49 protein-coding genes and 1 pseudogene (1 of these 50 running past the window's edge) are annotated in these 49,486 nt (G+C 49.6%); 28 read left to right on the plus strand and 22 right to left on the minus strand.

Going from position 1 to position 49,486, the window contains the following annotated elements:
• The 4 genes from FEK66_RS22090 to FEK66_RS22105 all read right to left on the minus strand — a co-directional run.
• Positions 1-256, minus strand: partial view of a TRAP transporter substrate-binding protein gene (locus FEK66_RS22090; RefSeq protein WP_135495311.1) — the 5' end (the start) only. 719 nt of this gene lie to the left of the window's left edge; 256 of the gene's 975 nt are visible here — the first part of the coding sequence; it begins with the start codon at positions 254-256; its stop codon lies beyond the left edge, outside the window.
• Between the two features lie 44 nt (positions 257-300).
• The gene (locus FEK66_RS22095) at positions 301-1,320 is read right to left on the minus strand and encodes a Zn-dependent oxidoreductase (RefSeq protein ID WP_135491347.1); all 1,020 of its coding nucleotides are present in this window, start codon (positions 1,318-1,320) and stop codon (positions 301-303) included.
• A gap of 11 nt (positions 1,321-1,331) precedes the next feature.
• A complete protein-coding gene (gene rspA / locus FEK66_RS22100; RefSeq protein ID WP_135406695.1) occupies positions 1,332-2,546 on the minus strand; it encodes a starvation-sensing protein RspA in 1,215 nt (404 codons plus the stop codon).
• A 219-nt stretch (positions 2,547-2,765) separates the two neighbouring features.
• Positions 2,766-3,092: a YnfA family protein gene (locus FEK66_RS22105; protein ID WP_130209283.1), complete on the minus strand. Its 327-nt coding sequence runs from the start codon at positions 3,090-3,092 to the stop codon at positions 2,766-2,768.
• 134 nt (positions 3,093-3,226) lie between these two features.
• On the opposite strand from FEK66_RS22105, the gene FEK66_RS22110 reads away from it, so the two are divergent.
• Both FEK66_RS22110 and speG read left to right on the plus strand, forming a co-directional pair.
• Positions 3,227-3,568: a DUF1283 family protein gene (locus tag FEK66_RS22110; RefSeq protein WP_130209285.1), complete on the plus strand. Its 342-nt coding sequence runs from the start codon at positions 3,227-3,229 to the stop codon at positions 3,566-3,568.
• A 34-nt stretch (positions 3,569-3,602) separates the two neighbouring features.
• Positions 3,603-4,163, plus strand: coding sequence for a spermidine N1-acetyltransferase (gene speG, locus FEK66_RS22115; RefSeq protein ID WP_064529978.1), 561 nt, complete (start codon positions 3,603-3,605; stop codon positions 4,161-4,163).
• A 2-nt stretch (positions 4,164-4,165) separates the two neighbouring features.
• On the opposite strand, the gene FEK66_RS22120 is transcribed toward speG, so the two are convergent.
• A complete protein-coding gene (locus tag FEK66_RS22120; RefSeq protein ID WP_130209287.1) occupies positions 4,166-4,876 on the minus strand; it encodes a YnfC family lipoprotein in 711 nt (236 codons plus the stop codon).
• 106 nt (positions 4,877-4,982) lie between these two features.
• Between FEK66_RS22120 and FEK66_RS22125 the strand changes: the two genes are divergently transcribed.
• The 4 genes and pseudogenes from FEK66_RS22125 to clcB all read left to right on the plus strand — a co-directional run bounded on the left by FEK66_RS22125 (position 4,983) and on the right by clcB (position 7,536).
• Complete coding sequence (locus tag FEK66_RS22125) at positions 4,983-5,288, plus strand: DUF1161 domain-containing protein (RefSeq protein ID WP_130219129.1); 306 nt, start codon at positions 4,983-4,985, stop codon at positions 5,286-5,288.
• Between the two features lie 52 nt (positions 5,289-5,340).
• Positions 5,341-5,427: pseudogene (locus FEK66_RS26075) on the plus strand (hypothetical protein); the annotation flags it as partial.
• A 42-nt stretch (positions 5,428-5,469) separates the two neighbouring features.
• Positions 5,470-6,084, plus strand: coding sequence for a Tat proofreading chaperone DmsD (gene dmsD, locus FEK66_RS22135; RefSeq protein ID WP_135495312.1), 615 nt, complete (start codon positions 5,470-5,472; stop codon positions 6,082-6,084).
• Positions 6,085-6,243: 159 nt separating this feature from the next.
• A complete protein-coding gene (clcB, locus tag FEK66_RS22140) occupies positions 6,244-7,536 on the plus strand; it encodes a voltage-gated ClC-type chloride channel ClcB (protein WP_135495313.1) in 1,293 nt (430 codons plus the stop codon).
• Here clcB and bioD read toward each other — a convergent pair.
• The 3 genes from bioD to FEK66_RS22155 all read right to left on the minus strand — a co-directional run bounded on the left by bioD (position 7,489) and on the right by FEK66_RS22155 (position 10,558).
• Positions 7,489-8,184: a dethiobiotin synthase gene (gene bioD, locus FEK66_RS22145; RefSeq protein ID WP_064529985.1), complete on the minus strand. Its 696-nt coding sequence runs from the start codon at positions 8,182-8,184 to the stop codon at positions 7,489-7,491. The two genes, clcB and bioD, sit on opposite strands and share 48 nt — an antisense overlap.
• A 125-nt stretch (positions 8,185-8,309) precedes the next feature.
• The gene (gene mlc / locus FEK66_RS22150; protein WP_130209295.1) at positions 8,310-9,530 is read right to left on the minus strand and encodes a sugar metabolism global transcriptional regulator Mlc; all 1,221 of its coding nucleotides are present in this window, start codon (positions 9,528-9,530) and stop codon (positions 8,310-8,312) included.
• Positions 9,531-9,664: 134 nt separating this feature from the next.
• Positions 9,665-10,558: a LysR family transcriptional regulator gene (locus FEK66_RS22155; protein ID WP_135495314.1), complete on the minus strand. Its 894-nt coding sequence runs from the start codon at positions 10,556-10,558 to the stop codon at positions 9,665-9,667.
• A 106-nt stretch (positions 10,559-10,664) separates the two neighbouring features.
• On the opposite strand from FEK66_RS22155, the gene FEK66_RS22160 reads away from it, so the two are divergent.
• The 4 genes from FEK66_RS22160 (at position 10,665) to FEK66_RS22175 (ending at position 13,742) form a co-directional block, all read left to right on the plus strand.
• Positions 10,665-11,918 carry an MFS transporter gene (locus FEK66_RS22160; protein WP_130209299.1) on the plus strand — a complete coding sequence of 418 codons (1,254 nt, stop codon included), beginning with the start codon at positions 10,665-10,667 and terminating at the stop codon, positions 11,916-11,918.
• Positions 11,919-12,336: 418 nt separating this feature from the next.
• Positions 12,337-12,645 carry an acid resistance repetitive basic protein Asr gene (asr, locus tag FEK66_RS22165; protein ID WP_240782961.1) on the plus strand — a complete coding sequence of 103 codons (309 nt, stop codon included), beginning with the start codon at positions 12,337-12,339 and terminating at the stop codon, positions 12,643-12,645.
• A gap of 92 nt (positions 12,646-12,737) precedes the next feature.
• Positions 12,738-12,821, plus strand: coding sequence for a hypothetical protein (locus tag FEK66_RS22170; RefSeq protein ID WP_000233091.1), 84 nt, complete (start codon positions 12,738-12,740; stop codon positions 12,819-12,821).
• Positions 12,822-12,920: 99 nt separating this feature from the next.
• Complete coding sequence (locus FEK66_RS22175; protein ID WP_130209303.1) at positions 12,921-13,742, plus strand: serine protease; 822 nt, start codon at positions 12,921-12,923, stop codon at positions 13,740-13,742.
• 38 nt (positions 13,743-13,780) lie between these two features.
• Here FEK66_RS22175 and mdtI read toward each other — a convergent pair whose 3' ends face one another.
• Both mdtI and mdtJ read right to left on the minus strand, forming a co-directional pair.
• Complete coding sequence (gene mdtI, locus FEK66_RS22180) at positions 13,781-14,110, minus strand: multidrug/spermidine efflux SMR transporter subunit MdtI (protein ID WP_130219061.1); 330 nt, start codon at positions 14,108-14,110, stop codon at positions 13,781-13,783.
• On the minus strand, positions 14,097-14,462 hold the full coding sequence (mdtJ, locus tag FEK66_RS22185; protein ID WP_130209307.1) for a multidrug/spermidine efflux SMR transporter subunit MdtJ: 366 nt from the start codon (positions 14,460-14,462) through the stop codon (positions 14,097-14,099). The genes mdtI and mdtJ overlap by 14 nt, the downstream gene beginning before the upstream one ends.
• A 406-nt stretch (positions 14,463-14,868) precedes the next feature.
• Between mdtJ and tqsA the strand changes: the two genes are divergently transcribed.
• Positions 14,869-15,903: an AI-2 transporter TqsA gene (gene tqsA, locus FEK66_RS22195; protein WP_130209311.1), complete on the plus strand. Its 1,035-nt coding sequence runs from the start codon at positions 14,869-14,871 to the stop codon at positions 15,901-15,903.
• A 24-nt stretch (positions 15,904-15,927) separates the two neighbouring features.
• On the opposite strand, the gene pntB is transcribed toward tqsA, so the two are convergent.
• Together pntB and pntA are read right to left on the minus strand one after the other, a co-directional pair.
• Positions 15,928-17,316: a Re/Si-specific NAD(P)(+) transhydrogenase subunit beta gene (gene pntB, locus FEK66_RS22200; RefSeq protein ID WP_130209313.1), complete on the minus strand. Its 1,389-nt coding sequence runs from the start codon at positions 17,314-17,316 to the stop codon at positions 15,928-15,930.
• Between the two features lie 10 nt (positions 17,317-17,326).
• Positions 17,327-18,859 carry a Re/Si-specific NAD(P)(+) transhydrogenase subunit alpha gene (pntA, locus tag FEK66_RS22205; protein ID WP_130219055.1) on the minus strand — a complete coding sequence of 511 codons (1,533 nt, stop codon included), beginning with the start codon at positions 18,857-18,859 and terminating at the stop codon, positions 17,327-17,329.
• Positions 18,860-19,380: 521 nt separating this feature from the next.
• Here pntA and ydgH point away from each other — a divergent pair.
• From ydgH to folM, 3 genes are all read left to right on the plus strand, one after another.
• Complete coding sequence (ydgH, locus tag FEK66_RS22210; protein WP_135495316.1) at positions 19,381-20,325, plus strand: DUF1471 family protein YdgH; 945 nt, start codon at positions 19,381-19,383, stop codon at positions 20,323-20,325.
• A 188-nt stretch (positions 20,326-20,513) separates the two neighbouring features.
• Positions 20,514-21,896: an amino acid permease gene (locus FEK66_RS22215; protein WP_130209319.1), complete on the plus strand. Its 1,383-nt coding sequence runs from the start codon at positions 20,514-20,516 to the stop codon at positions 21,894-21,896.
• Between the two features lie 37 nt (positions 21,897-21,933).
• Entirely contained in the window at positions 21,934-22,656 is a 723-nt protein-coding gene (gene folM / locus FEK66_RS22220; RefSeq protein WP_130209321.1) for a dihydromonapterin reductase, read from the plus strand.
• Here the strand turns inward: folM and FEK66_RS22225 are convergent.
• Positions 22,653-22,988 (minus strand): GlpM family protein, encoded by a 336-nt coding sequence (locus FEK66_RS22225; RefSeq protein ID WP_135495317.1) that lies wholly within the window; start codon positions 22,986-22,988, stop codon positions 22,653-22,655. The two genes, folM and FEK66_RS22225, sit on opposite strands and share 4 nt — an antisense overlap.
• Before the next feature lie 128 nt (positions 22,989-23,116).
• On the opposite strand from FEK66_RS22225, the gene rstA reads away from it, so the two are divergent.
• The 3 genes from rstA to tus all read left to right on the plus strand — a co-directional run bounded on the left by rstA (position 23,117) and on the right by tus (position 26,145).
• Entirely contained in the window at positions 23,117-23,836 is a 720-nt protein-coding gene (rstA, locus tag FEK66_RS22230) for a two-component system response regulator RstA (RefSeq protein ID WP_135495318.1), read from the plus strand.
• Between the two features lie 3 nt (positions 23,837-23,839).
• Positions 23,840-25,141 (plus strand): two-component system sensor histidine kinase RstB, encoded by a 1,302-nt coding sequence (gene rstB, locus FEK66_RS22235; protein WP_130209327.1) that lies wholly within the window; start codon positions 23,840-23,842, stop codon positions 25,139-25,141.
• 74 nt (positions 25,142-25,215) lie between these two features.
• Entirely contained in the window at positions 25,216-26,145 is a 930-nt protein-coding gene (gene tus / locus FEK66_RS22240) for a DNA replication terminus site-binding protein (protein WP_130219049.1), read from the plus strand.
• Here tus and fumC read toward each other — a convergent pair.
• Together fumC and fumB are read right to left on the minus strand one after the other, a co-directional pair.
• Positions 26,142-27,545 carry a class II fumarate hydratase gene (gene fumC, locus FEK66_RS22245; RefSeq protein WP_135495319.1) on the minus strand — a complete coding sequence of 468 codons (1,404 nt, stop codon included), beginning with the start codon at positions 27,543-27,545 and terminating at the stop codon, positions 26,142-26,144. The two genes, tus and fumC, sit on opposite strands and share 4 nt — an antisense overlap.
• 137 nt (positions 27,546-27,682) lie before the next feature.
• Positions 27,683-29,329, minus strand: a complete 1,647-nt coding sequence (fumB, locus tag FEK66_RS22250) for a class I fumarate hydratase (RefSeq protein ID WP_135492665.1) — start codon at positions 29,327-29,329, stop codon at positions 27,683-27,685.
• Between the two features lie 198 nt (positions 29,330-29,527).
• On the opposite strand from fumB, the gene manA reads away from it, so the two are divergent.
• Together manA and FEK66_RS22260 are read left to right on the plus strand one after the other, a co-directional pair.
• Positions 29,528-30,703: a mannose-6-phosphate isomerase gene (gene manA, locus FEK66_RS22255; protein ID WP_135495320.1), complete on the plus strand. Its 1,176-nt coding sequence runs from the start codon at positions 29,528-29,530 to the stop codon at positions 30,701-30,703.
• 100 nt (positions 30,704-30,803) lie between these two features.
• Positions 30,804-32,312 (plus strand): YdgA family protein, encoded by a 1,509-nt coding sequence (locus FEK66_RS22260; protein WP_130209337.1) that lies wholly within the window; start codon positions 30,804-30,806, stop codon positions 32,310-32,312.
• A 44-nt stretch (positions 32,313-32,356) separates the two neighbouring features.
• On the opposite strand, the gene uidC is transcribed toward FEK66_RS22260, so the two are convergent.
• The 6 genes from uidC to malI form a co-directional block, all read right to left on the minus strand.
• On the minus strand, positions 32,357-33,622 hold the full coding sequence (uidC, locus tag FEK66_RS22265; RefSeq protein WP_138211543.1) for a glucuronide uptake porin UidC: 1,266 nt from the start codon (positions 33,620-33,622) through the stop codon (positions 32,357-32,359).
• A gap of 38 nt (positions 33,623-33,660) precedes the next feature.
• Positions 33,661-35,034 carry a glucuronide transporter gene (uidB, locus tag FEK66_RS22270; protein ID WP_130209341.1) on the minus strand — a complete coding sequence of 458 codons (1,374 nt, stop codon included), beginning with the start codon at positions 35,032-35,034 and terminating at the stop codon, positions 33,661-33,663.
• Positions 35,031-36,842, minus strand: a complete 1,812-nt coding sequence (gene uidA / locus FEK66_RS22275; RefSeq protein WP_135406731.1) for a beta-glucuronidase — start codon at positions 36,840-36,842, stop codon at positions 35,031-35,033. Before uidA ends, uidB begins: the two co-directional genes overlap by 4 nt.
• A 384-nt stretch (positions 36,843-37,226) precedes the next feature.
• Positions 37,227-37,814 (minus strand): DNA-binding transcriptional regulator UidR, encoded by a 588-nt coding sequence (gene uidR / locus FEK66_RS22280; RefSeq protein ID WP_130209345.1) that lies wholly within the window; start codon positions 37,812-37,814, stop codon positions 37,227-37,229.
• 233 nt (positions 37,815-38,047) lie between these two features.
• Positions 38,048-38,815: a 7-alpha-hydroxysteroid dehydrogenase gene (gene hdhA / locus FEK66_RS22285; protein WP_130260595.1), complete on the minus strand. Its 768-nt coding sequence runs from the start codon at positions 38,813-38,815 to the stop codon at positions 38,048-38,050.
• 111 nt (positions 38,816-38,926) lie between these two features.
• Positions 38,927-39,955 (minus strand): mal regulon transcriptional regulator MalI, encoded by a 1,029-nt coding sequence (malI, locus tag FEK66_RS22290; RefSeq protein WP_135495322.1) that lies wholly within the window; start codon positions 39,953-39,955, stop codon positions 38,927-38,929.
• A gap of 174 nt (positions 39,956-40,129) precedes the next feature.
• On the opposite strand from malI, the gene malX reads away from it, so the two are divergent.
• From malX to add, 3 genes are all read left to right on the plus strand, one after another.
• The gene (malX, locus tag FEK66_RS22295; protein WP_130258952.1) at positions 40,130-41,722 is read left to right on the plus strand and encodes a PTS maltose transporter subunit IICB; all 1,593 of its coding nucleotides are present in this window, start codon (positions 40,130-40,132) and stop codon (positions 41,720-41,722) included.
• A gap of 9 nt (positions 41,723-41,731) precedes the next feature.
• Positions 41,732-42,904: a bifunctional maltose regulon transcriptional repressor/cystathionine beta-lyase MalY gene (malY, locus tag FEK66_RS22300; RefSeq protein ID WP_135495323.1), complete on the plus strand. Its 1,173-nt coding sequence runs from the start codon at positions 41,732-41,734 to the stop codon at positions 42,902-42,904.
• Between the two features lie 103 nt (positions 42,905-43,007).
• Positions 43,008-44,009 carry an adenosine deaminase gene (add, locus tag FEK66_RS22305; protein WP_130209355.1) on the plus strand — a complete coding sequence of 334 codons (1,002 nt, stop codon included), beginning with the start codon at positions 43,008-43,010 and terminating at the stop codon, positions 44,007-44,009.
• Positions 44,010-44,044: 35 nt separating this feature from the next.
• Here the strand turns inward: add and FEK66_RS22310 are convergent, their stop codons facing one another.
• Positions 44,045-45,085 carry an oxidoreductase gene (locus FEK66_RS22310; protein WP_064530016.1) on the minus strand — a complete coding sequence of 347 codons (1,041 nt, stop codon included), beginning with the start codon at positions 45,083-45,085 and terminating at the stop codon, positions 44,045-44,047.
• 242 nt (positions 45,086-45,327) lie between these two features.
• Here FEK66_RS22310 and blr point away from each other — a divergent pair, with 242 nt between their 5' ends.
• The 6 genes from blr to rsxC all read left to right on the plus strand — a co-directional run.
• Positions 45,328-45,453: a division septum protein Blr gene (gene blr, locus FEK66_RS22315; protein WP_032147885.1), complete on the plus strand. Its 126-nt coding sequence runs from the start codon at positions 45,328-45,330 to the stop codon at positions 45,451-45,453.
• A gap of 272 nt (positions 45,454-45,725) precedes the next feature.
• Positions 45,726-45,941, plus strand: a complete 216-nt coding sequence (ydgT, locus tag FEK66_RS22320; RefSeq protein WP_064530017.1) for a transcription modulator YdgT — start codon at positions 45,726-45,728, stop codon at positions 45,939-45,941.
• 86 nt (positions 45,942-46,027) lie between these two features.
• Positions 46,028-46,468, plus strand: coding sequence for a DUF2569 domain-containing protein (locus FEK66_RS22325; RefSeq protein WP_135491370.1), 441 nt, complete (start codon positions 46,028-46,030; stop codon positions 46,466-46,468).
• 76 nt (positions 46,469-46,544) lie between these two features.
• Positions 46,545-47,126, plus strand: a complete 582-nt coding sequence (rsxA, locus tag FEK66_RS22330) for an electron transport complex subunit RsxA (RefSeq protein WP_000133193.1) — start codon at positions 46,545-46,547, stop codon at positions 47,124-47,126.
• Positions 47,126-47,704: an electron transport complex subunit RsxB gene (gene rsxB, locus FEK66_RS22335; RefSeq protein WP_130209361.1), complete on the plus strand. Its 579-nt coding sequence runs from the start codon at positions 47,126-47,128 to the stop codon at positions 47,702-47,704. Before rsxA ends, rsxB begins: the two co-directional genes overlap by 1 nt.
• On the plus strand, positions 47,697-49,486 hold a 1,790-nt coding region (gene rsxC / locus FEK66_RS22340), incomplete at its 3' end, for an electron transport complex subunit RsxC (protein WP_138211544.1). The genes rsxB and rsxC, both read left to right, overlap by 8 nt.

Here is a 49,486-nt window from a genome sequence, read left to right on the forward strand (position 1 = left end):
CAACGCTTCCTAGCTGAATTGCGTTAATAATATCCATTTCTTTACCTAATGATTCATTAGGATAGATTTTAACTTCTACCGCATTATTTGTTTTTTGCTTTACCAACTCAGCAAACTTCAGTGAGGCTTTATGCCAACTATGTTCTTCATTTACAGGATGCCCTAATTTTAGGGTAACATTTGCGGCGATAGCTGAAAAACTTAATAATCCACCAAACAGAGTACAAAGTGCCAGAGATAGCTTTTTCTTTTCCATGATTAATGTTCCTTTGTAGGTACAGTTACTTTTATATAAGACATTCAGGACTCGGGGAATTTCAATAATACTTTGCACAGCCCTTCTTGTTGAGACTCGATGAGTTTAAATGCTTTATGTACATGTTGAATATCAAAAACATGACTTATAATATTCTCCGGGTGAATTAATCCCATCACCATCCACTCAATAACTGTAGGGAACATACGACAATTTAAACGCGATGAATAGAGGGTTAACTCACGACGAGTTAATTCTTGTTGCGCTATTGCGGACGGTGTCGCAGAAAAACCTAAAAGTCCAATTCGCCCGGCGGGAGAGATTAACGTCACGGCTTCTTCCAGGATAGATGGATGGCAAACCGCATCATAAATTAACGTAGGTGTTAGTTTATTATTGTGCAGAAATTCCCGTAATGAACCATTCCGGTTATTAAAAGTATGAGTCGCACCACAACGTCCTGCCATAAGCAGGCGATCTTCGCGTTGATCCACCACAATTACTGGAATCTGCCAGACGTTACACAAAACATCAATAATTGTTAAACCTGCCGGACCTGCTCCATATACCAGTGCAACATCCGTTGGGAAAACCCCCGTACGATTGGTTACATTGGCGGCTACCGCATACGGTTCAATTGCCGCTGCAAGGTTTGCTGGTATAGATTCCGGCACTCGCCAGATGTTAGTTGCTGGAACACAGGTATAATCGGTAAAGCCACCATCGCGATGAACGCCTAATACGTTTAAGCTTTCGCACACATTCGGGCGCCCAATTGAACATGGATAACAATGACCGCAGCTAATGACAGGATCAACCACGACGCGTTCACCAATGCGTTGCGGAGAGATATTGTCCCCTACACTGGTTATCGTTCCGACAAATTCATGTCCTACGATACGAGGGTAAACCGCAAAAGGATTTGCGCCATGATAAATATGCAGGTCTGAACCACATATCCCTGCATACTCAACTTTGACACAAACTTCATCAGCTTTTGGCGCAGAAGAAACGCTATCAATCAGATGCATTTGTCCAGGTTTTTCAACCACAACACTAACCATATATTCCGTCCTTACCAGTTCCAGAGTGTGCCATCTTCCAGGCGTGCGACTGGCAGATATGCAGGTTCATAGGGATATTTCGCTGCCAGCTTTTCATCAAACTCGATGCCAAGACCCGGTTTATCGCCCGGATGCATATAGCCGTTATCAAACGTCCAGTTATGCGGGAAGACTTCGAGCATTTGTTCGGAATAGCCCATATATTCCTGAACGCCGAAATTTGGTACCCACAGATCAAAGTGCAGCGCCGCTGCCATGCAGACTGGTGACAAATCAGAAGGGCCGTGTGAGCCAGTGCGTACCTGATACAGGGATGCAAAATCAGCGATCCGACGCATACCGGTGATGCCGCCCGCATGAGTCAGCGTGGCGCGGATATAGTCAATGAGTTGTTCTTCTATCAGTTGTTTGCAGTCCCAAATGCTATTGAAGACTTCACCCACCGCAATTGGCGTGACGGTGTGTTGGCGAATGAGGCGGAAACACTCCTGGTTTTCCGCAGGCGTCGGGTCTTCCATCCAGAACATGCGATAATCTTCAATGCTTTTACCAAAGCGCGCCGCTTCAATAGGCGTTAAGCGATGGTGCATGTCATGCAGCAGATGTTCATCAAAACCAAACTTGTTACGTACCGCGTCGAACAGTTTTGGCATGAAGTCGAGATATTTTTCCGTCGACCACAACTGCTCTTCTGGCCACTGCCCTTTGGTCGCAGGTTCATAAGCCAGCCCTTTGCCTTTGGACATGCCATAGGTGGTCTTCATGCCTGGAATGCCGCACTGTACGCGGATGGCTTTGAATCCTAGTTCCTGATGACGAGCATAATCATCCAGTGCCTCATCAATGGAGTGACCGGTTGTGTGACAATAAACCATAACCCCTTCGCGAGACGCGCCACCCAGTAGCTGATAAAGCGGCATGTTGGCGGCTTTAGCTTTAATGTCCCACAGCGCCATATCAACAGCTGAAATGGCCGACATGGTGACTGGACCGCGACGCCAGTACGCCCCTTTATAGAAAAACTGCCAGATATCTTCGATACGGTGTGCATCGCGACCAATGAGTTGTGGGCAAAGATGATCTTGCAGATAAGATGCTACCGAAAGCTCGCGTCCGTTAAGCGTGGCATCGCCAAGACCGGTAATACCATCCTCGGTGGTGATTTTTAAGGTGACAAAATTACGTCCTGGACAGGTGACAAAAACTTCAGCCCCTACGATCTTCATGTTTTATTCCTTGCATCGATCTTCGTGATGCATGAAATCTACGCAGTTGAACCACTACCATACAAGTATGAAGACACAAAAAAGCCAGAATGATCACAAAAAAAGGCGCGTATTTGCGCCGTGAATAGATCTAAAGACAGCCAGATTTTGCTGTTATTTTGGACGCCATGTATGGCATATCTTATTAATAATAAAAGAGATTTATCATTCCAGGCAAAATCAAACTCGTCCCCAGCCAGCAACAATAATCAACATCCCGCATAGCGCGACCAATGCTCCAGTCCAGTCGTAGAGACTGAGTTTTACGCCATCCACAACCCGCAGCCACAGCAGCGCCGTGCAAACATAAACGCCACCATAAGCTGCATACACTCGCCCACTGGCCGCCGGATGCAATGTTAACAGCCAAACGAAAAGCGCCAGAGAAATCCCCGCCGGAACCAGCAGCCATACGCTGGCGTTCCGTTTAAGCCATAGCCAGGGCAGGAAGCATCCGACAATTTCACACAAGGCGGTAGCAAAAAACAGTAACGTTGTTTTAATCATTTTTGTCACTCATTGACATCATGTATATTTATGGCTCGACATAATATCATCACCCTCTACATCCTTCTGGTACGTTTTGCGTTCGCAGTGGATCGTGTAAAATCCCCTTTAAACATTCATGTAAGGAATGAATCATGAATATTACTTCCAGCAAACGGCTCGGACTGCTCGCTTTTCTGCTACCTTGCGCACTGGCATTTAGCGCAACGACTCATGCAGAAACCAATAAACTGGTGATTGAGTCTGGCGACAGCGCACAGAGTCGCCAACAGGCGACAATGGAAAAAGAACAATGGAATGAAACTCGCAATTTGCGTCAAAAAGTCAATAAACGCGCCGAAAAAGAATGGGATAAAGTTGACTCCGCATTCGATAGCCGCGATAAATGCGAACAAAGTGCCAACATTAATGCCTACTGGGAACCGAATACTTTACGTTGCCTGGACCGTCGTACTGGCCGCGTAATTACCCCCTAACCTGTTATTGATATAAGGAATGTAAGGACACGTTATGACAAGCGCCCACAGTGTTAAGCTACGTCCGCTGGAGCGTGAAGATTTACGCTATGTGCATCAACTCGACAATAACGCCAGCGTGATGCGTTACTGGTTTGAGGAACCCTACGAAGCCTTTGTTGAACTCTCTGATCTGTACGATAAACATATTCACGATCAGAGTGAGCGCCGTTTCGTGGTGGAGTGCGATGGTGAAAAAGCGGGTCTGGTGGAACTGGTTGAAATTAACCATGTCCACCGCCGCGCAGAATTTCAGATAATCATCTCCCCGGAATACCAAGGCAAAGGTCTGGCAACACGCGCAGCAAAATTAGCAATGGATTATGGCTTCACTGTTCTTAATCTCTATAAGCTGTATCTGATTGTCGATAAAGAGAATGAAAAAGCGATTCACATTTACCGTAAGCTCGGTTTTACGGTCGAAGGTGAACTGATGCATGAATTCTTTATTAATGGTCAATATCGTAATGCCATTCGCATGTGTATATTCCAGCATCAGTATCTGGCGGAACATAAAACGCCGGGTCAGGCGATGCTGAAGCCGACCGCGCAATAGCGTTAATAATAATCAATGGTATTTTTGATAGTGTAAACCCGTTCGACGGCGGGTTTTTCCGCTTCATCAACAATGATCAATTGGCAGTCCACCGGATTGGCGTGACTGTCATATTCACAGCTTTGCTTCACATTACCAACTTGTTGATTATTCAGTAAAGTAACCGCCGTGTAGTCGAGTTTTTTGATCGGATCAGTTGATGGTGTTGCAGTGACTGATAACGTTTTATCGTTGCTTACCGTGGTTTTACCCAACGGATAGCCCTGTTCATCATACCTATAATCCACTTTCATCTGTTTACTGCTGGCTTTAACGACAAAGCCATTATCATCGGTTTCCCAACTCACTCCGGCGGAAGGTAATTCTGCTAACTGGCATTTACCCTGTAAACGTACTTTTTTCTCCAGTGTCTGCGCATCACGGTAATAATTCGCATCCAGCACTAAGGCAACCACGGTATTATTTTCCAGATCCAATAATTCAAGCGAATCAAAGCAACCTTCTTCCGATAAGCTGCCTGAAACACGTTTCGTCACTTCCCCTTGTTCATTCATCAATGTCTGGGTGAAATCTTTAACCGGACCACGCAGCGGATCGAAATCAAATTCATTAGAGAAGCTGGCCATCTCTGGCGTAAAAGAAAACGTCACTTCTGCGCGATCGCATCCTGTAAGCATTATCGCGAGCAAACATGGCAGTAATTTGAAATTCACTTTAGTCACCAGACAGTAGAGATTATTATCAATCATAGTAGTAAATACAGTGCTTTACACGTGAAATGCTATGCTTAGTGAGTAATATTCATTTAAGGAGCCAATGATGAAAATCTCAACTTATTGCGCCGCGCTACTGCTCACAATTGCCTCACCCGCCGTGCTGGCCGCGCCAGATTCTTGTGAACGGATAAAGAGCGATATTTCACAGCGTATTATCAATAACGGTGTGCCAGAAAGTAGCTTTACTTTAAGTATTGTGCCAAATGATCAGATCGATCAACCTGACACCAGGGTGGTTGGCCATTGTGCCAATGATACTCATAAAATTCTCTATGACCGCACCACCAGCGGTAACAATTCTGCCCCTGCACAACCGACTCAGGATGGCGCGCCTGCCGAACCGCAGTAAAAAGTATGATGGACGCTGGCGCGTCTTATCAGGTCTACATACTGCAACGTGCTTGTGTCTCATACCGGGCGGTGAGATGATCGGGCGAGCGCGATTTTATGGCCTGCATATGACGGTAGGAATGGCCGTCGCAGGTTAACAACTTGGTGCGGGGCAAGCCGCACGTTTCAGGATGATAAGAATGACGCATTTTTCACAACAAGATAATTTTTCTGTCGCGGCGCGTGTGCTGGGGGCGCTGTTTTATTACGCCCCAGAAAGCGAGGAAGCCGCGCCTCTGGTTTCTGCAATGACCAACGATGGCTGGGAAACTCAGTGGCCTCTGCCGCAAACTTCTTTAGTGCCGCTAGTAACGGCTTTTCAGCAACAGAGTGAAGAGTCGCGTACACAGGCCTGGCAGCGTTTATTCGTTGGCCCGTGGGCGTTGCCGTCCCCGCCGTGGGGATCGGTCTGGTTGGATCGTGAATCGGTACTGTTTGGCGATTCAACGTTGGCACTTCGTCAATGGATGCGCGAAAAAGGCATTCAGTTTGAGATGAAGCAAAACGAGCCCGAAGATCACTTTGGCTCCTTGCTACTGATGGCGGCCTGGCTGGCGGAGAGCGGTCGTCAGACTGAGTGCGAAGAGTTGCTGGCGTGGCATCTTTTACCGTGGTCGACGCGCTTTCTCGAGGTGTTTATCGAAAAAGCAGAACACCCTTTTTATCGCACGCTTGGTGAACTGGCTCACTTAACGCTGGCTGAGTGGCAGTCACAATTGCTGATTCCCGTCGCAGTTAAGCCACTTTTTCGTTAAGGTTCCCGTAGCATTACCGGATGGCGGCAATATCGCGCCATCCCATATTAAATAAGTTACAGTGTCACACCATTTCCCTACTTAAAGCACGCACAGCTTTTGCGCCTGACGTCTTTTCCCTCAAAATAGATGCCCGTGTTTAAATTGCTATTTCTACTCATGCATCATCTACACCTTTACCCGGATCTGCGCACCATGTTCCGTCGTCTGCTTATCGCAATGATAATCGGTATTCTCGCGGCGTTTGCCGTTGCCGGATTCCGTCATGCCATGCTGTTGCTGGAGTGGTTGTTCCTGAGCAATGATTCCGGGAGTCTGGTCAATGCTGCGACAAACCTTTCTCCGTGGCGACGCTTGTTAACTCCTGCGCTCGGTGGTCTGGCGGCAGGTTTATTGCTCATGGGTTGGCAGAGAGTTACGCAGCAACGACCCCATGCGCCGACCGATTATATGGAAGCGTTGCAGAGCGAGGGGCAGTTCGATTACGCAGCAAGCCTGGTAAAATCACTTGCCTCTCTGCTGGTGGTGACAAGCGGTAGCGCAATTGGCCGTGAAGGGGCGATGATTCTGCTGGCGGCTCTTGCTGCATGCTGGTTTGCCCAACGTTTTACGCCGCGTGAAGAGTGGAAATTATGGATTGCCTGCGGTGCTGCGGCAGGCATGGCTGCAGCCTATCGCGCACCGCTTGCCGGGAGTTTATTTATTGCCGAAGTGCTGTTTGGCACCATGATGCTTGCCTCTCTTGGCCCAGTGGTGATTTCAGCCGTGGTGGCATTGCTTGTCAGCAATCTTATTAATCACAGCGATGCATTGCTCTACAGCGTTCAGCTCGAGGTGACGCTGCATGTGCGGGACTATGCGCTAATTATCAGTACCGGCGTACTGGCTGGTCTTTGCGGACCATTACTGTTGAAAATGATGAGCGCCAGTCATCAAGGTTTTGTTCACCTAAAACTGACGCCGCCCTGGCAGTTGGCGTTAGGGGGGGTGATCGTCGGCCTGCTTTCCCTGCTCACGCCTGCCGTATGGGGCAATGGTTATAGTACGGTGCAATCCTTTTTAACCACCCCACCACTGTTTACGGTCATTGCTGCGATCTTCATCTGCAAACTTTTTGCCGTGCTGGCCAGTAGCGGTTCCGGCGCGCCTGGCGGCGTGTTTACGCCAACGCTATTTATCGGGCTTGCAATTGGCATGCTGTATGGACGTAGCCTGGGGTTATGGATTCCAGGCGGCGAAGAAATGACGCTTTTACTCGGACTAACAGGGATGGCAACTCTGCTGGCTGCGACCACGCATGCGCCAATTATGTCGACATTGATGATATGTGAAATGACCGGGGAGTATCAGCTACTCCCCGGTTTATTGATTGCTTGCGTGATCGCGTCGGTAATGTCGCGGACCTTACACCCTGACTCTATCTACCGACAGCACACTACGCAGCATGGCTAAGCGGATGTATTGGCCCAGTTCTCGCTGTTCAGCTCGGGGCAGATAAGGTAGTTCACCAATGAGCGGTGCCGGGAGTTTTTTACCCAGCACATCAATGATTTCAGCATAATGCGCTAACCCAGGGTTAATACGATTAGCCACCCAGCCAATGAGAGGCAGACCGTCGTTCGCAATCGCTTGTGCGGTCAGAAGCGCATGGTTAATACAGCCTTCCTGAATACCCACCACCATCAACACTGGTAGCTGCTCCTGGACCACCCATTCAGAGAGCGGACGCAGATCATTCATCAGGCTACGCCATCCGCCAGTCCCCTCAACGACAACATGATCAACTTTGTCAGTCAGGTTAGCCAGACCATTTGAAATGAGCGTGTAATTGATTGGACAACTGTGCGCCACGCTACTTTCTTCTTCGCTTAACGCAATGGGATTGACTGCTTCATAAGGCAGTTCAATTGATGAAACACTCTGCAACACCAGGGCATCTTTGTTACGCAGCCCATCAGGTGTCTCTTTGCTCCCCTTCGCTACGGGTTTGTATCCCGCAACTGTTTTTCCCTGGGAGGCTAACGCTTGTAGCAATGCGCGGGAAACCACCGTTTTCCCTACAGAAGTGTCTGTACCTGTTATAAAGAAACGCTTCAGCATCACTAACTCCACCGTTATGCTTCACTAATATAAGCCAGGAAAATAATTCAACGTGGAAAGTCTAAGTTATGCTTTCTACACTCAATTTGAGATAGCGCAAATTTTGGTAGAACAGTTAAAAAATGTTAACCCTGCAACAGACGAATCAGCAAAGATCCATTATATAGCGCATCTTTTACCAGCGCGGCCCCTGCCATTGTCCCCTGATTGGTGAACTGAGTGCTCTCAACGCTAATATGCTGGCTGTATGCGGGAAGCGCCTGCTGACGGATGCTGTCAGAAATCACAGGGAACAGAATATTTGCCGCTTTGCTTAACGGCGAGCCAATCAGTATTTTTTGTGGGTTAAATAAATTCACCATGATGGCCAGAATGCGCCCAACATGCGCGCCTACGCCAGTGATAATATCCTTTGCCAGCAAGTCACCCTGCAACGCCGCATGGCATAATGAATCCACGCTCAAAGGCTGCCCGTGCAACATCGAACTCATTGACTGATTAAGACGTAATTGCGCCAGTTCGAGGATGCTGTCCACACTGGCGATGGTTTCCAGACAACCGTGGTTACCGCAATAACAGCGTTTACCATACGGATCCACTTGGGTATGACCAATTTCTACCAGGCTACTGCTTCCGGCATGTAACAAGTGACCGTCGGTAATCACGCCCGCGCCAACATTGTGATCAATTACCACCTGAATCACATCGCGCGCCCCGCGAGAGGCTCCAAATAATGCCTCGGCCATCGTCCATGCACTAATATCATGCTGAATGTAAACCGGTACACCTGTGTGCTGCTCCAGCGCTTCGCCGAGCGGCATCTCTTTCACATCCTCGTAAAACGGCATCCGGTGCACAATACCATTTTCCGTATCAATAATTCCCGGCAAAGTAATGGCGATGGATGTCAGGCGTTCGAGTTTTTTCTGATGACGGATAAAAAACTGATCAATATGCGCAATGATACGTTCCAGCAAAGGCAATTCATCCTGAAGCGCCAGTTCCTGTGTCTCTTCCACCACCAGCTTGCTGCTTAAATCACGCAGGGCAAGAAAAATTAAACCACGACTGATGCGCAGAGAAAGATAATGCCAGGCTTCTGTTTCCACCACCAACCCCACCGCAGGGCGGCCACGGTTTCCCCCTTCTTTAATTTCTAACTCTTGCACCAGATGCGCTTCTAGCATTTCGCGGACAATTTTGGTGATACTGGCGGGAGCCAGTTGCGCCATGCGGGAAAGGTCGATACGCGAAATAGGACCAAGCTGATCAATCAGGCGATAAACAGCACCCGCGTTGGTCTGCTTTATTTGATCAATATGTCCAGGCTGGTTTTCTGCAACCACCTTATACTCCCTATATTTTCGCGCTCCGAAATAATCTGTAGGCTATGGTGAAACACTTCAATGCGTGCCGTCAAATTTTTACTTAGCCATGTGATTAACAGCACACTTTTCGGGTTTTTTAGCTGAATTTTACCTCACCTGAGAGCATTCAGCAGCTGAATACGAAAGTTTCGCGCTGCCGGACTTTGTTCATGATGCGTCGCCCAGACCAACCACATTTCAGAAACCGCATCTTCTTCAGCAATAGGTATCCAACGCATTTCATTAAGCTGAACACGCTTAAATGAGGCAGGCAAAATCGAAACACCCAAACCGGCAGACACAAGGCCAATGATGGTCATCGCCTCGCCCACTTCCTGGGTAATAACCGGTGTAAGATTGTAGCGTCGCATCAGGCCCAGAATGTCATCATAAAGCCCGGTCCCGACGTGAGGATCAAAGAAAACAAACGGCTCTTTTGCCAGTTCCGCCAACGTAACTACAGATTTACCGGCTAACGGATGATCGTGCGGAATCATCGCCATAAGCGGTTCATGCACAATTACCGCATGGTTCAACGTCTCCGGCAGCAAAGTATTGCGTAACAGTCCCATATCGAGCGTCCCTTCGATAAGGGGCGCAATTTGCTCGCGGGTATTCATCTCGCGCGTCTGCAAATGGACATCAGGAAATTCGCGGCGAAATAACGATAAGGTATCTGACACTGCGCGAATGAATGGCGCCGATGAGGTAAAACCAATGCGTAACTCTCCCGCCTCCCCCTGATGCAGTCGTTCTGCTCGCGCGGCGGCATCGTCTACCAGAGAAAGAATTTGACGACTATCGGCAAGAAATTGTTTGCCTGCAGCGGTGAGCGCGACGCTTCGATTGGTCCTGGCCAGCAGGCACGCGCCAATTTGTTGCTCCAACGCCTGAATCTGTTGGCTTAGTGGCGGTTGAGAAATATTCAGGCGCGCAGCAGCTCGACCAAAATGCAATTCTTCTGCAACAGCGATGAAGTAACGTAGGTGACGCAATTCGATATTCATATTTCATACATATTATTTGAGACTATTAATATATTAGACATAACAATTCGATTTTCCTACTCTATTCCTGAGCTAACACAACGCGCATATTTAGTAAGGATTTCAAGTGAGTCGTACCACAACTGTTGATGGCGCTCCGGCAAGCGCCACTGACAAGCAAAACGTTTCCCAGCCAAACCTGTTCATCAAACGCGGTACGCCGCAATTTATGCGCGTGACCCTGGCGCTTTTTTCTGCCGGACTGGCAACCTTCGCACTTCTCTATTGTGTGCAACCTATCCTTCCGGTTCTTTCACAGGAGTTTGGCTTAACACCCGCAAACAGTAGTATTTCACTGTCAATTTCAACGGCAATGTTGGCTATCGGATTGCTGTTTACTGGCCCGCTTTCCGATGCCATTGGTCGCAAACCAGTGATGGTTACGGCGCTGTTATTGGCCTCCATCTGCACGTTACTTTCGACGATGATGACCAGCTGGCATGGCATTTTGGTGATGCGCGCCTTGATTGGCCTTTCATTAAGCGGCGTTGCTGCGGTGGGCATGACCTACCTTAGCGAAGAGATCCACCCGAGTTTTGTCGCCTTTTCGATGGGGTTGTACATCAGCGGTAACTCGATTGGCGGCATGAGCGGACGCTTAATTAGCGGTGTCTTCACCGATTTCTTCAACTGGCGAATTGCACTGGCAGCGATTGGCTGTTTCGCACTGGCCTCGGCGTTAATGTTCTGGAAAATTCTTCCAGAATCTCGCCATTTCCGCCCTTCCTCACTGCGCCCTAAAACATTGTTTATCAACTTCCGTCTGCACTGGCGCGACCAGGGATTGCCTTTATTATTCGCAGAAGGTTTTTTGCTGATGGGCTCATTCGTCACCCTGTTTAATTATATTGGCTATCGCTTGATGCTTTCCCCGTGGCATGTCAGCCAGGCGGTGGTGGGTTTATTATCGCTGGCCTATTTGACCGGTACCTGGAGTTCACCAAAAGCTGGAACCATGACCACCCGCTTCGGACGCGGTCCGGTGATGCTGTCTTCGACAGGTGTCATGCTTGTTGGCCTGTTAATGACATTGTTCAGTTCGATATGGCTGATTTTTGCCGGGATGTTGCTCTTCTCCGCCGGATTCTTTGCTGCTCACTCGGTCGCCAGTAGCTGGATTGGCCCCCGTGCTAAACGCGCCAAAGGCCAGGCATCCTCGCTGTATCTGTTCAGTTACTACCTGGGGTCAAGTATTGCCGGAACATTAGGTGGGGTCTTCTGGCATAACTACGGCTGGAACGGCGTTGGCGCCTTTATTGCGTCGATGCTGGTGGTCGCGATTATAGTGGGTACACGTTTGCACCATCGATTGCACGCCTGAAAAAATAAGCCCGGGCTGAGTAAAATACCCACCCGGGCTTATTGTCTGCTCAACTCAACTCAACGTTAATAACCATCCTAAAATAGACGAAGCGCCAGCCAATTCCCGCAGCGCATCTAATGTCATCAGGATAATAAATACCCAAATTAGCGGATTCATTTACTGTGTGTCATTTATTGATGATGCAAAGTAATTCTACCGTTTTGGGAACAGAGAAATAGTAAACTCGATCAAGACTACTGATATTAGTAGGGAATTTACCTTAAGTCACATCGCGTTATTATTTACCAATTTACTTTGTACATATCGTTACATGCCGAAACCAACCACTCACGGAAGCCTCTCATTACCCGAGATATAGTCATTACATCGGCCCCGTAGTGGGGTTGCATAAAAAAACCAAATTGAGGGTATGACAATGAAAAAAGTATTAGCTCTGGTTGTTGCCGCTGCGATGAGTCTCTCTTCTGCCGCTTTTGCCGCAGAGACTGCGACCACACCTGCCCCTGCAACTACTGCCACCAAAGCTGCACCTGCAAAAACCATTCATCATAAAAAACAGCATAAAGCAGCACCTGCCCAAAAAGCGCAGGCGGCTAAAAAGCATCATAAAAAAGCGAAAACCGAACAGAAAGCTCCGGAACAAAAAGCACAAGCCGCGAAAAAGCACACCAAGAAACACAGCCATCAGCAACCTGCAAAACCAGCTGCCCAACCAGCAGCTTAAGTTTTCAGCAGCAATAATGGCGCGCCCCCTCGCGCCTGAAAATTACGGCGCTAGACGGATAACGTTTAGCGCCGCCTTAAGCGGAGGGTACTATGGTGGGCCGTTATCGCTTTGAGTTCATTCTTATCATCCTTATTTTATGTGCATTGATTGCCACTCGCTTTTATCTTTTCTGATCGTAGTTATCTGATTTCACTCCCACTTTAATCCCGTCCCGGCTATAGTATTTATGAGGGTTTGCTTTTAATAATCATAATTACCCACCAGAGTGTGATATGCGTACAACCATTGCTGTAGTACTGGGTGCAATTAGTTTGACATCTGCATTGGTATTTGCAGATAAACCTGACAGTCCTGAATCGGCTAATGATGAAGTCAGCACCCTTTTTTTTGGTCATGATGATCGAGTGCCAGTAATTAACACGACCCAATCTCCGTGGGATGCGGTTGGGCAACTGGAGACTGCCAGTGGAAATCTCTGCACGGCCACCCTGATTGCGCCCAATCTCGCATTAACGGCGGGGCACTGTTTATTAACGCCGCCAAAAGGCAAACCAGACAAAGCAATTGCGCTGCGTTTTGTGTCGAATAAGGGGCTATGGCGCTATGAGATCCACAACATTGAAGGCCGCGTTGACCCGACATTAGGTAAACGGTTAAAGGCAAATGGAGATGGCTGGATTGTCCCGCCTGCTGCCGCGCCGTGGGATTTTGGTTTGATTGTGCTGCGCAATCCGCCTTCTGGCATTACACCCTTACCACTTTTCGAGGGAGACAAAGCAGCACTCACCGCCGCATTAAAAACGGCAGGTCGTAAAGTGACCCAGGCAGGCTATCCCGAGGATCACCTGGATACGTTGTACAGTCATAAAAATTGCGAAGTGACTGGCTGGGCGCAAACGTCGGTGATGTCGCATCAGTGCGATACCCTACCGGGTGACAGCGGTTCGCCGCTAATGCTGCATACTGATGACGGCTGGCAGTTGATTGGCGTGCAAAGTTCGGCGCCTGCGGCTAAGGATCGCTGGCGGGCTGATAACCGGGCTATCTCTGTTACCGGCTTTCGCGACAAACTGGAAGAGTTATCCCGGCAATAGCGTTTAAATGCTGCCCGAAAATACGGGCAGCATAAACATCAGGCGAGTTTCACCATGATCATTCCGGCTAACAACAGGACCAGACCAACCCAGCCTTTGCGGTTTAACCGCTGACCAAACAGGACCCAACCGGCTGCTAATGTGGCGACAATACCAAACCCACCCCACAGCGCATACGCCACTGACAAGTCAATCCCTTTCACTGCCTGGGATAGTGCACTAAAAGCAGCAAGTACCGCCGCCAGCGACAACAAGCCATAGACTTTACGGCGAAAGCCATCAGAAAATTTCAAAAAGACGTTAGCAATAATTTCCAGCACTATCGCCAATGCCAACCAGGCGGCGTGAATCCATTCAAACTGAGCCATGATTCTGCTCCAGCGTAGATTTACGCACTTTACGTGTACCCGATTTGATCAAGACAATCCCGGCAACCAGAGTTGTTAACCCGACAATTTTCATCAGCGATAAACTTTCATCAAATAACAGAACGCTAAACAGCGTAATAAATAAAATACCGATACCTTCCCACAGCGCATAGGCAACGCCTAACGCAATTTTTTTAACGGCGAAAGAGAGAAGTATATATGACAGAGAAATCATCACCAGCATTAAAATAAACCCGCTGTTTCCATCACTGACGCTAGCCCATTTCATAGATAACGTGCCGGTAATTTCTGTGGCAATAGCCAGACCTAATAAAATCCAATAAAAATACATTACCCTTCTCCTGCAAGAGAATTATTTTAATATTCGCTTAATTCAGCGAAAGTAAAGAGGTCAAGCCCAGCGCATAGCGCAAGCTTCGGCAGAAGAAAGGACTAAAGCGCGTTGCGCCAGTGCTGCTCACCTGCGAGCAAGATAGTGGATGAGGTACGAAGATGGGTAAATGTAGAAAATAACGTCCTGAACAAATTGTCCATAAAATTACAATTATCCGCAGTGTTGCTTCTCGTCATCGCGGATGATAATTGTCCTCGGTAGTTGAACACGTCTGATTTGTATCATAGCTTAAGAATTAACTCAAAACATTTTCATTTCTTTACCTGAGTGGTTTGATTTTCGTTATAATGCCGCCGCTAAAAATAAAATATTATTAGCGAAGGAAGAATATACGGGGATAAGCATGGCAAAGCCGATCATCACACTCAATGGTCTAAAAATCGTCATAATGTTGGGAATGCTGGTCATTATTCTGTGCGGTATCCGGTTTGCCGCCGATATCATCGTCCCCTTTATCCTCTCGCTATTTATCGCGGTAATACTTAATCCTCTGGTACAACGCATGGTTCGCTGGCGAGTGCCGCGCGTACTTGCGGTGTCAATTTTGATGACCATTATCGTGATGGCGATGGTGTTAATGCTGGCCTATCTCGGTTCAACACTCAATGAACTGACCCGCACTTTGCCACAGTATCGCAGCTCAATCATAAAACCGCTGCAGGCTCTGGAACCTTTATTACAGCGCGTGGGTATTGATGTCTCAGTTGACCAACTGGCTCATTACATTGATCCGAACTCGGCAATGACGTTGCTCACCAACTTACTGACTCAGTTATCTAATGCCATGTCGTCAATATTTTTATTGTTGCTGACGGTGTTGTTTATGCTGCTCGAAGTTCCACAACTACCCGGTAAACTCCAGCAAATGATGGCGCGTCCGGTTGAAGGGATGGCGGCAATACAGCGCGCGATTGACAGTGTGTCGCATTACCTGGTACTAAAAACGGCTATCAGCATCGTCACCGGACTGGTCGCCTGGGCGATGCTCGCTGCACTGGATGTTCGCTTTGCTTTTGTCTGGGGATTGCTGGCCTTTGCGCTTAATTACATACCCAATATTGGTTCAGTTCTGGCAGCAATTCCCCCTATTGCTCAGGTACTGGTGTTTAATGGTTTCTACGAGGCGTTACTTGTACTGGCGGGATATCTGCTGATTAATTTGGTCTTCGGCAATATTCTGGAACCACGCATTATGGGGCGCGGGTTAGGACTTTCCACACTGGTGGTTTTTTTGTCATTAATTTTTTGGGGATGGTTGTTAGGACCTGTAGGTATGCTGCTTTCTGTGCCGTTGACGATTATTGTCAAAATTGCACTTGAGCAAACGGCGGGAGGCCAAAGCATCGCCGTTCTGTTAAGCGATCTCAATAAAGAGTGACGGCCTCCGTAGAGGCCGTTGAGGTTACAGAGCTTTGAGGATTGCATCCACGCTGGCTTTGGCGTCACCAAACAGCATGTGGGTGTTCTCCTTGAAGAACAGCGGGTTTTGCACGCCAGCATAGCCGGTGTTCATCGAGCGTTTAAAGACAATCACGTTCTGCGCTTTCCACACTTCCAGAACAGGCATGCCAGCAATCGGGCTCTTCGGATCGTCCTGTGCCGCCGGGTTAACCGTATCGTTGGCACCAATCACCAGTACGGTATCGGTATCAGCGAAGTCATCGTTGATTTCGTCCATTTCCAGCACGATGTCATACGGTACTTTCGCTTCCGCCAGCAACACGTTCATATGCCCTGGCAAACGCCCCGCAACCGGGTGAATCCCGAAGCGCACATTGATACCGCGCGCACGCAGTTTCTCGGTGATTTCTGCGACCGGATACTGTGCCTGCGCTACCGCCATGCCATACCCTGGAGTAATGATTACTGAATGCGAGTTTTTCAGCAGCTCCGCCGTCTCTTCTGCGGTGATTTCGCGGTGCTCGCCCACTTCCTGATCATCGCCGGTAGAGGAACCATCAGTGCCGAAACCGCCCGCAATGACGCTGATAAAGGAACGGTTCATCGCCTTACACATAATGTAAGAAAGAATCGCGCCCGACGAACCGACCAGCGCACCGGTCACAATCAGCAGGTCGTTACTGAGCATAAAGCCCGCCGCTGCCGCCGCCCAACCGGAGTAGGAGTTCAGCATCGACACCACCACTGGCATATCAGCGCCACCGATGGAAGCCACTAAATGCCAACCGAAGACCAGCGCTATAGCGGTCATTATCAGCAATGCCAGCACCTGCAAGCCAACACTATCGGTACGAACAAACACCATCAACAGCAGGAAGGAAACGACCAATGCAGCCAGGTTCATTTTATGGCGGTTTGGCAGCATCAACGGTTTAGACGAAATCTTTCCGCACAGCTTACCGAACGCCACAACCGAACCGGTAAAGGTTACCGCACCAATAAAGATGCCAAGGAACACTTCCGTCAGGTGAATGTTGGCCAGAATCGGTGCCATTCCCGCGTCATGATGCAGATAGCTGTTAAAGCCAACCAGCACCGCCGCCAGCCCCACGAAGCTATGCAGGATCGCCACCAGTTCCGGCATTTCAGTCATTTCGACTTTCTTCGCCAGACGGATACCAATCGCGCCACCAATGACCATCGCAACCAGGATCCAGCCAACATTGCCAGTATCCGGCCCGAAGATGGTTGCAATTAACGCAATCGCCATCCCGGCGATACCGAAGTTGTTACCACGGCGAGACGTTTCATGTTTAGAAAGCCCGGCCAGACTGAAGATAAACAGGATCGCGGCAACAATGTATGCAGCTGTAACTAATCCTCCAGACATATGTTACCCCTTAGTTTTTGCGAAACATTTTCAGCATGCGCTGAGTCACGGTAAAGCCACCGAAAATATTAATGCTGGCGATAAGCACCGCGATAAAACTAAGGAAGCTAACCCAGCCGCCCTGGCCAATCTGCAATAGAGCTCCGACAACAATAATCCCTGAAATCGCGTTAGTAACCGACATCAGCGGCGTATGCAACGCGTGGGAGACATTCCACACCACGTAATAACCTACGACGCAGGCCAGCGCGAAAACGGTAAAGTGCCCGAGGAATTCTTTCGGTGCTACGCTTGCCAACCAGCCGAAAAGGATGATTGCCAGCGCCATCAGCGCATATTTACGCCACGGTGAGCAGGCACATTTTTCTTCGGTTTTAACATCAGGTGCCGCTTTCTGTGCTGCCTGCGGTTGGACTGAAACCTGAATCGGCGGCGCCGGCCAGGTAATTTCGCCAGAACGGATCACGGTCACGCCTCGAATCACCACATCATCAAAATCAACCGTGATATTGCCGTCTTTCTCTTTGCACAACAGTTTCAGCAGATTGACAAGGTTGGTGCCGTAAAGCTGTGAGGATTGCGTCGGCAGGCGACCAGGAAGATCGGTGTAGCCAATCACTTTGACACCATTCTCCGTGGTGAAGATTTCACCCGGCACGGTGTATTCACAGTTACCACCGTTTTGGGCTGCCAGGTCGACAATCACACTACCCGACTTCATAGAATCAACCATTTCACGGGTAATCAGTTTCGGTGCTGGTTTGCCTGGAATAAGCGCGGTGGTCACAATGATATCGACCTCTTTTGCCTGGGCGGCAAAGAGTTCCATTTCTGCTTTGATGAACGCTTCCGACATCACTTTGGCGTAACCATCGCCGCTACCGGCTTCCTCTTTAAAATCCAGCTCGAGGAATTCCGCGCCCATACTTTGAACTTGTTCTTTCACTTCCGGGCGGGTATCGAATGCACGCACAATTGCGCCGAGGCTGTTTGCTGCGCCAATGGCGGCCAGACCTGCAACACCCGCACCAATCACCATCACTTTTGCTGGCGGCACTTTACCTGCTGCAGTGATTTGCCCGGTAAAGAAACGCCCAAACTCATGAGCCGCTTCAACAATGGCGCGATAACCAGCGATGTTCGCCATCGAACTTAACGCATCAAGCGATTGAGCACGTGAGATACGTGGTACAGAGTCCATCGCCATCACGGTTACGTTACGCTCCGCGAGTTTTTGCATTAACTCCGGATTCTGCGCGGGCCAGATGAAGCTCACCAGCGTGGTCCCCGGATTTAGTAACGCAATTTCATCATCTAACGGCGCATTGACCTTCAGAATGATCTCTGACTGCCAGACGTTATTCCCTTCTACAATTTCGGCGCCCGCTTGCACAAACGCTTTATCGTCAAAACTAGCCAGTTGACCTGCGCCGCTCTCTACCGCGACGGTAAAACCTAGTTTCAGCAACTGCTCCACTGTTTTCGGCGTTGCTGCAACACGGGTTTCATTGGTTAACCGTTCTCTTGGTATGCCAATTCGCATGATATTCCCTTCCATCGGTTTTATTGATGATGGTTTGCCTGTGTTTTTGATACACAAGCCGCTCATGTACGAGCTAAATGTTACTCCGTTAAAATAAATTAGTAACAAACGCCTATAACGTACTGAAAATAATGCCTGTGATCTAGCGTCAAAAATCAGTATTTCGGCGTGAACTCGCAAAATATTAACGATTCAGCCTTGATAGCGGGATAAACACCGTAGAACACAGGATAGTGGGCGATAATTGTCTTTGATAATCAGGTAAAACATGAGATTTCACCGACGCCAGCCACCAGTTAACATTAAATTAACTTATACAATTCAGCCAGTTCAGTCATTCTTCTGTTATTGTGGCTATTTTTTAAGCGCGATGCTCATTCGATCAGATTTAAAATCAAATCAAGAAGTCTGATATCAAAAAATCACGCAGACAGTTACACACTTTAAATGCAATAATCAGCCACGTTTCTCGTTAATAACAATACCAGTACCTGGTTTGCGCAAGGCGAAGGATTATTTTTATGAAGCTTAAGAACACCCTCCTGGCGTCGGCACTGCTTTCTGCTACGGCATTTTCCGTTAACGCAGCAACAGAACTGACACCGGAGCAAGCGGCAGCGGTTAAACCTTTTGACCGTGTAGTGGTTACCGGTCGTTTTAATGCCATTGGCGAAGCGGTTAAAGCCGTTTCCCGTCGCGCTGATAAAGAAGGCGCCGCCTCTTTTTATGTTGTCGACACTTCAGATTTCGGTAACAGCGGTAACTGGCGTGTGGTTGCCGATCTTTATAAAGCCGATGCTGGAAAAGCAGAAGCTGATAAGAATCGCGTTTTTAATGGCGTTATTGAACTGCCTAAAGACCAGGCTGTTTTGATCGAACCGTATGACACCGTGACCGTGCAAGGTTTCTTCCGTAGCCAGCCGGAAGTGAACGATGCCATCACCAAAGCAGCAAAAGCGAAAGGTGCCTACTCTTACTACATCGTTCGCCAGATAGATGCCAACCAGGGCGGCAACCAGCGTATTACTGCGTTCATCTACAAACAAGATGCTAAAAAACGCATCGTCCAGAGCCCGGATGTGATCCCTGCGGATTCTGATGCTGGTCGCGCGGCACTGGCCGCAGGTGGCGAAGCCGCGAAGAAAGTTGAAATCCCGGGCGTTGCCACCACTGCATCACCAAGTGCTGAAGTTGGTCGTTTCTTTGAAACTCAGTCCTCAAAAGGCGGACGTTACACTGTCACGCTTCCTGACGGCACCAAAGTAGAAGAACTGAACAAAGCGACCGCAGCAATGATGGTTCCGTTCGATAGCATTAAGTTCTCGGGTAACTACGGCAACATGACCGAAGTCTCCTACCAGGTTGCTAAACGTGCCGCGAAGAAAGGTGCTAAGTATTACCACATCACCCGCCAGTGGCAGGAACGTGGTAACAACCTGACCATCAGTGCAGACCTGTATAAATAAATAACTATTCAGTATCACATTAAGGCGGCTTTATGCCGCCTTTCAGATTTTTAGCTACAAATTTTCCCGCAACCATTGCATGCCGCCACTTCTCTTCGTAAAATCCCGCGCTTTAGTGGCATTCACCATTTTTATGCGTTTTGCCCTAATATTTATTCTTCTGAACACGTTTTAAACACTGGATATCGATGGAAAAGAAACTGGGACTGAGCGCACTCACCGCGCTGGTATTAAGCTCAATGCTGGGCGCGGGTGTTTTCAGTCTGCCGCAAAATATGGCGGCGGTTGCCAGCCCGGCAGCACTGCTCATCGGCTGGGGTATTACTGGCGCTGGCATCTTATTGCTGGCCTTTGCCATGCTGATCCTGACACGCATTCGTCCCGACCTTGACGGCGGTATTTTTACCTATGCACGGGAAGGGTTTGGTGAGTTAATCGGCTTCTGCTCCGCGTGGGGATACTGGCTATGTGCGGTTATCGCCAACGTCTCTTATCTGGTTATCGTCTTTTCCGCATTAAGTTTCTTCACCGATACGCCGGAACTACGCCTGTTTGGCGATGGTAACACCTGGCAATCGATCGTCGGTGCATCGGCATTATTGTGGATTGTTCACTTTTTGATTCTGCGCGGCGTACAAACCGCCGCCAGCATTAACCTGGTGGCGACATTGGCAAAATTATTGCCGCTTGGTTTGTTTATTGTGCTGGCGATGATGATGTTCAAACTGGACACCTTCAAGCTCGACTTTACAGGCCTTGCGCTTGGCGTGCCGGTATGGGAACAGGTGAAAAACACCATGCTGATCACACTGTGGGTATTCATTGGTGTGGAAGGTGCGGTGGTTGTTTCTTCACGGGCGCGGAATAAACATGATGTTGGCAAAGCAACGCTTCTGGCGGTGCTTTCTGCACTGGGCGTTTATTTATTGGTCACCCTGCTTTCGCTGGGGGTGGTTGCTCGTCCTGAACTGGCTGAGATTCGTAACCCGTCTATGGCCGGTCTGATGGTGAAAATGATGGGGCCGTGGGGCGAGATTATCATCGCTGCCGGATTGATCGTTTCTGTTTGTGGCGCGTATCTAAGCTGGACCATTATGGCGGCAGAAGTCCCCTTCCTGGCAGCGACGCATAAGGCATTCCCGCGTATTTTTGCGCGCCAGAATGCACAAGCAGCGCCGTCTGCCTCGCTGTGGCTGACCAACATCTGCGTGCAAATTTGTCTGGTTCTGATCTGGCTGACCGGCTCTGATTACAACACGTTGCTGACCATCGCCTCAGAGATGATTCTGGTGCCCTATTTCCTGGTTGGCGCATTCTTGTTGAAAATCGCTACTCGTCCACTGCATAAAGCGGTAGGTGTCGGCGCCTGCATTTATGGCTTATGGTTATTATACGCTTCAGGCCCAATGCACCTGTTGTTGTCCGTCGTTTTGTATGCGCCAGGGCTACTGGTCTTCCTGTACGCGCGTAAAACGCATACACATGATAATGTATTGAATCGTCAGGAAATGGTGCTGATTGGCATGCTGTTAATTGCCGCAGTTCCGGCTACCTGGATGCTGGTGGGATAACTTTCGTCCCATCGTTTGCTTGCAAAGGAGATTAACGATGGGGAAAACCCAGCCCTTGCCAATATTAATCACTGGCGGAGGCCGTCGTATCGGCCTCGCTCTCGCCTGGCATTTCATTAATCAAAAGCAACCGGTGATTGTCAGCTATCGGACGCACTATCCTGCCATTGATGGACTGGTTAATGCAGGTGCGCAGTGTATTCAGGCTGATTTTTCAACGAACGACGGCGTGATGGCGTTTGCCGATGAAGTGTTAAAAACCACCCACGGCCTGCGTGCCATTTTGCATAACGCCAGTGCGTGGATGGCAGAAAAACCAGGTATGCCACTGACTGATGTTCTGGCCTGCATGATGCAGATCCATGTTAATACTCCTTACCTGCTCAACCATGCGCTGGAAAGATTACTGCGCGGTCACGGACACGCCGCCAGCGATATCATTCACTTCACCGATTATGTGGTGGAGCGCGGAAGCGACAAACATATTGCCTATGCTGCAAGCAAAGCGGCACTGGATAATATGACCCGTTCATTTGCCCGCAAGCTGGCACCGGAAGTGAAAGTGAATTCTATTGCACCATCGCTGATCCTGTTTAACGAGCATGATGATGCCGAATATCGCCAACAGGCGCTGAATAAATCACTGATGAAAACCGCACCTGGTGAGAAAGAAGTTATCGATCTTGTCGATTACTTACTCACCAGTTGCTTTGTAACCGGACGCAGTTTCCCGCTTGATGGCGGTCGTCATTTGCGTTAATGCAGTTTCATCCAGCAAATAATTAGCCCCCATGCGCTTAACCCCCAGCACACAACAGAACCCACAAAAGCAGCGGGCAAGCGCATGATTCCGGTGAAATACCACAACGACGCCAGATAAACAAAATAGGGAATAATCGACCACATACTGAAAACGATTGTGGCGCGTAAAGCTTCAATGCCGCGTTCACTGACAACAATATAATGCGCGATGAGCGCAAAGGTCGGAAAAAGCGGGATCAGCCCGGCGATATAGTAATTTTTCGTTCTTGCTAATACACCAATCAACACCACCACCAGCGCACCAAGCGCGGCTTTGATTACCAGCCCCATTGTTTTACCTTAACACTTCCATAACAAACCATCTGTAGAATACCCGATGCAACCTTGTTTAGAAACGATTGATAGTAAGTAAAATCAGCGCGGTGTATTGTGACGTTTTTATATCTGCCGTGAATAATATGAACACTATCGTATTTGTGGAAGATGACACTGAAGTTGGTTCACTGATTGCCGCGTACCTGGCAAAGCATGATATGCAGGTTACCGTGGAACCGCGCGGCGACCATGCCGAAGAGACAATTCTGCGGGAAAATCCGGATCTGGTGCTGCTTGATATCATGCTGCCTGGCAAAGACGGAATGTCCATCTGCCGCGATTTACGCGCAAAATGGTCCGGGCCGATTGTTCTGCTGACCTCTCTCGATAGCGATATGAACCACATTCTGGCGCTGGAAATGGGCGCCTGCGACTATATTCTCAAAACAACGCCCCCCGCTGTTCTGTTGGCGCGTTTACGTTTACATTTGCGTCAGAACGAACAAGCGACGCTGACCAAAGGTATTCAGGAAACATCTCTGACACCTTACAAACCATTGCATTTCGGTACGTTAACTATCGACCCCATCAACCGCGTAGTGACACTTGCTAGCCATGAGATTTCACTCTCGACGGCTGATTTTGAATTGTTATGGGAACTAGCCACCCATGCCGGACAAATTATGGACCGCGATGCGCTGCTGAAGAATTTACGCGGCGTCAGTTATGACGGGCTGGATCGTAGCGTGGATGTAGCTATTTCGCGGTTACGAAAAAAACTGCTCGATAACGCTGCCGAACCCTACCGCATTAAAACCGTGCGTAACAAAGGCTATCTTTTTGCGCCTCATGCGTGGGAATAAACGATGAAAAAACTGTTTATCCAGTTTTATCTTTTGCTGTTTGTCTGCTTTCTGGTGATGTCTCTACTGGTTGGCCTGGTGTACAAATTTACCGCCGAACGTGCAGGCAAACAGTCGCTGGATGATTTGATGAACAGTTCGCTGTATCTGATGCGTAGCGAATTACGCGAGATCCCTCCACACGACTGGGGAAAAACGTTGAAGGAGATGGATTTAAATCTCTCTTTCGATCTGCGCGTCGAGCCGCTGAGTAAATATCATCTCGATAATAACGCCATGCACCGATTGCGTGGCGGAGAGATTGTTGCTCTGGATGATCAGTACACCTTTTTACAGCGTATCCCGCGCAGCCACTACGTTCTCGCCGTGGGTCCCGTTCCTTATCTTTATTTCCTCCATCAAATGCGTTTGCTGGATATCGTGCTGATCGCCTTTATTGCCATCTCCCTCGCCTTTCCGGTGTTTATCTGGATGCGTCCGCACTGGAAAGACATGTTAAAACTGGAAGCGGCGGCGCAACGATTCGGCGATGGGCATCTCAATGAGCGTATTCACTTTGATGATGGTTCAAGCTTTGAACGACTTGGCGTGGCGTTTAACCAGATGGCGGACAATATCAACGCGTTGATTGCCAGTAAAAAGCAGCTTATTGATGGCATTGCCCATGAACTGCGAACACCATTAGTGCGCCTGCGTTATCGGCTGGAGATGAGCGACAACCTGAACGCCACCGAGTCCCAGGCCTTAAATCGCGATATCAGTCAACTGGAAGCCTTAATTGAAGAACTGCTGACTTATGCCCGGCTCGATCGCCCGCAAAATGAACTGCATTTTAGCGAACCAGACCTGCCGTTGTGGCTGTCAACACATCTGCAAGATATTCAGGCCGTGACCCCCGACAAAACGGTACGGATAAAAACGATCACGCCAGGTAATTACGCGGCACTGGATATGCGCTTAATGGAGCGCGTGCTGGATAACTTACTCAACAACGCCCTGCGCTACTGCCATTCAACCGTTGAAACCAGCCTGCTACTGGCAGGAAACAGAGCAACATTGATTGTTGAAGATGATGGTCCGGGAATTGCGGCAGAAAATCGCGAGCATATCTTTGAACCCTTTGTTCGCCTCGATCCTAGTCGGGACCGTGCAACTGGCGGCTGTGGGCTGGGGCTGGCGATTGTCCACTCCATCGCTCTGGCAATGGGCGGCACGGTCAATTGTGACACCAGCGAACTGGGGGGCGCCCGCTTCTCGTTCAGCTGGCCACTGTGGCACAACATCCCGCAATTTACTTCTGCCTGACACCAAACGCACGGTGGTTAAGTTGTCGTCAATGTGCTATAAATAAAGTATGTTGTAACTAAAGTGGTAATTTTATGGCCCGTTACGATCTTGTTGACCGACTCAATACGACTTTTCGCCAGATGGAACAAGAACTGGCAGCGTTTGCCGCTGAACTTGAACAACACAAGTTGCTGGTTGCCCGCGTGTTCTCGTTACCGGAGGTCAAAAAGGAGGATGAGCATAATCCGCTTAATCGCATTGAGGTTAAGCAACATCTCGGGAAAGAAGCGCAGGCGCTGGCACTGCGTCATTTCCGCCATTTGTTTATTCAACAACAGTCCGAAAATCGCAGCAGCAAGGCGGCTGTTCGTCTGCCTGGCGTGTTGTGCTATCAGGTCGATAATCTTTCACAAACGGCGCTGGCAAGTCATATACAGCGCATCAATCAACTTAAAACCACTTTCGAGCATATCGTCACGGTTGAGTCAGAACTGCCTACGGCAGCGCGTTTTGAATGGGTACATCGTCATTTGCCGGGGCTGATTACCCTTAACGCTTATCGCACGCTCACCGTTCTGCACGACCCCGCCACTTTACGTTTTGGCTGGGCGAATAAACATATCATTAAAAATTTGCATCGTGATGAGGTGCTGGCGCAGTTGGAAAAGAGCCTGAAATCGCCACGTAGCGTTGCACCGTGGACGCGCGAGGAGTGGCAGGGAAAACTGGAACGCGAGTATCAGGATATTGCCGCCCTGCCACAGGATGCGAAGTTAAAAATCAAACGTCCGGTGAAAGTTCAGCCAATTGCCCGTGTCTGGTACAAGGGGGATCAAAAACAAGTTCAGCACGCCTGCCCGACACCGCTTATCGCGCTGATTAATAGGGATAATGGCGCAGGCATGCCAGACGTTGGTGAGCTGTTAAATTACGATGCCGACAATGTTCAGCATCGTTTTAAACCGCAGGCACAGCCGCTTCGTTTGATCATTCCCCGGCTGCACCTGTATGTTGCAGATTAACGCCCTGCTTTCATACTGCCGACCATCTGTTCTGGTCGTACCCAGCTATCAAACTCGGCTTCGCTAAGATAACCCAGCGCAAGGGCGGCAGCTTTTAAGGTCAGCCCTTCTTTGTGCGCTTTTTTGGCGATCTCCGCAGCTTTGTCATAGCCAATATGGGTGTTTAGCGCGGTCACCAGCATCAGCGATTCATTGAGTAATTGGTTGATACGCTCACGATTCGGCTCTATTCCCACCGCGCAGTGTTTGTTAAAACTTTCCATGCCATCTGCCAGCAAGCGTACCGATTGCAGGAAATTGTGGATCACCATCGGACGGAAGACGTTCAGTTCGAAGTTACCAGAAGCGCCGCCGATGTTGATTGCCACGTCATTCCCCATCACCTGGCAGCAAAGCATGGTTAACGCTTCACACTGCGTTGGGTTCACTTTTCCCGGCATGATTGAACTGCCAGGCTCGTTTTCCGGGATTGAGATTTCGCCAATGCCGCAACGTGGACCAGAAGCCAGCCAGCGGACGTCATTGGCAATTTTCATCAGTGACGCCGCCAATCCTTTTAACGCACCGTGCGCCTGAACCAGCGCATCACAGGTCGCCAGTGCTTCAAATTTGTTCGGTGCAGTAACAAACGGCGCACAGGTAATGACCGAAAGCTCGTCCGCCACGCGACGGGCATATTCCGGATGGGTGTTTAGTCCAGTACCCACAGCTGTACCGCCCAGAGCCAGTTCCCCCACGTGAGGCAGGCTGTATTCGATATGTTTGAGATTATGCTCAAGCATTGCTACCCAGCCGGAAATCTCCTGCCCCAAGGTCAGCGGCGTAGCGTCCTGCAAGTGGGTACGACCAATTTTGACGATATCAGCATACGCGCGGGATTTCTCATTCAGAGTTTGTGTCAGGGTTTTAAGTTGTGGAATGAGTTGCTTACGCAGCGCCAGCATCGCCGCAACGTGCATTGCTGTTGGAAAGACATCATTGGAACTCTGGCTTTTGTTCACATCGTCGTTAGGGTGAACTTTACGTTCCATCCCGCGCACACCGCCGAGCAGTTCGCTCGCTCGATTGGCCAGCACTTCGTTCATGTTCATATTGCTTTGCGTGCCGGAACCGGTCTGCCAGATTGCCAGTGGGAATTCATCATCATGCAGCCCCGCCAGCACTTCATCCGCCGCCTGACGAATGGCGCTCGCTTTCTCTTCAGACAGCAAGCCTAAATCTTCATTAACTTTTGCCGCTGCGCGCTTGGTTAGCGCCAGCGCATGAATCAGTGAGGTTGGCATTTTCTCCGTCGAAATGCGGAAATGCTCCAGCGAGCGTTGAGTTTGTGCGCCCCACAGCTTATCTGCCGGGACATCGATCGCACCCATCGAATCTTTTTCGCTGCGTACTGTTTTCATGGCCTGCTCCTCACCTGATTAATTTTTTTCTTCTTTGCTTACGTTAAGCAACTTTTAGCTCACTTATTATTTACTATTTGATAACAAATGTTTGGTATTTCGTGCCATGTAAAAAAGCCGCCCCGAAGGGCGGCTGCTTATTTCACGCAGCGGCTACACTGCGTGAGTTGTATCTGCTGGAAGAAGTCATTTCCTTTATCATCCACCAAGATAAACGCTGGGAAATCTTCCACTTCGATTTTCCAGATGGCTTCCATTCCCAGTTCCGGATATTCAACACATTCCAGACTCTTAATACTCCCCTGCGCCAGCACTGCCGCAGGGCCGCCGATACTGCCGAGATAGAAACCGCCATGTTTTTTACAGGCATCCGTCACCTGCTGGCTGCGGTTACCTTTCGCCAGCATGATCATGCTGCCGCCCTGCGCTTGCAGTTGATCGACGTAAGAATCCATACGTCCGGCAGTCGTTGGGCCAAGAGAACCGGAGGCATAACCTTCCGGCGTTTTGGCCGGACCCGCGTAGTAAATTGGATGATCTTTAATATACTGCGGCAGCCCTTCGCCGTTATCCATCCGCTCTTTCAGTTTGGCATGAGCGATATCACGACCGACGATAATCGTGCCGTTAAGCGATAAGCGTGTAGAAACGGGATACTGCGACAACTGTGCGAGGATCTCTTTCATTGGACGGTTAAGGTCAACGCGTACCGCTTCGCCTTCTCCCGCTTTACGCAGTTCTTCAGGGATGTATTTGCCAGGATTATGTTCCAGTTTTTCGATCCAGATCCCCTGACGGTTAATCTTCGCTTTGATATTACGGTCAGCAGAACAGGAGACGCCCATACCAATCGGGCAGGATGCGCCGTGGCGTGGCAGGCGAATAACGCGAATGTCATGGGCGAAATATTTCCCGCCAAACTGCGCGCCCAGACCGAGATTTTGCGCTGCAATCAGCAATTCGTTTTCCAGTTCCACATCGCGGAACGCCTGACCGTGCTCGTTCCCTTCCGTTGGCAGTTCGTCATAGTATTTAGCGGAAGCCAGTTTCACCGTTTTAAGGTTAGTTTCCGCAGAAGTTCCGCCAATAACGAACGCAATATGATACGGAGGACACGCCGCCGTACCCAGTGTGCGCATTTTCTCAACCAGATAATTTTTCAGTTTCCCCGGCGTCAGTAACGCTTTGGTTTCCTGATAGAGATACGTCTTGTTTGCCGAACCGCCACCTTTGGCGATACAGAGGAATTTGTACTCGTCGCCATCAACGGCATAAAGATCGATCTGCGCTGGCAAGTTAGTGCCGGTATTCACCTCTTTATACATATCCAGCGGCGCGTTTTGCGAGTAGCGCAGGTTATCTTCGATGTAAGTGTTATAGACACCGCGCGCCAGCGCCGCTTCGTCGCCACCACCGGTCCATACACGCTGCCCTTTTTTACCAACGATAATCGCGGTGCCGGTGTCCTGGCAGGTTGGCAGAACGCCTTTTGCGGCGATATCGGAGTTTCGCAGGAATTGCAGTGCCACATACTTGTCGTTTTCGCTGGCTTCCGGGTCACGCAAAATATCGGCTACCTGCTGTTGATGGGCCGGACGCAGCATGAATGACGCATCATGAAACGCCTGACGCGCCAGAAGAGTTAACGCTTCTGGTGCAACTTTCAAAATCTCCTGTCCTTCAAATTCAGATACGCTGACATGTTCGCTGGTCAGCAGGTAATACTCGGTATCATCTTTTTTGAGTGGGAAAGGAGCCTGATAATGAAAGGGTTTGTTTGACATTGTTCTCTCACTTACTGCCTGGTTTGGTTATGCTTTGGGCGGGTGTTCCATTGCCCTGTTAAAAGCGAGTTACATTATCCTACACACTTTTTTAACAAAAACTGAGACTAGTACGACTTTTTGCGGCTCCAGGTTACTTCCCGTAGGATTCTTGCTTTAATAGCGGGATTAATTTCCACATCTAAACAGGGATTGATCATGCAAAAACTCATTAACTCAGTGCAAAACTATGCCTGGGGCAGCAAAACGGCGTTGACTGAACTTTATGGCATGGAAAATCCGTCCAGCCAGCCGATGGCCGAGTTGTGGATGGGCGCGCATCCAAAGAGCAGTTCACGTGTGCACGATGCCGCAGGAGATATCGTTTCACTGCGTGATGTGATTGAGAGTGATAAAGCGACTCTGCTGGGAGATGCCGTTGCCAAACGCTTTGGCGAGTTGCCTTTCCTGTTCAAAGTATTATGCGCAGCCCAGCCGCTCTCCATTCAGGTTCATCCAAACAAACGCAATTCTGAAATCGGTTTTGCCAAAGAAAATGCAGCCGGTATTCCAATGAATGCCGCCGAGCGTAATTATAAAGATCCTAATCACAAGCCTGAGCTGGTTTTCGCCCTGACCCCTTTCCTCGCGATGAACGCATTTCGTGAGTTTTCCGACATTGTCTCCCTGCTTCAGCCAGTCGCGGGCGCACATCCGGCCATTGCTCACTTTTTGCAGCAGCCCAATGCCGAACGTTTAAGCGAACTGTTTGCCAGCCTGTTAAATATGCAGGGTGAAGAGAAATCCCGCGCGCTGGCGATTTTGAAATCGGCGCTCGACAGTCAGCAGGGCGAACCGTGGCAAACGATTCGTTTAATTTCTGAATTTTACCCGGATGACAGCGGTCTGTTCTCCCCGCTGTTGCTGAATGTGGTCAAATTGAATCCTGGCGAAGCGATGTTTCTGTTCGCTGAAACACCGCACGCTTACCTGCAAGGCGTGGCGCTGGAAGTGATGGCGAACTCCGATAACGTGCTGCGTGCGGGTCTGACGCCTAAATACATTGATATTCCAGAGCTGGTTGCCAACGTGAAGTTCGAAGCCAAACCGGCTAACCAATTGTTGACCCAGCCTGTGAAACAAGGCTCAGAGCTGGACTTCCCGATTCCGGTTGATGATTTTGCCTTCTCGCTGCATGACCTTAGCGATGAAGAAACCACCATCAGCCAGCAAAGTGCCGTCATTTTGTTCTGCGTCGAGGGCGATGCAACGCTGTGTAAAGGTTCTCAGCAGTTACAGCTTAAACCGGGTGAATCAGCGTTTATTGCCGCCAACGAGTCACCGGTGACTGTCAAAGGCCACGGCCGTTTAGCCCGTGTTTACAACAAGCTGTAAGAGCTTACTGAAAAAATTAACATCTCTTGCTAAGCTTATTAAAGGCTTATAACACCTTCAGGCGGCCAGTCCGCCTGATTTTATTTTATGGATAATCATTATGAATAAATCGCTGGTAGCGGTAGGCGTCATTGTTGCGCTCGGCGTAGTCTGGACAGGCGGCGCATGGTACACAGGCAAGAAGATTGAAACCCATCTCGAAGACATGGTCGCGCAGGCGAACGCGCAACTCAAACTAACAGCTCCTGAATCCAACCTGGAAGTGAGTTATCAAAACTATCATCGCGGCGTATTCAGCAGCCAGTTGCAACTGGTGGTGAAACCCATTGCCGGGAAAGAAAATCCGTGGATTAAAAGCGGTCAGAGCGTCATCTTCAACGAATCGGTTGATCATGGTCCCTTCCCCCTTGCCCAGCTTAAAAAACTGAACCTGATTCCGTCGATGGCATCAATTCAAACCACGCTGGTTAATAATGAAGTAAGCAAACCACTGTTTGATATGGCAAAAGGTGAAACGCCTTTTGAGATTAACTCCCGCATTGGTTACAGCGGTGATTCCAGTTCCGATATTTCGCTCAAGCCACTGAATTACGAGCAAAAGGATGAAAAAGTCGCCTTTAGCGGCGGCGAGTTCCAGTTAAATGCAGACAGAGACGGCAAAGCCATCTCCCTGTCAGGGGAAGCACAAAGCGGTCGGGTGGATGCGGTTAACGAATACAACCAGAAAGTGCAGTTGACCTTTAATAATCTGAAAACTGACGGTTCCAGCTCACTGGCAAGTTTTGGTGAACGCGTGGGCAATCAAAAAGTCTCGCTGGAAAAAATGACCATTTCAGTGGAAGGCAAAGAGCTGGCATTGCTGGAAGGCATGGAGATCAGCGGTAAATCGGATCTGGTCAATGACGGGAAAACGATCAATAGCCAACTGGATTACTCGCTAAATAGCCTGAAGGTTCAGAATCAGGATCTGGGCAGTGGCAAGCTGACTTTAAAAGTCGGCCAAATTGATGGCGAAGCCTGGCATCAGTTTAGCCAGCAATATAACGCGCAAACTCAGGCGCTGCTGTCACAGCCAGAAATTGCCAACAATCCCGAACTTTATCAGGAGAAAGTGACGGAAGCCTTCTTTAGCGCCCTGCCGCTGATGTTGAAAGGCGATCCGGTGATTACTATCGCACCACTGAGCTGGAAAAACAGTCAGGGTGAAAGTGCGCTGAATCTGTCGCTGTTCCTGAAAGATCCGGCAACGACTAAAGAAGCGCCGCAAACGCTGGCGCAGGAAGTGGACCGCTCGGTTAAATCTCTGGATGCGAAACTGACCATTCCGGTGGATATGGCAACTGAGCTGATGACTCAGGTAGCGAAGCTGGAAGGATATCAGGAAGATCAAGCGAAAAAACTGGCGAAACAGCAAGTTGAAGGTGCGTCAGCAATGGGGCAGATGTTCCGTCTGACCACCTTGCAGGACAATACCATCACCACCAGCCTGCAATATGCTAACGGTCAGATCACGTTAAACGGACAGAAAATGTCGTTAGAAGATTTTGTTGGCATGTTTGCGATGCCAGCTCTTAACGTTCCGGCTGTACCGGCAATTCCGCAGCAGTAATTCACGGCCAAAACGCCGGAGAATTTTCACTCCGGCGTTTTTTCTCACTTCAGCATAAAGTCATACTGAATGCTCATTTTCACATCCCAGTAATTCAGGCGATCGCCAAACGCGCTGCCGTTGCGCTTTTCCCGTCCTTTATCGGCTGCAAGAAAGAAATTCATCCCTTGTAGCGGCCCTTCGCTAACCCGATAGTTCACGCCACCTAAGAGGCCCGCGCCTTCAATCCGCACGTCTCGTTTACTGGATTCATAGCCGCGGGTCACAATCGGTGCAAATGTCAGCGTAAATTGCGGGGTTAAACGATAGTTGACGCCCAATTGCCAGGACTGCATTCCTTCGCGGTTACGATCAAGACTTAATGAAAAGGGATAACCAATGTCGGTGTCCACCACGGCTCCATTCATCGCATGACGCAAATAACCGCCACTGCCAAATACGCTTCCCCAAGGCGCACTCCAGGTCAATTGTCCACTAACCAACGCCGTTTCATTGGGCTGGCTGGTATTACGACTTAACCCTTCAAGTTGCGCGTAAAAGCCGAGCAACTCCCCTTTCAACGTATAATTCGGGTCGAGCGGTATGCTTTTCTCGAGAATACTTTGTATCTGGTTGGAAACATCTTTCTGTACCGATGCTCCCAGAGAATAGCGACTGGTATCATCATGCCAACTGGCGGCTAAAAAAGAACGTGCGCGATGTTTATCGTATTTTCCCGTCTGGCTGTTATAAACCCCTTCATCACGAATACCGGTTGTTGAATCGGTCCATAAAAATACTCGTGAACGCCACATTCCCCACAGATCAATATTTGGCGTTAACGCCCAATAACCTAATGCCCCTTCGGAAACAGTCGGCAATGTCCGTTGCGAACTGCCAGCAATTAACGGAATACGATAAGGTAAGCTGCCATAACTATAATCTGTTCCAAAGCGACCTAATTTAAGCAGGCTATTTTCACTGGGTTTTATTTTAACTGCCCCCAGGGCAAAGCCAAAACTTTCATCACCATCAAGATACCACCGGGTACTCATATCAGCACGAGCACCTAATTTATAAACATAATACGCCCCACCTTCGACACCAATAATATTAGAATAATAGCCACTATTAAAATCGAGTAATCCTCCCTGTACCCATGCGTAAATGTCTCTTCCCGTGCCAGCACTGGGCTTGTCGGCCCTGCGCAATTCATTTTTCAGTCTGATGCGTAGTCCCGCTTCATCGTCAGCCAGTTGTGCAGCGTAAGCGGTGGTAAGGCCAGAGGCTGCCGTAAGGGAAATAACGGCTATGGCCACTATTTTTCTCATAGTTGCACCTTTGATGTTCTGATTATTTTTATGGGATATTAATTAGTGATATCGCTGATTAATTGCTGCTGCATTTGTTTGCGATTATCAATTTCAACTACGATTTCTTTGAATTTTTTATCCGTGAGCGGATAAAACCAGATTATTATAAATGCCAGTAGCATAAACCCGCAGGGTACTAAGGCAATTGATGTGCGGATCCCCATAATAACTTCCGGTGTTTGCACCTGATTGGCAATATATCCGCTTAATCCCAAAATAAACGCAGGAATTGATCCTCCTATTGCTTGTCCACATTTGCGCGTAAATGAGAATAGCGAATAGGTAAGTCCTTCAATCCGCACACCGGTCAGGTATTCACCGTATTCTACGGTATCAGCTTCCAGCGCCCACATCACGGTCATGGTAATCCCCTGACCAATTGAAGCGATGGCTAATGCGACCAGTGCCACCGGCAGCGACCAGACGGAAACCCAGAAGAACAGCAGATAACCACAGGTTCCCAGCAGAGCACCAATCAGGAAGGTATTCTTTTTACCGATTCTGGCGACCATCCCCGGCACCAGCGGTGCCGATGCCACGGTACCGACCAGGTTTTGCACCAGCACCAGTACGGTGAACAAGCCGGTATCATTCAACACATAGCGCACATAGAACAACAACGAGGCGCTAACAGCGAAGGTCGAAATCAGCACACACAGCGCTCCGATGCACAACATAAACAGCGGACGATTCCGTTTCAGCGTTTGCAGACTGATCTTCAATGACGGTTGTGCCACGATGCGTACCACATTCTCGCGCGTCGATTTAAAGCAGATGAAGTAAAGCACCATTCCGGCCATCGCCAGCACAATCGTCCAGAAATGGTATACCGACACCATCTCCTCCGGGCTGGAGTTCTTAATGCTCGGTCCTATCAGAAATGCCAGGCAGACAAAGGTCAATGAAGCGGCAATCCCGCGAGCCGCGCCCAGACGGGCGCGGGATTGTGGTTGTTGGGTCATCGCGGTAGCAAGTGAACCATAAGGAATATTCACCAGGCTGTAGCAAAGCCCGAGGCCCATGTAGGTCAAATATGCATACACCACTTTGCTGCTATGGCTCCAGTCGGTCGGCACCCAGAATACCAGTACGCTGAAGATCATTAACGGCGCTGTGCCGAAGAGTAAAAATGGGCGGAATTTTCCCCAGCGGGTATTCACACTGTCCACTACTCGCCCGGCCAGGACGTCGGCAAAGGCATCGAATACCCGCACCAGTAACAGCATGGTGCCCGCCGCAGCGGCACCGACGCCTGCGACGTCGGTGTAGTAACTCAACAGGAAGAGCGCCCCCATTGCGAAGGCGAAGTTATTGGCGACGTCACCGAGGCTGTAGCCGACGATGGTGCGCCAGGAGAGTTGTTGATTCATTGTTTGCCTCCCTGCTGCGGTTTTTCACCGAAATTCATGCCAGTCCAGCGTTTTTGCAGCAGGAAAGCCGCCGATTTCGGTTTGCGGTCGCGGGTGAAGATCCCTTTCTTGTTGCCGCCAACGCGCATAATGCCCTGCGAGGTCGCAAAATCAGCGAAGTTCCATACCTGTTCACCGACGACGGCGCTGACGCGATCAAAGACGCGGTGATACATATCCAGCCATGCACACTGATACTCTTCACTCCACATGTCGGTGTACATCGAGTGCAGACCCGCTAACGTATCTACGCCGTATTCGGTGATGATAATCGGCTGATGCAGTTTCTCTTGCCAGGCAAGCAGTTCTTTTTCCAGTACCTTCTCTGCCGTTTCCAAATCGCCGCTTTGGACATACCAACCGTAATAACGATTCAGGCACAGCACATCAAAGAGATCGCTGATGGTATCGGTGTGAGCGTCGCAGAACATTACATTGACGCAGGTGATCGGTCGCGTCGGGTCGAGTTTACGCGTTGCTTCCGCCAGTGGTGCGAAATATTCCCGTGCACCTTGCGGACGGGTATCCGGTTCGTTGGCAATACTCCACATCACCACGCTGGGGTGGTTTTTGTCACGCGCAATCAGCTCTTTAATCGCCTGTAAGTGCGCCTGCTGAGTTTCCCCGTTGACGGCCTCTTCGCTGTAGAGTTCTTTTGGCTTGTTACCCGCTTCAAATCCAATGCCTAAAGAGAGGTTAAAGCCGACGGCAGCAGTTTCATCAATCACCACAATGCCATTTTCATCAGCCCAGTCGAGCATCTCTTCAGCGTAAGGGTAATGCGAGGTACGGTAAGAGTTGGCACCAATCCAGTCCATCAATGCGTGATCGTGCACCATCAGCACGTTATCGAATCCTTTACCGCGTAAATCCGCATCTTCATGACGACCAAAACCAGTGAAGTAGAACGGTTTGTGGTTGATCAGGAACTGTTCGCCCTTCACTGCCACTGACCGGATGCCGACGCGCAGCGGGTAGATATCACACTCTGTCTGGCTTTTGGCTGTGACGCACAGTTCATAGAGATAACCTTCACCCGGTTGCCAGAGGTGCGGATTCACCACTTGCAAAGTCCCGCTGGTGCCTTGTCCAGTTGCAACAACCTGTTGATCTGCATCACGCAGTTCAACGCTGACATCACCATTTGCCACCACCTGCCAGTCAATAGACGCGTGGTTACAGTCTTGCGCGACATGCGTCACCACGGTGATATCGCCCACCCAGGTGTTCGGTGTGGTGTAGAGCATTACGCTGCGATGGATCCCGGCGTAGTTAAAGAAATCATGGAAGTAAGACTGCTTTTTCTTGCCGTTTTCGTCGGTAATCACCATTCCCGGCGGGATAGTCTGCCAGTTCAGTTCGTTGTTCACACAAACGGTAATACGTACACTTTTCCCGGCAATAACATACGGCGTGACATCGGCTTCAAACGGCGTATAGCCGCCCTGATGCTCCATCACTTCCTGATTATTTACCCACACTTTGCCGTAATGAGTGACCGCATCGAAACGCAGGACGATACGCTGCCCCGTCCAACCTTTCGGTATAAAGACTTCGCGCTGATACCAGACGTTGCCCACATAATTACGAATATCTGCATCGGCGAACTGATCGTTAAAACTGCCAGGCACAGCAATTGCCCGGCTTTCTTGTAATGCGCTTTCCCACCAACGCTGAGAGATTCCACAGTTTTCCCGATCCAGGCTGAATGCCCACAGGCCGTCGAGTTTTTTGATTTCACGAGTTGGGGTTTCTACAGGACGTAACATAAGGGACTCCTCATTAAGATAAAAATACTGGTCAACCTTTAATCTGATTAGTTAACCAATTCTGTGTTGAACACAGTTATCTGTGAGAAACCCATGGAAGAGAAATGGAAATAAAAAGAACTGACACCGCGATCAAAAAACCAAAAACTGCAATACCCACAGCGTGATATGGATCGCATTAATCTTTAAAACAGCGTTGACAGAAGACACAAAATAAGCAATCGAACGCTCGTTCGATTGCTTATAAAACGATAAATTCCCATGACATATGGTTTCGACGAATGTTTTAGTGGGATTTTTCGACCAGGTGAGAACGTTTTTTGTTCAGCTGTGTTGAGGCATTGAACGCGGGCACTCTCTTCACCGGCCCGCAGAAAGTGAGGATCAGGATGCGGTCAAGATACCGCCAATCATCGCACGTAGCCCCTGGGCAAATAACGCTTCTCGCGCCAGGTCTTCCGCTTCGATATCGGCCAGCACGCCATAGGTCAGATCCAGCAGTAAACGAGAGGTCATTGCCGTGTTAATGTCAGGGCTTATCTCGCCTTTTTGCTGGGCATCCCTCATGCGCTGGGCAATACATTCCGTGATGGTCAGATGTTTATTCTTAAGCATGGTGGCAACCTGTGGATTGCGCATCCCTTCTGCCATAATTTCGACCACTAGCGCTCGTTGTCCAAAGGCTTCATGAGTGAGAGAGACTATCGACTCGACCATATAGTCAACGAAATGGATCCCTTCAATCGGTTCCCGGAAGCGGGCCAACGCCCTCTCCTGGTCCTGGAGAATAATCGCCTGAATCAAGGCTTCTTTCGAAATGAAGTGGTGATAAAGCGTCCCGGGACTGATAGCGCAGGATTTACAGATGGCTTTCATTGAGGCACTGTGAAATCCATTTTCTGAAAAAATCTCTCTGGCAGCATTGAGGATCCGGGTCCGTGTCGGTTGTGCTTCAGTTTGCATGTTATCCATCGTTAAACCAATATAGTTAGCATGAATAACTAGTTTACCGCGTTGTCCGGTGAGCGCCTATCATTGCAGTTGAATTGTGCGAAGGTACACCCGTTTCGTTTACTATTTGCACGATAATTGGTCAACCAACAGGCGGAATTTGGCTACCAGTTGTCTGGTGGAGGCTTATCCCTACTCGACAAGCGGTGTCGGTAAACAACACTCACTCGGTTGTTTACCGACCTGTTAGCATATTAATTAAGTTCCTGTACCCCACCGCCGGAGACGGTGAGTATTTGCCCGCTTATCCAGCTGGCAGCTGGTGAACAGAGGAATAGCGCCGCGTTGGCAATATCTTGCGGTTGGCCCAGACGCCTGATTGGCGTGTGCTGCAACATTTTCTGTTCAATTTCTGGTGTAATAACGGATTTCAGGGCATCAGTTAATATTGCCCCAGGCGCTATGCCATTCACCCGAATATTTTTTTCACCCAGGTCAAACGCCATATTCCTGACCAGATGGCTGGCCGCCGCTTTAGATGACGCATAGGAGGTCATGTTTTTATTTTTATTTTCTGCCGCCATAGATGTGATGGTCAAAATAACGCCTCCGCCATTTTTTTCCATTTCAGGCGCAATGAGTTGTGACAGACGGAAAAAAGAAAACACATTCAGTTCATAAGCGCGGCGGAAATCCGCCATTGGCATATCAAACGGTTTAGGACCACCACCACCAGCATTGTTAACCAGAATATCAACTTTGCCCAGCTTACTGATGGCAAAGCCTGCCAGAGCAGATAACTCCTGTTCGGAAGTAATATCACAGCGCCAGGCAAATGCCTGCCCACCCAACTGTTGAATTTCATCTACAACATGATTAGCTGCATCGGTGTTAATATCACTGACCACTACAGATGCGCCAGCTGTCGCGAACGTAATGGCGATTTCTTTACCAATACCTGCACCCGCACCTGTAATGATGGCGCATTTTCCGTCGAGTCTCAGGTTGTCAGAATTAAACACATAAACCTCCTGTGAACTTCAGTAAAAATAAAAGGCACCGCCTGTGTGCCACATTTTTTATCATTAACCTTGAGGAAAGGACACTACCAGGTATAGCAGATAAAGAGAGGATTATTTCGCCGCAATGAGCCGGGCGGGAATAATAAGATTACGTGAATGCGTCTCTTCATGGGTGATTTTTTGCATCATGCGATCCGCAAGTGTCGTACCAAGTTCCCGCGCAGGCGTGCTGGCCCAGGTAACGGGTATATCATCAAGTGCAGTTGACGTCGCATCGGTAAATGCCGCCAGTGAAACCTGTTGTTCAAAGTAACGATCGACGCCACTTTCGCCACTTTGTCGTCCAGCTTTCAGCAAGCCAAACCATGCCCCCATTGCAATGGTTTCGTTGTAACAAACCACGGCGCTGATGGTCGGGTTATGACGCAAAAGCGCCGTAATGGCTTCCGCAGCTTGCTTCTGACTCGAGGCACACTCCAGTACCCAATCACTGTGAAACGGCAGGCTGAATTTTAATAGTGTCGCGCAATAGCCACCCACTCGTTCCGCCCGGGTTAAAGAGGAACTTTGCCCTCCCAGCCAGGCAATACGCTGGTGTCCATTGCGAATGAGATGCTCCGTCAATAACTGCGCTGCCTGCATGTTATCCGGGCGAACAGTATCAACATCATCAAGATAACTGGCTCGGGAAGCGAAAATCACCGGGATACCTTTTTCTTCTGCCATGCGCCGCAGGTCATCACTGCTACCCGCCGCACCGGCAATGACGACGCCATCGACGCCCTGGTTCAGTAGCAGTGAAAAGCGCTGGGTCAGTTGCTCGCCGTCTTTACCGCCGTGGAGCAAAAAAACCATTCGCCCCTGCGCTTCCAGTGCCTCCGTCAGCCCGGCTGTTAATTCAGCGTAAAACGGCGCAGACAAGTCACGCACAATTAAGCCAACCACACCACTCTGCCCGCCGCGTAGTGCCGACGCCTGGCGATTGCGCACAAACCCCAGTTCTTCAATGGCGGCGTTAACCCGTTCCCCTGTAGCGGTAGATATTCGCCCTTTGCCACTTAGCACCAGCGAAACAGTACTGACCGACACGCCCGCAGCCAGCGCAACATCATGAATGGTGATTTTTTTGGCGGTAGCCATGCAGATGACCTACTCCCTGATTTTGTGACAGATAAAACGTTTTACCTTTTATTTATCTTATACCCGCTATTATCGTTGCGTAATGTGATTTATGCCTCACTAAAATTTGATAAAACGTTTTATCTTCTCGCGCAATTTACTGAATCCAGATTGTTCTCTACGAGGAGTCGTTTTATGACGGCGAAAGCAGCACCAAAAGTCACACTGTGGGAATTCTTCCAGCAGCTAGGCAAAACCTTTATGTTGCCTGTCGCATTACTGTCGTTCTGCGGCATTATGTTGGGGATTGGCAGTTCCCTTAGTAGCCACGATGTCATCACACTGATCCCGGCATTGGGTAACCCTGTGTTGCAGGCCATCTTTACCTGGATGAGTAAGGTTGGTTCGTTCGCGTTTAGTTTCCTGCCAGTGATGTTCTGTATCGCCATCCCGCTGGGTCTGGCACGCGAAAACAAAGGCGTCGCGGCGTTCGCTGGTTTTGTTGGTTACGCGGTAATGAACCTGGCGGTGAACTTCTGGTTGACCAATAAAGGCATTCTGCCGACCACCGATGCTGCCGTGCTGAAAGCCAATAACATTCAAAGCATTCTTGGGATCCAGTCGATCGACACTGGGATCCTCGGTGCGGTGATCGCCGGTATTATCGTCTGGATGCTGCATGAACGTTTCCATAATATCCGCCTGCCAGATGCGTTGGCGTTTTTCGGCGGTACGCGCTTCGTGCCAATCATCTCCTCGCTGGTGATGGGCCTTGTCGGTCTGGTGATTCCATTGGTCTGGCCGATCTTCGCCATGGGCATTAGTGGATTAGGCCATATGATTAACAGCGCGGGTGATTTCGGACCTATGCTGTTTGGTACGGGTGAGCGTCTGCTGTTACCATTTGGTCTGCATCACATTCTGGTGGCATTAATTCGCTTTACCGACGCAGGCGGCACGCAGGAAGTCTGCGGTCAAACCGTCAGCGGCGCACTAACCATCTTCCAGGCGCAATTGAGTTGCCCGACCACTCACGGTTTCTCTGAAAGCGCCACGCGTTTCCTCTCGCAGGGCAAAATGCCTGCATTCCTCGGCGGTCTGCCAGGTGCAGCGTTAGCTATGTATCACTGTGCGCGCCCGGAAAATCGCCATAAAATTAAAGGTCTGCTGATTTCTGGCCTGATCGCCTGTGTCGTTGGCGGCACTACCGAACCGCTGGAATTCCTGTTCCTGTTCGTAGCGCCAGTTCTGTACGTCATCCACGCGCTGTTAACCGGCCTCGGCTTCACCGTCATGTCCGTGCTCGGTGTCACCATCGGTAATACCGACGGCAATATCATCGACTTTGTGGTGTTCGGTATTCTGCATGGCCTGTCAACCAAGTGGTACATGGTGCCAGTGGTGGCGGCAATCTGGTTTGTTGTTTACTACGTCATCTTCCGTTTCGCTATCACCCGCTTCAATTTGAAAACCCCTGGCCGCGATAGCGAAATTGCCAGCTCAATCGAAAAAGCCGTTGCCGGTACGCCAGGTAAATCAGGTTACAACGTTCCGGCAATCCTCGAAGCCTTAGGCGGTGCCGATAATATTGTCAGCCTCGATAACTGCATTACTCGTCTGCGTTTGTCAGTGAAAGATATGTCCCTTGTTAATGTGCAGGCACTGAAGGACAATCGGGCAATTGGCGTAGTACAACTTAATCAACATAACCTGCAGGTTGTTATCGGGCCGCAAGTTCAGTCAGTCAAAGATGAAATGGCCGGTCTGATGCGTACTGTTCAGGCATAAGGATAAGATATGTTCGATTTTTCGAAGGTCGTGGATCGTTATGGCACATGGTGCACACAGTGGGATTATGTCGCTGACCGTTTCGGCACTGCTGACCTGTTACCGTTCACGATTTCAGACATGGATTTTGCCACCGCTCCCTGCATTATCGAGGCGCTGAACCAGCGCCTGATGCACGGCGTATTTGGCTACAGTCGCTGGAAAAACGATGAATTTCTCGCGGCTATCGCCCACTGGTTTTCCACACAGCATTACACCGCCATTGATACGCAGTCGGTGGTATATGGCCCTTCCGTTATCTATATGGTGTCGGAGCTGATTCGTCAGTGGTCCGCTGTCGGTGAAGGTGTGGTGATCCATACCCCGGCCTACGACGCATTTTACAAAGCCATTGAAGGTAATCAGCGCACCGTGATGCCCGTTGCTTTAGAGAAGCGGGTTGATGGTTGGTTTTGCGATATGGGTAAACTGGAAGCCGTGTTGGCGAAACCGGAGTGTAAAATTATGCTCCTGTGTAGCCCTCAGAATCCTACCGGTAAAGTCTGGACTTGCGATGAACTGGAAACAATGGCTGACCTGTGCGAACGCTATGGTGTGCGCGTTATCTCCGATGAAATCCATATGGATATGGTATGGGGCGAGCAACCGCATATTCCCTGGAGCAATGTAGCTCGCGGCGACTGGGCGCTACTGACTTCTGGTTCGAAAAGTTTCAATATTCCGGCTCTGACCGGGGCTTACGGGATTATTGAAAATAACGACAGCCGTGAAGCGTATTTATCGGCCCTGAAAAGCCGTGATGGGCTTTCCTCCCCTGCGGTACTGGCGTTAACCGCCCATATCGCCGCCTATCAGCAAGGCGCGCCATGGCTTGATGCCTTACGCGTTTATCTGAAAGATAACCTGACGTATATCGCAGAGACGATGAACGCCGCGTTCCCTGAACTCAACTGGCAGATTCCCCAATCCACTTATCTCGCATGGCTTGATTTACGTCCGTTGAACATTGATGACAACGCGTTGCAAAAAGCCCTGATTGAACAAGAAAAAGTGGCAATCATGCCAGGGTATACCTACGGTGAAGAAGGCCGTGGCTTTGTTCGGCTCAATGCCGGATGCCCACGTTCTAAACTGGAAAAAGGTGTCGCTGGATTAATTAACGCCATCCGAGCTGTACGCTAATTGCGATTGCGCAACGCAAATAATCGTTGCGCAATCGTAGATTTTTACCCTGCTTTGTTTTTATAATGGTGCGCACTTTTATATCCAGAAAAAGAGTGCGACCATGATTGATACCACCCTGCCATTAACTGATATCCATCGCCACCTTGATGGCAACATTCGTCCCCAGACCATCCTTGAACTTGGCCGCCAGTATAATATCTCGCTACCTGCACAATCCCTGGAAACGCTAATTCCACACGTTCAGGTCATTGCCAACGAACCCGATCTGGTGAGTTTTCTGACTAAGCTTGATTGGGGCGTTAAAGTTCTCGCCTCGCTCGACGCATGCCGTCGCGTGGCGTTTGAAAATATTGAAGATGCTGCCCGAAACGGCCTGCACTATGTCGAACTGCGTTTTTCGCCAGGTTATATGGCAATGACGCATCAGTTGCCTGTTGCGGGCGTTGTCGAAGCCGTTATTGACGGCGTACGTGACGGTTGCCGCACCTTTGGTGTGCAGGCGAAACTTATCGGCATTATGAGCCGGACCTTTGGCGAAGCTGCCTGCCAGCAAGAGCTGGAGGCATTTTTAGCCCACCGTGATCAGATTACCGCACTGGATTTAGCCGGTGATGAACTTGGTTTTCCGGGGAGTTTGTTCCTCTCTCACTTCAACCACGCGCGTGATGCAGGCTGGCATATTACCGTCCATGCAGGCGAAGCTGCCGGGGCAGAAAGTATCTGGCAAGCCATTCGTGAGCTGGGAGCTGAACGCATTGGGCATGGCGTAAAAGCCATTGAAGATCGGGCGCTGATGGATTTCCTCGCCGAGCAACAAATTGGCATAGAATCCTGCCTGACCTCCAATATTCAGACCAGTACCGTGGCATCTCTGGCGGCACATCCGCTGAAAACGTTCCTTGAGCATGGTATCTGCGCCAGTATTAACACCGACGACCCGGGTGTTCAGGGCGTCGATATCATTCACGAATATACCGTTGCCGCGCCCGCTGCAGGTTTATCTCGCGAGCAAATCCGCCAGGCGCAGATTAATGGTCTGGAAATGGCTTTCCTCAGCGCAGAGGAAAAACGCGCACTGCGAGAAACAGTCGCAGCGAAGTAACAAAAATGGATGGTGCTAATTGCACCATCCCCTTTTCAAGCAAGGCACAAAGTCGAGCGATGTTTGGCGGACTCGATGCCCAGCTCAATCAACTCCATTACCTGAATGGCCTGACTTGCTGGCACCGGGTTTTCACCGTCGCCATTCAACGCATCACGAATGGCAGCATAGTAAGCCGGATAATTCCCCGGCACGGTCAACAGCGTTTCTTCAACACGTTCCTCGCCTTCAACACGGGTTAGTACACCGTCACGCATATCGTAGCCCCAGTCTTCCTGCGGCAGACGCTCACCATTTTTCAACCGCTCTTCCTGCGGATCGAGGCCGTATTTAACATAGCTGCCACGGGAGCCATGCACGATATAACGTGCTGACTCAGCTGCCGCCAACATGGTGCCGTGTAAAATGACCCGCCGCTGTGGGTAGGACAAAATGGCGTGGAAATAATCAGTCGACTGCGCCCCTGGGCGCAACTGTGCTAAATCCACCGTCATACTGACGGGTAAGCCAAAAAGCGTAATAGCTTGATCGAGCAAATGCGGTGCCAAATCGTACCAGATACCGCTGCCAGGGCCGCCCTGTTCACGCCAGCGATCGCGCACCTGCGGCCGAAAGCGGTCAAAATGAGACTCAAAGTACGCAACTTCACCCAGCGAGCCTTCCGCGAGCAAACCTTTTAGTGTCAAAAAATCGCTATCCCAGCGACGATTATGAAACACCGACAATACGCGACCCAGACTTTTTGCTAACGCATCCAGTTCTCGAGCTTGTGACAGTGTCACGGTAAAAGGCTTGTCGACGACCACATGTTTACCCGCTTCAAGCGCCGCTTTGGCTAACGGGAAATGGGTATCATTTGGTGTGGGAATGACAATCAAGTCTATGTTGGGATCATTAAAAAGATGCTTTGGTTCAGAGACAACCGTCACTGTTGGCCAGTCGGCTTTTACTTTTGTTTCGTCACTGCTGGAAATTACTGCCAGTTCTAGTCCGGGCGTGCCCGCAATCAGGGGCGCATGGAAGGTTTTGCTCGCATAACCATACCCAATCAACCCAACACGGATGTTGTCGCTCATGTCATTGCCTCTCAGAGAAGTACGATCGCTATTTGACACTATCCTTTACCCTCTCTCAACAGTTTAATAACCAGCCCGCAATAAGGGATGTTATTTAACTTAAGTCAAAGAAATGGCGAATTTTCTAATGATAAAAGCTAAATATCGCAAAAACCTCAGCAAAAATCTTGCTGGGGCAATTATTGCTAAGTAACATTTACCCCCTGAAGTTAATGGATCACTCAACATAGATGTGGGCAGTAATGAATCGTCTTATTGAATTAACAGGTTGGATCGTTCTTGTCGTTTCTGTCATTCTCCTTGGCGTGGCGAGTCACATTGACAACTACCAGCCGCCAGAACAGAGTACACCAGTACAACATAAGTAATACCTGCACTTGCAGAACAGCATGCAGCCCGTCCGGATGCATGTTTTAACTTGTCGGGTATTAAACCAGGAATTTATTATCTTGTGGTGTGTTGTCGGCGATTGGCAGGGATAGTAAAGCGCGTTACTCTTTTCATGACAGTATTTCATCCCTGAATATTTACCATCAGCACATTCTTATTATTGTTATTAAATAAGCGTTCACTTTTGGTGAAGTTTTATCATTACATATAATACCTACCACTTTGGTATTAATTATTTTATAGGCCTTTTATGACTGTTCAGGACTACTTATTAAAATTTCGCAAAATCAGTTCACTCGAAAGCCTGGAAAAACTCTACGATCATCTTAATTACACACTGACGGACGATCAGGACCTTATCAACATGTATCGCGCCGCCGATCACCGCCGCGCAGAGCTGGTGTCTGGCGGGCGTTTGTTTGACCTGGGCCAGGTGCCGAAGTCCGTCTGGCATTATGTCCAATAAAGAAAGTAGCGATTGATAATAAAAACCTTATAATAACGCCCCTAAAATTAGATTTGCCTGTTTGCTGTCGCTATTCTGGAGAACCTATGACCACCACAACGCCACAACGTATTGGAGGCTGGTTGCTTGGCCCTTTGGCCTGGCTGTTAGTCGCTCTATTGAGTACGACGCTGACGCTGTTACTGTATACCGCAGCGTTATCTTCTCCTCAAACATATAAAACGATCGGCGAACAAGCACTGACAACGCAAATCTTATGGGGCGTTTCTTTTATTACCGCCATCGCCATGTGGTATTACACTTTGTGGTTGACCATCGCTTTCTTTAAACGTCGGCGTTGTGTTCCTAAGCACTATATTATCTGGCTACTGATCTCCGTATTACTGGCTGTTAAAGCCTTCGCTTTTTCGCCAGTTGCAGATGGCGTAGCCGTGCGCCAGTTGTTGTTCACTTTGCTGGCAACCGCATTGATAGTCCCCTATTTCAAACGCTCGTTGCGGGTCAAAGCGACGTTTGTGAATCCGTAATAACCTTACAGTTAACCTGTTGTCGCCTGCTCTGGATTAACGGATAATAGGCGGCTTTTTTATTTCAGGCCGAAAAATGACTGACTACCTGTTACTGTTTGTCGGAACTGTACTGGTCAATAACTTTGTACTGGTTAAGTTTCTGGGCCTCTGTCCGTTTATGGGCGTTTCCAAAAAGCTGGAAACTGCAATGGGGATGGGGCTGGCAACAACATTTGTGATGACGCTGGCGTCAATCTGCGCCTGGCTTATCGACACGTGGATCTTGATTCCACTCAACCTGATTTACCTGCGCACGTTAGCGTTTATTTTAGTGATCGCTGTAGTGGTGCAGTTCACCGAGATGGTGGTGCGTAAAACCAGCCCGGTGCTTTATCGTCTGCTGGGGATTTTTCTGCCGCTTATTACCACCAACTGTGCGGTGCTTGGTGTCGCGTTGCTGAATATTAATCTCGGGCATAATTTCTTGCAGTCGGCGCTGTACGGTTTTTCAGCAGCTGTCGGCTTCTCGTTGGTGATGGTGCTTTTCGCAGCCATCCGCGAGCGCCTGGCTGTGGCTGATGTCCCGGCACCTTTTCGTGGTAATGCCATTGCGCTGATTACCGCAGGTCTTATGTCTCTGGCCTTTATGGGCTTTAGTGGTTTGGTGAAGTTGTAATGAATGCTATCTGGATTGCCGTTGCCGCCATCAGCCTGCTGGGCCTGGCGTTTGGCGCCATTCTGGGTTATGCCTCCCGCCGTTTTGCGGTGGAAGACGATCCGGTCGTTGAGAAAATTGACGAAATTTTACCGCAGAGCCAGTGTGGTCAATGCGGTTATCCTGGCTGTCGCCCGTATGCGGAGGCTATCAGTTGCAACGGTGAAAAAATCAACCGCTGCGCCCCTGGTGGCGAAGCTGTAATGCTGAAAATTGCCGAGTTGCTCAACGTCGAACCACAGCCGCTGGATGGCGAAGCGCAAGAGTTGACGCCTGCGCGTATGGTAGCGGTTATCGATGAAAATAACTGTATCGGCTGCACTAAGTGTATTCAGGCGTGTCCGGTGGACGCCATTGTCGGCGCTACCCGAGCAATGCATACCGTCATGAGCGATCTGTGCACAGGTTGTAATCTGTGTGTAGACCCATGCCCAACGCATTGCATCTCCTTACAACCGGTTGCAGAAACGCCAGACAGCTGGAAATGGGATCTGAACACCATTCCCGTGCGCATCATTCCCGTGGAACACCATGCTTAAGTTATTCTCTGCTTTCAAAAAAAATAAAATCTGGGACTTCGATGGCGGTATTCATCCACCGGAGATGAAAACTCAGTCCAACGGTACTCCCCTACGCCAGGTTCCACTGGCGCAGCGATTTGTTATTCCACTGAAACAGCATATTGGTGCTGAAGGCGAGCTGTGCGTTAACGTTGGTGATAAGGTACTGCGCGGACAGCCACTCACCCGTGGACGCGGCAAAATGCTACCGGTTCACGCACCAACGTCTGGCACCGTTACGGCTGTTGCGCCCCACTCTACTGCCCATCCATCGGCATTGGCTGAATTAAGCGTGATTATTGACGCCGATGGGGAAGATTGCTGGATCCCACGTGACGGTTGGACCGATTACCGCTCACGCACTCGGGAAGAATTAATCGAACGCATTCATCAATTTGGCGTCGCCGGACTGGGTGGTGCTGGCTTCCCTACTGGCGTTAAATTGCAGGGCGGCGGCGATAAAATCGAAACGTTGATCATTAATGCCGCAGAATGCGAGCCATACATTACCGCCGATGACCGTTTGATGCAGGATTGCGCCGCCCAGGTCGTAGAAGGTATTCGCATTCTTGGGCATATTCTACAGCCACGCGAAATTCTGATCGGAATTGAAGATAACAAACCGCAGGCAATTTCCATGCTGCGTGCAGTGTTGGCGGATTCTCACGATATTTCTCTGCGAGTTATTCCGACCAAATATCCCTCTGGCGGCGCCAAACAGTTAACCTACATCCTGACCGGAAAGCAGGTTCCACACGGCGGTCGTTCATCAGATATCGGCGTGTTAATGCAAAACGTCGGCACGGCTTACGCAGTGAAACGAGCCGTTATTGATGGCGAGCCGATTACCGAGCGTGTCGTGACGCTGACTGGCGAAGCAATTGCACGCCCCGGCAACGTCTGGGCACGACTGGGTACGCCGGTTCGTCATTTATTGAACGATGCAGGATTCTGCCCTTCTGCCGATCAAATGGTGATTATGGGCGGCCCGCTAATGGGCTTTACCTTGCCGTGGCTGGATGTTCCGGTCGTAAAAATCACCAACTGTTTACTGGCACCGTCTGCCAATGAACTTGGCGAACCACAGGAAGAACAAAGCTGCATCCGTTGTAGCGCCTGTGCTGATGCCTGCCCTGCAGATCTCCTGCCGCAACAGTTGTACTGGTTCAGCAAAGGCCAGCAGCACGATAAAGCCACTACACATAACATTGCCGATTGTATTGAATGCGGGGCCTGTGCGTGGGTTTGCCCAAGCAATATCCCTCTTGTGCAATATTTCCGTCAGGAAAAAGCCGAGATTGCCGCCATTCGTCAGGAAGAAAAACGCGCAGCCGAAGCAAAAGCGCGCTTTGAAGCTCGTCAGGCACGTCTGGAACGTGAAAAAGCCGCACGTCTTGAACGCCACAAGAACGCGGCGGTTCAACCTGCGGCCAAAGACAAAGATGCGATTGCTGCCGCACTGGCACGCGTAAAAGAAAAACAGGCCCAGGCCACACAGCCTATTGTGATAAAAGCAGGCGAACGCCCGGATAACAGCGCGATTATTGCGGCACGGGAAGCGCGTAAAGCGCAAGCCAGAGCGAAACAGGCTGAATTGCAACAGACTAACGAAGCCGCAACCGTTGCCGATCCGCGGAAAGCGGCAGTTGAAGCCGCAATTGCTCGCGCCAAAGCACGCAAGCAGGAGCAACAGCCTGCTAACGAAGAGCCGCAGGAACAGGTTGACCCGCGTAAAGCTGCTGTTGAAGCCGCTATTGCCCG

The sequence above is a fragment of the Escherichia sp. E1130 genome, assembly GCF_005781065.1.
Classification (GTDB): Bacteria; Pseudomonadota; Gammaproteobacteria; order Enterobacterales; family Enterobacteriaceae; genus Escherichia.

Excerpts from the sequence above, each read along its gene's own strand:
- uidC (WP_138211543.1), bottom strand. The coding sequence starts at position 33,622 with ATGAGAAAAATAGTGGCCATAGCCGTTATTTCCCTTACGGCAGCCTCT.
- uidA (WP_135406731.1), bottom strand. The coding sequence starts at position 36,842 with ATGTTACGTCCTGTAGAAACCCCAACTCGTGAAATCAAAAAACTCGAC.
- malX (WP_130258952.1), top strand. The coding sequence starts at position 40,130 with ATGACGGCGAAAGCAGCACCAAAAGTCACACTGTGGGAATTCTTCCAG.
- FEK66_RS22105 (WP_130209283.1), bottom strand. The coding sequence starts at position 3,092 with ATGATTAAAACAACGTTACTGTTTTTTGCTACCGCCTTGTGTGAAATT.
- FEK66_RS22155 (WP_135495314.1), bottom strand. The coding sequence starts at position 10,558 with ATGAATATCGAATTGCGTCACCTACGTTACTTCATCGCTGTTGCAGAA.
- FEK66_RS22225 (WP_135495317.1), bottom strand. The coding sequence starts at position 22,988 with ATGGGGCTGGTAATCAAAGCCGCGCTTGGTGCGCTGGTGGTGGTGTTG.
- FEK66_RS22125 (WP_130219129.1), top strand. The coding sequence starts at position 4,983 with ATGAAAATCTCAACTTATTGCGCCGCGCTACTGCTCACAATTGCCTCA.
- speG (WP_064529978.1), top strand. The coding sequence starts at position 3,603 with ATGACAAGCGCCCACAGTGTTAAGCTACGTCCGCTGGAGCGTGAAGAT.
- bioD (WP_064529985.1), bottom strand. The coding sequence starts at position 8,184 with ATGCTGAAGCGTTTCTTTATAACAGGTACAGACACTTCTGTAGGGAAA.
- manA (WP_135495320.1), top strand. The coding sequence starts at position 29,528 with ATGCAAAAACTCATTAACTCAGTGCAAAACTATGCCTGGGGCAGCAAA.
- tus (WP_130219049.1), top strand. The coding sequence starts at position 25,216 with ATGGCCCGTTACGATCTTGTTGACCGACTCAATACGACTTTTCGCCAG.
- uidB (WP_130209341.1), bottom strand. The coding sequence starts at position 35,034 with ATGAATCAACAACTCTCCTGGCGCACCATCGTCGGCTACAGCCTCGGT.
- rstA (WP_135495318.1), top strand. The coding sequence starts at position 23,117 with ATGAACACTATCGTATTTGTGGAAGATGACACTGAAGTTGGTTCACTG.
- rstB (WP_130209327.1), top strand. The coding sequence starts at position 23,840 with ATGAAAAAACTGTTTATCCAGTTTTATCTTTTGCTGTTTGTCTGCTTT.
- FEK66_RS22110 (WP_130209285.1), top strand. The coding sequence starts at position 3,227 with ATGAATATTACTTCCAGCAAACGGCTCGGACTGCTCGCTTTTCTGCTA.
- dmsD (WP_135495312.1), top strand. The coding sequence starts at position 5,470 with ATGACGCATTTTTCACAACAAGATAATTTTTCTGTCGCGGCGCGTGTG.
- fumB (WP_135492665.1), bottom strand. The coding sequence starts at position 29,329 with ATGTCAAACAAACCCTTTCATTATCAGGCTCCTTTCCCACTCAAAAAA.
- rsxA (WP_000133193.1), top strand. The coding sequence starts at position 46,545 with ATGACTGACTACCTGTTACTGTTTGTCGGAACTGTACTGGTCAATAAC.
- clcB (WP_135495313.1), top strand. The coding sequence starts at position 6,244 with ATGCATCATCTACACCTTTACCCGGATCTGCGCACCATGTTCCGTCGT.
- tqsA (WP_130209311.1), top strand. The coding sequence starts at position 14,869 with ATGGCAAAGCCGATCATCACACTCAATGGTCTAAAAATCGTCATAATG.
- ydgT (WP_064530017.1), top strand. The coding sequence starts at position 45,726 with ATGACTGTTCAGGACTACTTATTAAAATTTCGCAAAATCAGTTCACTC.
- add (WP_130209355.1), top strand. The coding sequence starts at position 43,008 with ATGATTGATACCACCCTGCCATTAACTGATATCCATCGCCACCTTGAT.
- blr (WP_032147885.1), top strand. The coding sequence starts at position 45,328 with ATGAATCGTCTTATTGAATTAACAGGTTGGATCGTTCTTGTCGTTTCT.
- uidR (WP_130209345.1), bottom strand. The coding sequence starts at position 37,814 with ATGGATAACATGCAAACTGAAGCACAACCGACACGGACCCGGATCCTC.
- malI (WP_135495322.1), bottom strand. The coding sequence starts at position 39,955 with ATGGCTACCGCCAAAAAAATCACCATTCATGATGTTGCGCTGGCTGCG.
- FEK66_RS22215 (WP_130209319.1), top strand. The coding sequence starts at position 20,514 with ATGGAAAAGAAACTGGGACTGAGCGCACTCACCGCGCTGGTATTAAGC.
- FEK66_RS22325 (WP_135491370.1), top strand. The coding sequence starts at position 46,028 with ATGACCACCACAACGCCACAACGTATTGGAGGCTGGTTGCTTGGCCCT.
- FEK66_RS22095 (WP_135491347.1), bottom strand. The coding sequence starts at position 1,320 with ATGGTTAGTGTTGTGGTTGAAAAACCTGGACAAATGCATCTGATTGAT.
- malY (WP_135495323.1), top strand. The coding sequence starts at position 41,732 with ATGTTCGATTTTTCGAAGGTCGTGGATCGTTATGGCACATGGTGCACA.
- ydgH (WP_135495316.1), top strand. The coding sequence starts at position 19,381 with ATGAAGCTTAAGAACACCCTCCTGGCGTCGGCACTGCTTTCTGCTACG.
- FEK66_RS22310 (WP_064530016.1), bottom strand. The coding sequence starts at position 45,085 with ATGAGCGACAACATCCGTGTTGGGTTGATTGGGTATGGTTATGCGAGC.
- fumC (WP_135495319.1), bottom strand. The coding sequence starts at position 27,545 with ATGAAAACAGTACGCAGCGAAAAAGATTCGATGGGTGCGATCGATGTC.
- mdtJ (WP_130209307.1), bottom strand. The coding sequence starts at position 14,462 with ATGTATTTTTATTGGATTTTATTAGGTCTGGCTATTGCCACAGAAATT.
- asr (WP_240782961.1), top strand. The coding sequence starts at position 12,337 with ATGAAAAAAGTATTAGCTCTGGTTGTTGCCGCTGCGATGAGTCTCTCT.
- FEK66_RS22170 (WP_000233091.1), top strand. The coding sequence starts at position 12,738 with ATGGTGGGCCGTTATCGCTTTGAGTTCATTCTTATCATCCTTATTTTA.
- FEK66_RS22175 (WP_130209303.1), top strand. The coding sequence starts at position 12,921 with ATGCGTACAACCATTGCTGTAGTACTGGGTGCAATTAGTTTGACATCT.
- FEK66_RS22260 (WP_130209337.1), top strand. The coding sequence starts at position 30,804 with ATGAATAAATCGCTGGTAGCGGTAGGCGTCATTGTTGCGCTCGGCGTA.
- rsxB (WP_130209361.1), top strand. The coding sequence starts at position 47,126 with ATGAATGCTATCTGGATTGCCGTTGCCGCCATCAGCCTGCTGGGCCTG.
- folM (WP_130209321.1), top strand. The coding sequence starts at position 21,934 with ATGGGGAAAACCCAGCCCTTGCCAATATTAATCACTGGCGGAGGCCGT.
- mdtI (WP_130219061.1), bottom strand. The coding sequence starts at position 14,110 with ATGGCTCAGTTTGAATGGATTCACGCCGCCTGGTTGGCATTGGCGATA.
- pntB (WP_130209313.1), bottom strand. The coding sequence starts at position 17,316 with ATGTCTGGAGGATTAGTTACAGCTGCATACATTGTTGCCGCGATCCTG.
- pntA (WP_130219055.1), bottom strand. The coding sequence starts at position 18,859 with ATGCGAATTGGCATACCAAGAGAACGGTTAACCAATGAAACCCGTGTT.
- rspA (WP_135406695.1), bottom strand. The coding sequence starts at position 2,546 with ATGAAGATCGTAGGGGCTGAAGTTTTTGTCACCTGTCCAGGACGTAAT.